Origin of the sequence: Acinetobacter bouvetii, assembly GCF_902753875.1 — a bacterium.
Classification (GTDB): Bacteria; Pseudomonadota; Gammaproteobacteria; order Pseudomonadales; family Moraxellaceae; genus Acinetobacter; species Acinetobacter bouvetii_A.
Map to the genome: position 1 here is coordinate 1 of NZ_CADDTS010000014.1, position 57,671 is coordinate 57,671.

Genomic DNA, 57,671 nt, shown 5'->3' on the forward strand with positions numbered 1-57,671 from the left:
GAAGAATTGGAATTGAGCATGTATTTGGCAGTTTGAAAACCTTCAAAATTCTTGCTGAGCGATATCGCAATCGAGGCAAAAGACTAGCATTAAGATTCAATCTAATTGCTGGAATTTATAACTTGGAACTGAGTGAAAAATGACTTATGAAAGAAATCTAATTTTTCAATGAATTAATTTGAATTATTCATATTATTTTATGCAAAAGAAAAGCCGGACAAACGCCGGCTCTTTATTTTAAAACAATAACTATTAGATGATTTGCACTACAACCTTACCTACATGTTCACCGGTATCCATCACTGCATGCGCATCTTGAATTTGATCAAACTTGAAGGTTTTATAGATCATTGGCAAACATTCGCCTTTTGCCCATAGCGGTGCAACGTGTTGCTGCAAGCCTTGTGCAATTTCGGCCTTTTCCGCTGTGTTACGTGCACGCATGGTGGAACCGGTAATGGTCAGACGCTTCATCATGATTTGACCGAGTTTGACCTCTTTGGCTTTAGCACCGCCTAAAAATGCGATATAGACTAGACGACCATCACGACGCAGCAGGTTTAAGTTCTTTTCCAGATAAGGAGCACCGACCATATCCAAAATCACATCGACACCACCATTGTCAGTTTGCTCATTAATCACTTGCTCGAAGTCTTGAGTCTTATAGTTGATTGCTGTGGTTAAATCAGCAATCGCTGCAACTTTTTCATCTGAACCTACGGTTGCAAAAGTTTTGATGCCAAGTGATTTACACAGCATCAAAGCAGTCGTACCAATCCCGCTCGTTCCACCATGTACCAGTACCGTTTCCCCTGCCTTGGCCTTACCCATCTGGAATACATTCGCCCATACAGTAAAGAAGGTTTCCGGAATAGCCGCTGCCTGTACAAAACTCACACCTTCTGGAATGCTCAAAGTCTGGCTTTCCGGCACCACACAATACTCAGCATAACCACCGCCATTAGTCAGCCCGCAGACTTTATCGCCGACTTTAAATAAAGTGACATCAGTACCGACTGCAACGACCTCACCTGCAACTTCTAGGCCCGGTACAGGTGTCACGCCTTTAGGCATTGGGTATAAGCCTTGACGCTGCAAGATATCTGGGCGGTTAATACCAAAGGCATGGACTTTAACCAGTACTTCATCTGCTTTTGCAGTAGGTACTGCAACAGTTTCATAAGCGAGTTTATCTACCCCGCCCGGTTCAGTAATAATCACTTGTTGCATGGTAGTAGCGTGTGACATAACGTCTTCCCTATCTTTCACTTTTCATCTTTCTTCGGCCTATTTGAACATATAAATGTGTCAGGCTGAACAACAATACACTTATGTATAAGTAAGGCACTATTTAGCAAATTGATAATAGGCTAGTGATGGTAGATCACATTGAATATAGAAAAAATGAGTACAATGCCTTAAGTAAGATAAATTCTTTTTGCGATTTTTTAAGATGGAAGATTAGCTGAGATAAATGCCAAATTTCTCCAACCACTCAAAATAACAATTGAATAGCAAAACTTTAGTCATATTCAATACTTATCATTTTTATCAGTTCAAAAACCCGGCATTGTCTTATTTAAAATAAAGACTAAAATAGCTCAAATTTTTTTAATGCACATTCATGAATCAATATCTTGATATACAGTATTTAATACTGCCCATTTTTATATGCTGCCTCATTCTGAGTTGCTTGATTATAAAAAAATTAATACCGACAAATGCAGCATTTGAATCACTCAGCAGAACATCACCGCTAGATGGATTAAGAGGAGTTTTAGCACTTAGCGTACTGGTACATCACTTTTATATTACATATATCTGGAAAACACAGGGCGAATGGGTGCGCCCAGAAAGTGATCTATTAAATAATATGGGAGCCATACCTGTTTCCCTGTTTTTCCTCATCACAGGTTATTTATTTCTTAATAAAATTCAAAAGAGTGAGATTAACTGGAAGCAGCTTTATATTCTGCGACTAAAACGCATAGTACCGCTCTATGCATTTGTCACTTTCATCGTTTTAGGCATTACCCTCATGTCTATTCACCTGAGTGAATATAGCCTTAGCCAATACATAAAGTGGATCTTGGGTTGGGTTCTATTTAAAGGCAGTTCCCTTGAAACTTTCCCATCACCCCAGATCATTGCCGGGGTCAACTGGACACTACTGTATGAATGGGGCTTTTATTTCTCACTGCCTCTTATTCATGCCTTAGTACATAAAAAAATCAGCAATAAGCATATTTTTGTGATTACTTTTATTCTTTTTCTTGTTGTTTTTTTAGAGACCAAGCGAAGCTTATATTTACTCTTTCTTCTGTCATTCATATCAATCTATTATAAAAATAAAATTGAGGGCTTAATTAAAGAAAAAACAAAACTATTAAATATTCTTTTACCTTCAATCCTGCTGATCAGTCTGATCTTTACCACAGCCTATTCAACGCCACAAAAAATACTTTTAAGTATCGTGTTTGCCTTTATATGCAATGGCTATAATTTCTTTGGCCTATTAAATCACGCAGGTATTCGAATTTTAGGAGATATTAGCTACAGTACTTATCTAATTCATGGCTTAATTTTATATTTATCTTTCTCCATTTTAAACGTCTATGACTTTAGCCAAGGCTTAATCCATTACTATCTGTTATTTCCTCTGGTTTTCTCTGTTGTCGTCATTACTTCATTTGCTACATACCACTTTATTGAAAGACCATTTTTAAAAAGAAAATGAGAAAAAACCCAGCTTATGCTGGGTTTTCTTTATACAAACTTTTTAAATCAGATGGATTTTACGGCGCTGGCGGCATCTGTACAAATTGCATCAGGAATTTACGTACCAGCGGTAACATAATTAATATCAGCGGGAAAGCCAACATCCACGACATGCCCCAAGCATGTAGCCAAATACCAATAAAGCCGTCAACCAAGCCTTTATTCATTAGCATATTAAAGCATGAGATTGATCCACTCATAATGCCTGATAAAAATAACGGCATCAGCCATGCCATGTGTTTGGGGTGAAATTTTGGGAGATTGTTTGACATATTTAACCTATTTAATGCGTTGTTTCAGCTGCTTTAATTGTTTGTTTCATGCTTTTCATAAATTCAGCAAACTGCGGTAAAAAGTCCTTAAATAAAGGATGATTCTTATTTTCTAGCAGTGTTTCACCAAACAGCTTTAAGCCAATGGCAAATGAAGTCACTTTATCACCCTCAAGCACATTCGCTTTTTGAATTAAGGCCAATACCTTAAATAGGTCATCATGGTTGTAAGCATTAAATTGCAATGCTTCTGTGTAATTTGATGGATTACCTTGTGCATCGGCAACGTGTTTTACCGTAATTTCATATTGATGCTGTTTCATGACTTCAACTCCATACGGCTAATTTCAACTGCTGCTTGATCGATTTTTTCTGCAATCTCAAAAACCTGTTCAGGTGTCAGTTCACAGTGCTGAATCTTGATGCGCAATGAGGTCTTGAGGTTTTCCATCGCACGCTTAATGTCTACATAGACTTCGTTGTTATGGATTTGCTTACGGGTATCAAAACGACAGAGGATTTTTTCAATGGTGGTCTGTTGTGCCGCTAAGTGTTGCGTACCTAGAGCAGTAATACTGTACTGCTTGCGCTCGTCTGCATTAAGTTCAGCGTGAATGTACTGTTGTTCTTCTAGGTAATTCAGCGTTGGGTAAATCGTACCTGTACTTGGGCTGTAACCACCACCGACCACTGTGCCGACATCTTTAATGATGTCGTAGCTAAACTTGGGCGCTTGGGAGATGATGTGCAGCACTAATAGCTTCATGTGCCCTGCTTCAAATAGACGCTTACGTGTTTTGACAGGACTTTCGATGTCTGCAATGAGATCTGAATTTGGCATAGCAAAGATACACCTTAAGATTAGTTAAGATATATCTTAATTACTTTATTTAAAATTTCAACTTTTTTATTAATCTTCTAATTTTATTCTATATAATTAAATATAGATTATTGATTAAAATAGATTTATGGAAAATTTCATATTGGGCAGAAACTTTACTCTTGTACCAGAACATTTGGATGTAAATCATATGGTACAAGAAATAATGAATTATCAAGGGAAGTTTTTACGTTTAAAAAATGCCTTTTCACATTGTAAAAACGAAGAAAAATTTATTTCTGAACTAGAAATTTCATATCCTGAACATAAGTATAAATTAGATCGTACATATTGTTACGGTAGAGGATTATCAGAAGAATTAGCTTTCGAAATCGGCAACATAAACAACAAAGAATTACATCCAACTTTAAAAGCCATGATTGAAAATATATCTAGAGAATTAATAAGTAGAGAAAAATGGAAAACTATTGCTGATGAAGTCAGACAGTATTACGAATTACATAATATTAATATCTGGTCGCTAGATTATATGGATTCAAGGTATCGAGAAATTTTCTAATACACAAATGAAATTCTTGAACAATTTAGCATTCTAAAACAATCATTTACTTATAAAATACAAAACAATCAAATGACTGTTGACGAGGCAATTAAATCCATGACCACTCCTAACATTTCTATCCAAGGTAATCAAAATCAAATTCAGACAGGTTCAAATAATCAACAAATAGTAAATCAAAATACTCAAACACCTGAAATATTCGACAATCTCAAAGCTTTTATTGAAAAAATTGAGAATGTATCAGATGATGAGAAGAAACTATTTCAAACACAGATTGATGATCTAAAATCAGACTATTCTCAACCTAATTTTGCTAGAAAATATAGTACTTTTATGTCGAATGCCTCTACACATGTAACAATTGGTACTGCACTATGGCAAAGTGGATTACTGCCATTACTCACTGCTTGCTTACCTACGTAACGAATAAAAAACCCGCCATCAGGCGGGTTTTTTATTTGAAGTGGATCAATCTATTACAGACGAACCAACTCAACAATCTTCTCAGCAACTTCTTCAGCAGTCTCAACTGTATAAGTTACATCTGTGCCTTCAGCAGCATCAGTAATCACAACTACACCAGTTTCACGTACAAGTGCAACTTGTTCCGCAGTTAGACCTGCTTTCGCAATGGCAACCACACCTTGTTGAATCAACAAGCTTTCAATTGCTTGTGCATTTTCAAGGGCTTTTGCAGTAACAGTTACAGCAGCAGGTTTTTGACCTAAACGTGCAGCACGCGCTTCAGCTGTAACAGGTTCGTTGTGTGCAGTCCATTCAACCGCAGCTTCAACCATACCCGCACCAACAGTCACGTTGCTTAAACGGTCAATGAAGATAAATGAACCTGTGTAACGACTGTCATGATAACGGTCGAATACGACTGGCGCATCAAACTCGATAGTAACGTCTGCAATCGCGTTCAAATCAAGCTGTTCAACTTGCATGTGTTCCAATGTGTTCACATTGGTACGGAAGTTAATTTTAGCCACTTTAGCCGGAATGGTTTGAGTACCAAACTTCACGTTATAAAGTTTACCAGGAACCAGCGGCTGATCATTCATCCAAACTACAGATGCACGTGCAGAACGTGAAATTAAAGGCTGTTCGCCAGCTTTGACCAACACGTTACCACGTGAAATATCAATTTCATCGTTCAGTGTTAAAGTCACCGCTTGACCTGCAATGGCATGATCCAGGTTGCCATCATAAGTCACGATTTCTTTTACAGTTGATGACTTACCAGATGGTAATGCAGTAATCGTATCGCCAACTTTTACTTCACCTAAAGCAATCGTACCGCAGAAGCCACGGAAGTCTAAGTTTGGACGGTTTACATACTGAACAGGGAAACGGAATTCGTGTTTGCTGGTATCACGTGTAATTTCCACAGTTTCCAAAGTCGCCATCAAAGTTTGACCTTTGTACCATGGCGTATTTGGAGATGGATTTACCACGTTATCACCATTCAACGCAGAAATTGGCGTGAAGATGATGTTAGCAGGCTTACGGTCACCCAACTGGTTCACGAAGTCGTTGTATTCAGCTTGAATTTCATTGAAGCGCGCTTCAGAAAATTCCACCAAGTCCATTTTGTTAATCGCAACCACAATGTTACGAATACCCAAAAGGCTGGCAATAAATGAGTGACGGCGAGTTTGCGTTTGCACGCCATAACGCGCATCAATCAAGATAATTGCAAGATCCGCAGTAGATGCACCAGTGGCCATGTTACGGGTGTACTGTTCGTGCCCCGGGGTGTCGGCAATGATGAACTTACGTTTTTCAGTAGAGAAATAACGGTAAGCCACGTCAATGGTAATCCCCTGCTCACGTTCCGCTTGCAGACCATCCACAAGTAAAGCTAAGTCAGGTGCATCACCAGTTGTACCCACTTTTTTAGAGTCACGGGTTACGGCTTGTAATTGATCTTCATAAATCAATTTTGAATCGTAAAGCAAACGACCGATTAAAGTCGATTTACCATCATCCACGTTACCGCAAGTTAAAAAGCGCAAAAGGTCTTTATTTTCGTGCTGTTTTAAATATGCCAAGATGTCTTGGCTAATCAATTCTGATTGATGAGACATTGCTCAAAGCTCCACAAATTCTTTAGAAACCGGTTTCTTTTAATCTTTAAATCCACCTAAATCCTCCTTTAATAAAGGAGGACTTACCTCCGTTCATTTTTGGGAGTTCCCCCTCTTTTCAAAGAGGTGAGCAGCACTGCTGCGCAAGGGGAGATTTCAAGATTAATTTAGAAATAACCTTCCTGCTTTTTCTTTTCCATCGAGCCAGCTTCATCATGGTCAATCATACGACCTTGACGCTCTGAGCTTGTGGCTAAAAGCATTTCTTGGATAATTTCCGGTAAGGTATTGGCAGTTGATTCCACTGCACCTGTTAATGGATAACAACCTAAAGTACGGAAACGTACCGATTTCATTTGCGGAACTTCGCCTTCGTTCAAACGCATACGTTCATCATCAACCATGATGAGTGTACCGCTACGTTCTACGACTGGACGTTCAGCAGCAAAATACAATGGAACAATTGGAATTTGCTCCAAGAAGATATATTGCCAGATATCTAACTCAGTCCAGTTAGACAATGGGAATACACGAATACTTTCGCCTTTGTTCACTTTACCGTTGTAAAGGTTCCAAAGTTCAGGACGCTGGTTTTTAGGGTCCCAACGGTGTTTAGAATCACGGAATGAATATACGCGTTCTTTTGCACGTGACTTTTCTTCATCACGGCGCGCACCACCGAAAGCAGCATCAAACTGGTATTTATCAAGCGCTTGTTTTAAGCCTTGAGTTTTCATGATGTCGGTATATTTCGAGCTACCATAATCGAATGGATTAACGCCTGCGTCTTTCCCTTCTTTATTTTGATGCACGATTAAGTCAAAGCCATGCTCTTTCGCCATGTTGTCACGGAATTTGATCATGTCTTTAAACTTCCAGCCCGTGTCTACATGCAGCAACGGGAATGGTAGTTTGGCAGGATAGAATGCCTTAAGGGCAAGATGCAGCATCACTGCAGAATCTTTACCAATGGAATACAACATGACCGGATTTTCAAATTCGGCAGCCACTTCACGGATAATGTGAATACTCTCAGCTTCTAGCTGTTTAAGATGAGTAAGTCTTTCCTCAGTTATGGACATTGACAACACCAGCTCAGATCAACGTGTACTTTAATTACACTTTTAAAAATATATATATTCATTATAGAGATTTAGTTATCACATCTATTGCTTGTTTTATTATATTGATATGCAAATTTATCATATAAAGCTTAACTAATAATGAGTATAAGTTTTTATTAATGATTCACTTAAATTCCGTGGCCTCACTTTAATCCCTTCTCACCGTTACCACAACCCAACATTAAAATGTACAAAATATCACCTGATTGTTAATTCCTCTAAAACATCAGTGTTATTGCTGCTGAAAATTGCATACAGTACGACCTTTCTCTCCCATCCCCCATATTATTTAAATTATGCTTACGCTAGACCGTACTCTTGAATCCGTTAAAACTAGGCTAGAACACGCACAGCTTGCCGGTCATTTCTATCAACATAATGAACAGTTGCTGATCTTGCAGGAAGCGTTGAATGATGATGGTTCAATCCTGAATAATTTTGTGCAACATGAACTCAGCGCTGACCAGATTGGGATGCAATTTGGGCTAAGACTTTCGGATAACCATTTCGACTTTTTGATCGGTGTCACCCATAGCAATCAGGATCGAAGTTATGAAATTGGTGCTGGAAACCTTAAGGCCGATCAAAAAGCCTTTAACTTGCTCTACGCCTTTTATAATTATCCTAAAGCCTTTTATCTGGTCAGCCTTCCACTGACGGCGAATAGTGCACAACTGGAAGATGCCATTGAAACGCAGCTGTTTAGTCAAGCCAAGCTAGACTTTTTAAATACAGCACTCAAGATCAATCCCATGGGACACCAAGTAAACTGGATGAAAGCCTTTATTTTGCAACAAGCGCTGGACATGAAAGTCCGGATCCAAACCTGCTTGCTTTAACATTTGCTTGTATAAAAGTGATTTGAAAGCCCATTCAAGCATCATGGTTTTGGGTCTGTTGAGATTTTATCAATAGATCATCAACAGACTCCAAAATGAGAAATCAAGGATTGATTTCCTGCATCGAAAAGCTGATTCAGCTTAAAACTATAAGTAACTGAATATAAATATTTTTTACAGATCAAAGATGTAGTCTGACAAGCTGCATTTCTCATTCAAAATTGAATATTTTTTATACAATTCGCCTGCATAAACTTACTTGTGTAACACCTGTAGAACGCTACATTATCTGCTGATACGACCCATATAGAGCATAATAATGACTCACTCTATCTACCCTTGCCTGTGGTTTGGAGAAAATGCCCAAGCAGCTTTTGAATGGTATTGCTCTATTTTCCCACAGAGTCACATGATTGAAGTTAACCAGTATGCAGCCAAAGCTAATTTTGCAGGCGTGCCATTTCTAGGAATTAATGGTGGCCCTACTTTCCACCCGAATCCATCCATTTCATTTATGGTCATTTGTGAAACTCAAAGCGAGATTGACCATTTATGGAGTCGGCTGATTGAGGGCGGCTCTACTTTCATGCCATTAGGTCAATATGCCTGGAGTGATTATTACGGCTGGTTGCAAGATCAGTATGGTTTTAGCTGGCAACTGTATTTAGGCAAATTGTCCGATGTGAATCAGCAAAAGATTGTTCCGACGCTGATGTATTGCGGTCAATATCAGGGCCAATGTCAAGCTGCCTTAAATTTTTACCAAAGTCTATTTCACAATTTTCGTACCCAAGGCATTTTAAAATATACCGAAGGTGAATACACCGGACAGGTACAGCATGCTCAGGTCGTGGCCAATAACTTTACCCTGATGGCTATGGACAGCGGAATTCCACAAAGCTTTGAATTTAATGGTGCGGTTTCTCTAATTATTGAATGTGAAGATCAGGCTGAGATTGATTATTACTGGAATGGTATCACGCTCAAAGGTACAGAGAGCCAATGCGGCTGGTGTATCGATCAATTTGGTGTCAGCTGGCAAATTCACCCTGATAATTTAACTGAAATTCTTAAGCAAAATCCACGTGCCCAGCAAGCCGTTTTCAATATGAAAAAGCTGTTGATTCATGATTTGATTCACGCTTGATTCTATCAGGCATGATCACTTCATTATAAAACCATAAGCCATGAACTTGGATTTAATCCATTATTCAGGCAATAAAAAGAGAATAAAAATGAATAATTTAAAAAAAATATACCTGAACAGATTAAGCCACTGTCTTTATTTAAGCCTGAGCTGCTTCCCTTTATCGGCAAAATCAGCAGATTTAGTCCACATTAAGCAGCACCCTATCGACCAGATCGTGCAGCAGAATATGACGCAACAACCAGTGGCGCCACAATTAAAGAAAACAACAAAGATCAATCAGATGCGGATTATGCATATTGATATTGATTATGTGTATGATCGCGATAAAAAACAGCAGCAGCAGAATATTCAGACTTTAATACAGCGCATTAAACAGGTTCAACCCAATACTATTTTCCTGCAAGCTTTTGCCGATCCCGATGCCAATGGTTCGGCAGATCAGGTCTATTTTAAAAACCGCCATATTCCTTTAAGGGAAAATCTTTTTCCATTACTGGTCAGTGAAATTCGTAGCAAGACCCAGGTCAAGCATATTTATGCATGGCTGCCCCTCATGGCATGGGAATTTCCCAAAAGTTATCAATTGACCTATGTTGCGCATAATAATGGTGGAAAACAGGGTTATATTCGGGTGTCTCCATTTGATCCTAAAAATCTGAAATATGTTTCTGAAATTTTTTTAGATTTTATCAAATCAAATGCCGTCGATGGTGTGCTCTATCATGATGATGTCACCCTCAATGACCATGAAGATATTTCTGCTCCAGCAAAGAGCATGTACCAATCCTGGGGATTTAATTCAGAACATTTATCAAAATTACCAAAATCCCCCAGACAGGCTCAATTGGCCAAATTTAAAACTGCTTATTTAGACCAATTTGCAGAAGGTATTACCAAAATCCTGAAACAGCAACACCCTCATCTGCTCACAGCCCGTAATATGTATGCACCTGTAGCCTTAGACCCCATTAGTGAAAACTGGTTTAGCCAATCAATGCCCAGCACCTACCAACATTATGATTACAATGCCATTATGGCGATGCCTTATATGGAAGAAGCTGATGATCATCAGCAATTCTATTTAGACTTAATTGAGCAGTCGAAAAAATACGACCCTAAACTGGATCGTACGATTTTCGAACTTCAAGCGGTTAACTGGATAAATAACCAGAAACTTTTTACCGAAGAAATTATTGAAACGATTAAATTCTTAGAAAAACACGGGGTAAAACATATTGGTTATTACCCCGATGATTTTGTCGATGAACACCCTCAACCATCTAAGCTGAAATCCGCTTTTTTAACTGATGATTAGCCTCAAAAAACTCTAGTGCCCCTTTATGATCATAATAAAGGGTCAAATTCCTCGCCTGCTGCATATTCACAATATCTGTAGTACTGACCTTAAAGCTTGACGCTAACTGCTGCTCATTAATAGCTGAAGGGGCTTTTCTGCGATCTTTACCATGAAACCGGATCCAGTTATAAGTTGCCCAAAGAAACAGTATGCCCGTGAAGACCAAGATCATCGTCATAATATTGATTAAACTTAAAGGACTATCTGGCCGTGCCTGAATCACCAATTGCTGATAAATAGTTTTCCCTTCAAACCACCAAAACAGTATTGTCAGAATTGGCATAAACAACCACATAAATACAAACCAGCCGACTATTTGTAAACTGTATCCAACACTTTTATTTCGCACATATTCAGGTCGATCAATATATTCTGGAAGTTCTAACTTTGACTCGTCTTCAATAAGATAGTATTTATATACTTTAGTCATTTTCTGGCTCTCCTCTAAATCCACGGTCTGGGCTAACCCAGCGTGCACGTTTTTGAGTTTTGAAAATTGTTTTAGGTAATGCGACGACCGTAGTCATCATTGTGAGAATCCAGAAGAACAAAGGATACCAGATGACCCAAAAATAGTTCCTGAAGATTCGGTCCTTATCATAGGGTTTATCAATACATAAACTGACAAAGAATTGAATAAGGCAGGTTAAACCAAGAATAATTCCATACCATTGCGGAAAGAGAGATTGAATTGCCCACTCTCCGGGTAACGAGAAAAACAGACCGTATAAATATAAAAGTATAATACCGAACATCACATAAGCCCAAACTACACTCACAATTGACTCTATTGCGATAGGCCACATACGACGTCGGTTCCATTTAAACAAACTCGGCAAATATGCAAACAGGACTTCCACTCCGCCTTGAGCCCAACGTAACCGTTGTTTCCACAAGCCTTTAAAAGTTTCAGGCATATAGATATAACATAATGCTCTCGGTACATATTGCAGATCCCAGTGATCAAACTGCAAACGCCAAGATACATCAATGTCTTCAGTGATCATGTCATCACGCCAATAACCAATACGATCTAATGCCGTTTTACGGAAACCTGCTATTGCACCAGAAATGGTAAAAATACGGCCATAGGTACGTTGAGCACGTTTGATCAGACCGATAATGGATGAAAATTCACCCACCTGAATTTTACCGAGAATACTGGATCGGTTCACAATACGAGGATTTCCTGTTACTGCACCAACTCGAGGATAACTGGTTAAATGATGCATCATCCATAACACGGCATGAGGGTGTAATAATGCATCGCCATCAATACAAACCAAGTATTCATTTTGACTGACCATTGCCCCTGCACGCAGCGCATAGGCCTTACCTTGATTTTCAGCCAGATGAACTACTCTAAGATTCGGATAGTGCTGTACAAGTTCATCCAGAATTTCACCTGTTTTATCCCGGCTACCATCATTTATTGCAATGACCTCAAAATCGGGATACTGAGTTTGCATTGCAAATTTAATTGTATCCCGAACCTGAGCTTCCTCATTAAAGCATGGAATAAGTATGCTACAGCCGTGCTCGCTCGGATGTGGCAAACCTTGTTTCTTGCGTTCATGCTTTAAATAAAACCAGATTCCACCTGCAATCCAAATCCAGGCCATAAACAATGGGTAAAAAAAAGCAAATCCAAAATAAATATCACTTATTCGAAGCAAATTTGACTCTTCCATTATTTCACCCCCTTCGCCGTATTATTTTCATAGGGATTGCGATAAGTTAATGGACTGCTATTTGTACTTAATTCTTTGTACAAATGTTCTTGAATCTTTTGCCCGGTATTTAACTGATAGTTATTAATCCCAATTTTTTGTATGGCTAAATTTTTTAAGAATTGAAAATTATATTGGTATTGTTTCCAGTCGCGATTTTTTGCATCTGGGCTGACATTAAAACTAAAAATTAAATATTGTCTTTCTAGATTATTTAATTTTTCTAATTGTTTTTGTAGAGCCTTGAATATTTCAGGATGATCAACTGGATCAAAATCGATATACAGGAAATCACCGTTAAGAAGACAATGTTTAACTAATGCCTTTAAGCCATCTACATGTTTGTCTTTTAAACTGAATTTCAAAGCAGTTTGATAATTATTACTAATATTTGCGTAATACTTTGCCTGAGCTTTACTACGTTCCTGAATTTTAAAAATTTGGTTCATTTTCTGGGTGCATGATGCATCCCAGTTGTTACTTTGCATACCACATAATGCCTCATCTCCAACATCTAACATTAAACCTTCAATTCCAGTATTATTTTTTACCAAATCGGCTGTTAGATTTTCTAGACTCAAACCTTGTTTGGTTTCCAACGTCATAGGAAGTTCAGCATAGACACGATTATTAACACGCGTCCGAACTTGCCAAACGGTACGATTTAACAGATCTTGACGCACGCCTAACTGACGATTTGGGAAATAAGCAACATCTATTTTTCCATCTCCATTCTCATCTGCTACGGCTTTCAATAAAATATTATTTGTTTGTAGCGAATTAATTTGGTCAAGAAATTGGCCTAGTTTGTCATCGAAAGCTTTATTGGTTGGGCTTACCATTTCAGCCAAGTCAAAACGAAGAAAACTTTTACGTTGCTTATATGCTGCCCGTGCAAAAGTTAAAAAATCCAGCATTTCTTCATGAATCATTTCAGGCGTCGGGTTATTCATAATCAAGCCGCGCTGATATGTTTTTCCGGAATCTACCAGTGTTGACATACTGCCCAAACTGAATGACAAAGGTAATCCCGCTTTTGCAGCCAATAATTCGCTTTCTTTAGTTACCGCACCATAAGGCCAAAAAACTGCCATTGTATTAATACCCAATTCAAAATCTAAAATTTCCTTAGACTTTTTCAGGTCAGCAATGACTCGTTCTTGATAGGCTTTATCTGTTTCATAACGCCCTAATTTGGGTAAATATGCACGTGTAATTGCAGCGGGTTGCATACTTTGTTGAGGGTTAGCAAGAATCCCTTTATGCATGTTGTCTGAATGTGAAACAAACTCAGCCAAACCTGATTGTTGCATTTCACGCATTTGATCCCAATTCATCAAATTATTCTGGCCATAAGCCTCATAAGCATCTTTGGTATTCCCATTGATCCAACTGGTGGGTATAGCAAATACAGCAGGGAAGTTATATTGTTTTAACAGTGGAAATACGCGGGTATAGCTGCTTAATGCACCATCATCAAAGGTCAAGAGCACAGATTTTGCAGGTAAACTCTTTTTTTGTTGCCGAGCCAGCCATACATCTTGCAATCGAATTGGATGCCAACCTTCCTGTTGAAGCCAGGCAAAATAGCGTGCTAAATTTTTGGTGCTAATGGCATAAATATCGTGGTCGCCAGATTGAGCGACATCATCTCTTACATCGTGAAAAGTTAAGGTAACAAATAAATTATCAGGTACTTCTGCTGCAATTTTTGTGGCACTTTGAGCCACACTTATCGTTGGAATCGATAAAACAGTAATCAATATCGCAGCAAGTAATTTTTTTCCAATTTGCTTCATTAAAAATTCCCCTTAAAACCCACAGTTCCGTACGTTCTGTCTTCATCGTCTCCGTCATAAGGATGTCTTCCCCATCCTATGCCATAGTTCAAGCTCCACGTCCGTGACAATTGCCAATTATGTTGATAAAGCACGTTATAAATCGGTTCAGTGGAAAATCCTTTTTGTCCAAAAGCTCCGACTGTTGCTTCAAAATGCTGCGTGAAATTTTTATTGTATTTTCGCCAGGTAATCCAATCGTGCTGTAAAGTGAGCTCACCGCTATAGCTTTCCTCAGGATTGAAATAATCCACAACAACATCGTGATTTTGACTATAAAAACCACCTAAAATGAGACTGGTAAGATGATGAGGACCCTGAAGAATTTGCTGTTTGACATAGACTGAAGCTTCGTGACGAGCATTACCATCATCAATATCTGTGAATTGATAAGCCAAGCCGGCTTCGCGTGATTCATTCTGTTGCCAATTCAAGCCAAAGGTATAAGCTTTTCCCTCATTCCCCTTTTTAAGGGCTTGTAAGGGAATATCCGCCTGACTATTGAACCCTAAAGCATATTGCCAATGATCATTTAGCCATTGCGACCAATTAACCAAAACACCAAAGCGATCTTGATTGCGTTCATTGTCTATACTTTGTGAAAGCATGATATTTGCAGTTTTACGACGCGATGCCCATTCCAGTCCAAGGCCTACACGCTGATCATCAATTTTACCTTGATCATATTTTGCCGAGCGGATACTGTGATCCACATAGGTACGATAATTGTCGAAAAACCAAGGACTATTCAGACGGGTTAAATGATCTTGCTCACGACTCCCTTTTAGGCGATTTAGCAAGGCTGAATTATTAGAATCACTTTCCGAGAGTGTACTTAGATGCTGAATACTTGCGTGATTACGGTCTTCGAGTTCTTTTTTACTTTTTATAACTGCCGTATCATCAGGCATGGTTTGCATCAAATATGCAAGCTGACTACGCCATAGCTGAATATCGCCTAATGCTTGTATATTCTGTAGATGTTCAATTTGAACCCCTTGATCTACAGGCTCAATACCATCCCATTGAGATAAAATCCATTCCGAACGCTGTGGATTTTCACGCCAGCGCTGAACCAGAGCACGATTACTTTGATAAACCACATTATTTGGCGCCTTGGCAACCAGATCTTCAAAATATTGCTCAGCTTTCGCATACTCCTGTCGATAAACATAATTAAGTCCGACCAGTGTTAAGTACTCAATACGATCATCATGGGTAACTTTATCGACACCTTTTGCATTACTGTACTGGAAAGTAGGTAAGGCCTTATCCATCTCCTGAAGTAATTGATTGGCTGATTGAAATTTTTCTTGTTCAATGAATGCGTAATATAGCCCTTCATAAAGTTTAAAATTTGCATAATTCGGTATTTTTAATAAATCTTTATAAATCTTCTCAGCCACTTTAGGTTGTTGAGCTTTTAAATAAGCATCTGCTATAGCTTGACGCACATAAGGCGGCATTTGCTCAATTGACAACCCCGTTTTAGGTATTTGATCTAATACTTTCTTCGATAGATTTCGCTCATTGAGGACATATATATATTCATAATAGAATTGCTGTTTCAGTTTGGGATCATTTGGCAACTGTGCTTCATAACGATCCATATCTGCAATGACCTGATCGAGTTGCTGATAGGGCTGAGTTCCACCACGATAAACAGTAAGTTTATAATATTGAACAGCATTTTGAATACGCTGTGTAAATTCACTAATTTTTACAGTCGTACTCAGTTGAGGCTGTTTGGCAAATGAATTATTTTTTTTCAGATATTGCTCAGCTTTGGCATAATCAGCATTGACCATCAACGCCAATACATATTGTTCTTCTGTACTTAAATTCTTATTTTTTTCAATCGCCAGATTTGCAGCATTCATGGCTTCAATCGGCATGTTTAACAATCGATAGGTATAAGCCAGTTGTGCCAAATAATCTGCATCTACATAGTTGATGTCTATCGGTGCCAGAGTTTTTCTTGCTTGATCTGCTTTTCCTCCTTCAGCTTGCAAGACACCTATCCATACAGTCCACATCTGATTTTGGTCAGTTTCAGCAAATTTTTTAGCCCAATATTCTGCTAAATCAAATTTCTTCAAATCTCGTAATGCTTTAAGAACATTTACCTTTCCATAATCTGGAAATTCTGTAGGCTTGATACCCTTAAGATACTTAACATCAGACTCGACAAATTTATTGTTTTCATAAGCCATGACCACATAATCGGCAATCAATTTCTGATTATTCGGTTGAAGTATCAGAAATTGCCTGAGTTTTTTTAATCCTGCATCGACTTGGCCCTGTTTAATTAAAGGCACAACCTCTTCACGTTGCCGATCTACTGTATTGTTATATATTAGTTCAGCATAGGACAGTGACGAAAATAGAATGGTTCCACAAGATATCGAGAGTACATTAAGTTTTATATTCATAATTTGTATTCTTAATTCATTGTTATTAATTGGCATTGTAATCCACAATATGTGTCATTAATCCCAATTTAATTATTTATTGTGTTTAAATTTGTGTTTTTATTATTTTATGTGATATAAATCACATTATATTAATTATGAAAAATATTAATTATTTTTTTATTTTTATGGTTTTAAATTTTACTTTATCTATGCAAAAAATATATTTCGTGTACAAAAAAATATACTTTATATATCCTTTTTAACATTTGATCCTTTCTGAATTTTTACATTCATTTTATGAGATGAAATCTTTTCCTATTCAACAAAAAAATAAAAAAGCCCTCAATGGAGGGCTTTTTTATTAATCATTGCTTATAAAATAAATTGCTTAAGCAACGCCTCTTTTCTTTAAAACATCTAACATCGTTGAACCTAGTTCTGCAGGACTCCGTGTATAGGCCATACCCGCTTTTTCAAAGGCTGCAAATTTTTCTTCTGCAGTACCTTTGCCACCTGAAATAATCGCGCCAGCATGTCCCATACGCTTACCTTTTGGTGCTGTCACACCTGCAATATAGCCAACTACAGGCTTAGTCACATGAGACTGAATATATTCAGCTGCCTCTTCTTCCGCTGTACCACCAATTTCACCAATCATGATAATAGCTTCGGTTTGTGGGTCTTCCTGAAATAGTTTTAAACAATCAATTTGGTTCATACCCGGAATCGGGTCACCACCAATGCCAATACACGTCGACTGGCCTAATCCCAGTTTTGTGGTTTGTGCCACAGCTTCATAGGTCAATGTTCCAGAACGCGAGATGATCCCGATTTTACCCGGCTGATGGATATGCCCAGGCATAATACCGATCTTGCATTCCCCTGGGGTAATAATCCCTGGACAGTTCGGACCAATCAGACGTGCATTATTGCCATAGGTTTCGAGGTAACGCTTGGCTTTTAGCATGTCTAAAGTTGGTACGCCTTCCGTAATGACCACAATCAGCTCAATACCCGAATCAATCGATTCAATAATCGAATCCAATACAAATGGCGCTGGCACATAAATAGACGTAGCTGTAGCGCCAGTTTCACGCACCGCCTCTTTCATAGTGTTAAATACAGGAAGGTTTAAATGTTGTGTGCCGCCCTTGCCCGGTGTTACCCCACCCACCACTTTAGTGCCATAGGCAATGGATTGTTCTGAATGGAAAGTTCCGTTTTTGCCAGTAAAGCCTTGTACCAATACGGTGGTGTTTTTATTAATTAATACGCTCATGTCTGATACTCCTTAAGCTTTTACAGCAGCAACAATTTTTTCTGCCGCATCGGCCAAGCCACTAGCAGAAATTAAAGTCAAACCCGATTCATCAAGTAACTTGGCACCCAGTTCAGCGTTATTGCCTTCCAAACGCACAACCACTGGTACTGTTACATGAACTTCTTGAACCGCCGCTATAATCGCTTCTGCAATCATGTCGCAACGTACAATTCCACCGAAGATATTAATCAATACGCCTTGTACAGACGTATCTGCAAGAATAATTTTAAAGGCTTCAATCACCCGTTCTTTGGTTGCACCACCACCGACATCTAAGAAGTTTGCTGGCTGACCACCATATAGTTTGATAATGTCCATGGTTGCCATGGCAAGACCAGCACCATTCACCATACAGCCAATGTTACCTTCTAGCGCAACATAGTTCAGATCAAACTCTGACGCTTTTAATTCACGTTCATTTTCTTGCGATTTATCGCGCAGGGCTGCAATCTCTGGCAGACGATACAGCGCATTTGAATCAATTCCCACTTTAGCATCGACACATAAAATGTCGCCATTTTCACGCACAGAGAGCGGGTTAATTTCAAATAGCGCAAAATCATTTTCAATAAATGCTTGATAAGCAGCGGACATAATTTTGACAAATTGATTGATCTGACCATCTTTTAGATTCAATGCAAATGCCACTTCACGTGCTTGGAATGGCATTAAGCCCACTAAAGGATCGACTTCAACTTTAATAATTTTTTCTGGGGTTTCTTCTGCGACTTTTTCAATTTCTACACCACCCTCAGTCGATGCCATAAAAGTCACACGACGGCTAGAACGGTCAACCACTGCCCCTAAATACAATTCACGCTCAACAGGATAAACATCTTCAGACACTAAAATACTGTTTACTGGCTGGCCGTTAGCATCTGTTTGATAAGTCACTAAACGTGAACCAATTATTTGATTGGCATAATCAGCAGCTTCAGCAGCAGACTTCACTACTTTTACACCACCGGCTTTACCACGACCACCCGCATGTACTTGGGCTTTGAGTACTGCAAATTTCCCACCGAGTTGTTCAAATGCAGCCACTGTTTCATCTGCATTCGTCGCAAGAATACCCTCTTGCACTGGCATACCATATTTTTTTAATAACGCTTTAGCTTGATATTCGTGTAGATTCATTGAACAACCTTTTACTCTTTTTTCGCTTTGTTATGACCCATTAAAGCCCAGACATCCGTCAAAGCAGCTTTAACCTTTTTTAAATCTTAAAATATTTCTTATCTTTATTTTTAGATGATTGTTCATACAAAAACAACCACCTGAAACAAAAAAGAGCGGCCTAAGCCGCTCTTTTTTTCATCTTATTTACGTTTACGCTGAATCGCGTGAATCGCTCGTCCATCGACTGCCAACGCAGCTTCATGAACCACTTCAGAGAATGTTGGGTGACCGAAAGTCATCAACTGCAGATCTTCTACAGAAGATACAAACTCAAGTGCAATCATACCTTGGTGTACGATATCAGACGCAGCAGGTCCAATCACATGCATACCTAATAAACGATCTGTTTTTGCATCAGCAACAAACTTAACAAAGCCTGCGTTTTCACCAGCAGCCATTGCACGGCCATTTGCAGCGAAACCAAATTGACCTGTTTTAACTTCGTGGCCTTTTTCTTTCGCTTGCTCTTCTGTTAAACCAACCCACGCCGCTTCTGGGTGTGTATAGATTACAGAGATGATTGTGTCGTAGTTCACTTGCGCAGCGTGACCGTGCATACGTTCAACAGCCATTACGCCTTCTTCCATTGCTTTATGTGCAAGCATTGGACCACGTACCAAGTCACCAATTGCGTATACGCCTTCAACAGAAGTTGCACACCAATCGTTTACTTCAACTAGACCGCGTTCAGTTAATTTAATGCCTGAATCTTCAGCCAACAAACCTTCTGCATATGCTTTACGGCCAACACAAACGATCAATTTATCGAAAGTTTGAGTTTTGTCTTCGCCACCTTGAGTGTACTTAACAGTCACTTCACGGCCATTCACTTCTGTACCAGCAACTTTAGCGCCAACACGAATATCAAGACCTTGTTTAGTCAATACTTTTTGGTAGTCTTTCGCCAAAGCTTTATCAGCCATTGGCAAGAATGCGTCCATTGCTTCAAATACAACAACTTCAGCACCTAGACGACGCCATACCGAACCTAGTTCAAGACCAATTACACCCGCGCCGATTACGCCAAGACGTTTAGGCACTTCTGGGAACTCAAGCGCGCCAGTAGAGTCAACAATAATGTCTTGATCTACAGGAGCAACAGGAATATTTACCGGCACAGAACCAGATGCAAGAATTACATACTTAGGTTCTAAAATTTGAGTTTCACCTTCGTGAGATACAAACTCAACTTTCTTACCTGCAAGTAATTTACCTGTACCTTTTAACCATTCGATACCGTTGCCTTTAAGCAGGCCATCAATACCCATTGTTAATTGGTTAACAATTTTGTCTTTACGGTCAAGCAATTTTGCAAGATCAAATTTCACTTCACCAGTCGTAATACCGTGGTCATCTAAATGATGAACGGTATCTTCATAACGGTGAGAAGAATCAAGCAATGCTTTAGACGGGATACAACCCACGTTTAAGCAAGTACCACCCAAAGATGGTTTACCTTTATGGATGCGTTTTTCGATGCAGGCTACTTTGAAGCCAAGCTGAGCGGCACGGATCGCAGCTTCATAACCACCAGGACCGCCGCCAATTACAACTAAATCAAATTGTTGAGACATGTGTATCTCCAAAAATGGGCTTAGAGGATCACCCTAAGCCCATGGATTTATTCTGAAGTATTAAAGATCAAGGATAAGTTTAGCTGGTTCTTCTAACAATTCTTTGATTGTTACAAGGAAACCTACTGCTTCTTTACCATCGATTAAACGGTGGTCATAAGAAAGCGCTAAATACATCATTGGCAAGATTTCTACTTGACCATTTACTGCCATAGGACGTTCTTGGATTTTGTGCATACCCAAGATTGCAGTTTGTGGTGTGTTCAAAATTGGAGTAGAAAGTAATGAACCGAAAGTACCACCATTAGTAATAGTGAATGTACCACCAGTCATATCTTCGATGCCTAATTTACCGTCACGTGCTTTACCAGCGTATGCACGGATTCCGTTTTCTACTTCAGCATAGTTCATACGATCTGTATCACGTAATACAGGAACCACTAGACCACGGTCGCTTGATACAGCTACACCGATGTCATAGAAACCGTGGTAAACGATATCATCACCATCAATAGAAGCGTTTACAGCTGGGTAGCGTTTAAGCGCTTCAGTTGCCGCTTTAACGAAGAATGACATGAAGCCTAAACGTGCACCATGACGTTTTTCAAATGCATCTTTATATTGAGCACGCATTTCCATGATTGGTTTCATGTTTACTTCATTGAACGTAGTCAACATTGCTGTTGATTGAGTTGCAGCAAGAAGACGTTCTGCAACACGTTTACGAAGACGAGTCATAGGAACACGTTTTTCGATACGTTCACCTACAGCAATGCTTAAAGGCGCAGCAGCAGGAGCAGCTGGTTTAGCTTGATGAGCAGCAACATCTTCTTTAGTGATGCGACCGCCACGACCTGTACCTGCAACATCAGCTGCTGCAATACCAGATTCAGTTAATGCTTTACGCACTGCAGGAGCTTGGTCAGCAACAGGTTGAGCACGTTCAACAACAGGTGCAGCACCTGCTTCAGTTTGAGCAGCAGCTTGTTCAACTTTTGCTTCAGATTGAACGGCTTGAGTTTGCGCAGCGCCAGAAACTGCACCTTCTTCAAATTGTGCAATCACTTCAGCAGAAAGCACTGTCTCGCCTTCATTTTTAATAATTGATGCAATTGTACCATCAGCAGGAGCAACAACTTCTAAAACAACTTTATCAGTTTCGATATCGCAGATCACTTCGTCGCGTGATACAGCTTCACCTGGTTGTTTATGCCAAGTTGCGATCGTACCGTCTGCAACTGACTCTGGGAATACCGGTGCTTTAATTTCGGTTGCCATTATTTAGAATCTCCTGATTGTTCAGCTGCAATCGCGAGTGCGTCATTTACCAGCTGAGCTTGTTGTTTTGCATGCAAATATGGTGAACCACAAGCCGGTGCAGCAGAAGCTTCACGACCTGCATAACTAATACGAACTTGTTTGCCCGCTTTCATCACGTCGTCATATAGACGCGGAGCGATGAATAACCATGCACCTTGGTTCTTCGGTTCTTCTTGAGCCCATACCAATTCAGTAACGTTTGGATATTGTGCAAGAACTTCAGCAAGACGTGCTTCTGGGTACGGATACAATTGTTCAATACGAACGATTGCAGTGTTGTTCAATTCTTTTTCACGACGTTTTTCAAGTAAGTCGTAGTAAACCTTACCACCACAAAGTACCAGACGTGTTACATCTGACTTGTTGATGTTGTCGATTTCATCAATCACAGTTTGGAATGAACCATTTGCAAGTTCATCTAAAGTAGATGTTGCAAGTTTGTGACGAAGCAATGACTTCGGTGAAGTCACGATCATTGGTTTACGGATCGGACGAAGTGCTTGACGACGCATCGCATGGAAAATCTGCGCTGGGGTAGTCGGTGTCATCACCTGCATGTTGTCTTCAGCACAAAGCTGCAAGAAACGTTCTAAACGTGCAGATGAGTGTTCTGGACCCTGACCTTCAAAACCGTGTGGAAGAAGCATGGTTAAACCACACACGCGTTCCCATTTGGTTTCGCCAGATGCGATGAACTGGTCAATCACGACTTGCGCACAGTTTGCGAAGTCACCGAACTGCGCTTCCCAGATAATTAAGCTCTTTGGAAGCGTCGTTGCATAACCGTATTCAAATGCGAGTACCGCCATTTCTGACAATAATGAGTCATAAATTGCAGTACGTGGTTGGTTTTCTTTCAAGTTACATAATGGAATGTAAGTTGAACCGTCCACTTGGTTATGAAGTTTCGCATGACGGTGTGAGAATGTACCACGACCTACGTCTTCACCAGTTAAACGAACCAGGAAGCCTTCGTCCAGAATAGTTGCATACGCTAAAGTTTCTGCAGCACCCCAGTTGAGTGGCATTTCACCAGTTTGCATTTTCAAGCGATCATCAATCACTTTCGCCACTTGACGCTGCATCACGAAGCCTTCAGGAAGCTCGCGCATTTTGGTGCCAAGTTCTTTTAAACGTTCGATTGGGAAAGATGTATCCCAAACATCTGTGTACTCGTGACCTAAGTAAGGTGTCCAGTCCACAAACATTTTAGTATTTGGTTCAAGTACAAGCGCATTGGCAACGTGTTTGCCCGCTTCAAGGTCTGAACGATATTGTTCAACCATGGCATCAGCAGAAGCACGATCCAACACATTTTGTTGTACCAACTGATCAGCATAAAGCGTACGTGTAGTCGCTTTTTTATTGATAATTTGATACATCATTGGCTGAGTTGCAGCTGGTTCATCTGCTTCGTTATGACCACGACGACGGTAGCAGAACATGTCGATGACAACGTCTTTACGGAATGTATGACGGAAATCATGTACCAATTGAGAAACAAACAACACAGCTTCAGGATCATCACCATTTACATGGAAGATTGGTGCCTGAATCATTTTCGCAATGTCAGTACAGTATTCTGTAGAACGTGCATCACGTGGATCAGAAGTCGTGAAGCCCACCTGGTTATTTACCACGATGTGAACTGTACCACCTACGGTATAACCACGAGTTTGTGACATTTGGAAGGTTTCTTGGTTTACACCTTGACCCGCAAATGCTGCATCACCATGCACAATGATTGGTAAAACGTCATCACCACCAATATCTTTACGACGTACTTGACGTGCGCGTACAGAACCTTCAACTACAGGTCCAACGATTTCTAAGTGAGATGGGTTAAATGCCAATGCCAAGTGAACTTCGCCACCTGGAGTCATCACGTTTGATGAGAAACCTTGGTGGTATTTAACGTCACCAGAACCTTTTTTATGTAACGATTTACCTTCAAACTCACCAAACAGGTCAGCCGGGTTTTTACCCATGATGTTGACAAGAAGGTTTAAACGGCCACGGTGAGGCATACCGATAACCACTTCTTTACAACCTACAGAACCTGCGCGTTGAATAAGTTCATTCACCATAGGAATGAAAGATTCACCACCTTCCACACCAAAGCGTTTAGCACCAACGTATTTATTACCCAGGAATTTTTCCAGACCTTCAGCTGCAGTTAAACGCTCTAATACGTGTTTCTTTTGATCAGCAGTAAAACCGAATTGGCCTTTAGCACCTTCTAGGCGTTGTTGAATCCAGCGTTTTTCTTTGGTATCAACAATGTGCATGTATTCAGCACCAATAGAAGCACAGTAAGTTGCTTCCATGGCATTCACCATTTCACCAAGGGTTGCTTCAGTTTTACCAATCGCAAGGTTACCAGTATTAAATACTGTATCTAGGTCTGACTGAGTTAAACCATGAGCAGCAAGATCAAGATCAGGTACCATTTCACGCTTAGCCAAACCTAGTGGATCTAATTTTGCTTTTTGATGACCACGGTTACGATAAGCAGCAATAAGTTGCAAAACGCCAATTTGACGACGCTCATGCTCAGAACTTACTGCACTTTGAATTACAGGTTGAACGCGACTTGAATTACGACCTAATAAAAGGAATTGCTCACGTACATTGCTGTGTGGTTGATCACCTTTAGGGAATTTACCGAAGTATTCTTGCCAGTCAGCACCAACTGAGTCTGGAGCCGTTAAATACTGCTCATAAAGTTCTTCAATATACGCTGCACTGTCAGCGCTTAGTTCAGTGTCAAGACGCAGTGCGTCAGCAACTTCTTGCATTTGTGGACCCATTTCCTATTGCAAAAACATTTTCAGGATGCTTTTTAAGCGAACCCATGATTAATAATGTCAAATTGGTAACATGACATTAATCCCCATAAGGCATAAGCCATGAGGCGTTATCACTACATTAGGAATAACCCAATGTGAATAATGAATCATAACGCCCTCACTGGCATCATCACTCATTTATATACTCGACCGAAACCGAGCAATTTTTTGCAAATCGACTTAGAAAAAATAACTACGCGACTTAATTTTTCTAAAGCGATTTATATCTATTTATAAACCTTATACATAATTTCAAATGTTGAAAAAATGTACGCAAATACAGGGCTTTTTTTAAATATAGCTTTGTGTGAAATCGTAACATGTTCTCCAGTTACAATTGATTTTTTTGACATATACCTCCCATAACTCAGCGAAATACAGTTCTATTATTTTCATCTAACATATGGTGCTTTATTCAAAAATTAGATTCAATGTAGACTATAGTCATAAGCCCAAAAAACACATATAACAAAAAGAGAGCACAATACTTAGACTGGCCCTCTTTATTTAAGTTACATGATAACATTTTAATCTCAACTTTGCAGACACAAACCCACAAATCACGTCTTATTCATTAAAACAAACAATCTCACAACATTCAGATCATTTGCAGATCGTATTTAGCTGTTATTTGCATCGCATTGAATTGCCGTACAGCAGAATTTATTGCTTAAAAACCCTGTATTGCTTTTTTGCATCATTAACATACAAACCAGCTATTAACAAACATAAAAAAAGCACACCCCAAGGTGTGCTTTTTTTAATATTACAGATTAACCTGCATTATCCAAAAGCATGTTACGGATATGACCGATTGCCTTAGTCGGGTTCAAACCCTTAGGACAAACTGATACGCAGTTCATAATACCTTTACAACGGAACAAGCTGAATGGGTCGTCAAGACGAGCCAAACGATCTTGAGTTGCTGTATCACGTGAGTCAATGATAAAGCGGTATGCATTCAACAATGCTGAAGGACCCAAGAATTTGTCCGGGTTCCACCAGAATGATGGGCATGAAGTTGAACAGCATGCACAAAGAATACATTCATACAGACCATCCAAGTGTTCACGCTCTTCAGGAGACTGTAAACGCTCTTTTGGCGGTGCAGGCTGATTATTGATTAGGAATGGCTGAATTTTGTCATACTGATCGTAGAACTGATTCATATCTACAACCAAGTCTTTAATAACAGGAAGACCTGGAAGCGGACGAATAGTAATCGTTTCTGGTAAGTCGTTTAGATTCCAAAGACATGCCAAACCATTTTTACCATTGATGTTTACACCATCCGAACCACAAATACCTTCACGGCATGAACGACGGAAAGTCAAAGATTCATCTTGTACTTTCAATGCAAGAAGCGCATCAAGCAACATACGGTGCTTGTCAGTCAATTCAAGTTTGAAAGTCTGCATGTACGGTGCTTTATCCTTATCAGGATCGTAGCGGTAGATATTAAATGTACGAGTACCTCTACTCATCTTACTTCTCCAGATTAGAATGTACGTGGTTTAGGTGGAATTGCGTCAACCGATAAAGGTTTGTAACGCACTGGCTTGTACTCAAGATGGTTATCGTTTGAGAACCATAATGTGTGCTTCATCCACTCATCATCACGACGACCATAAGGGTAAGCAGGATGATCTGGAGACTCTTCAAAATCAACCACTGTATGCGCACCACGGCACTCTTTACGAGCAGCAGCTGAGATTAGCGTAGCTTTAGCAACTTCATACAAGTTTTCAACTTCTAGAGCTTCAATACGTGCAGTGTTGAATACTTTAGATTTGTCTTTCAAATGAATGTTGCGTACACGCGGTTCAATTGCAAGAATCTGTTTCACACCTTCTTCAAGAAGTGCAGATGTACGGAATACACCAGCGTGGTCTTGAACGATGTCACGGATTGCATCAGCAACTTCTTGAGCATTTTCACCTGAAGTAGATTCATCAAGGTGTTTAATACGTTTGAACGTATTCTCAAGAACAGTTGTAGGAAGCGGAGCATATTCATCACCGTGATGTTTAGTCACGTAATCGATGATGTGTTCACCAGCTGCTTTACCAAACACAACCAAGTCAAGAAGTGAGTTCGTACCAAGACGGTTAGCACCGTGTACAGATACACATGAACATTCACCAATTGCATAGAAACCTTTTACTGGCTTAGTGAAGTTACGTTCACCACCATTGTGTGAATACACATCAGTTTCTTTGTTGTAGTTCGCAACAAGTGCTTCAGTTTCACGGCTTTCAGGTACAACAACTTGACCATGAATGTTGGTAGGGATACCACCCATTTGATAATGGATTGTAGGTACTACTGGAATTGGCTCTTTAGTGATGTCAACGTTCGCGAATTTCTTACCAATCTCAAATACAGATGGCAGACGTTTCATGATTGTGTCAGCACCCAAGTGCGTCATATCAAGCAAGATGTAGTCTTTCTTAGGACCACAACCACGACCTTCTTTAATTTCTTGGTCCATAGAACGTGATACGAAGTCACGTGGTGCCAAATCTTTTAAAGTTGGTGCATAGCGTTCCATGAACGGCTCACCAGCATCGTTACGAAGGATTGCTCCTTCACCACGACAACCTTCAGTCAACAATACGCCTGCGCCCGCAACACCCGTTGGGTGGAATTGCCAGAATTCCATATCTTGTAATGGAATACCTGCACGAGCAGCCATACCAAGACCGTCACCAGTGTTGATATAAGCGTTTGTAGATGCACGGTACACACGACCTGCACCACCTGTAGCAAATAAAGTCGCTTTCGCTTGGAATACTGCAATTTTACCTGTTTCTTGGTCAATTGCTGTAACACCAAGTACATCACCTGCTTCGTTACGGATTAAATCAAGTGCGATCCATTCAACGAAGAATTGAGTACCCATTTTCACGTTGCTTTGATAAAGCGTATGAAGAAGTGCGTGACCTGTACGGTCGGCAGCAGCACATGCACGTGGAACTGGTTTTTCACCGTAGTTCGCTGCGTGGCCGCCGAATGGACGCTGGTAAATCGTACCATCTGCGTTACGGTCGAATGGCATACCTAGGTGTTCAAGCTCATATACAACTTGTGGCGCTTCGCGAGTCATATACTCGATTGCGTCTTGGTCACCTAACCAGTCAGAACCTTTAACTGTGTCGTAGAAGTGGTAGTGCCAGTTATCTTCTTGCATGTTACCAAGAGATGCACCAATACCACCCTGCGCTGCTACAGTATGTGAACGTGTTGGGAATACTTTAGTCAGTACAGCAACTTTCAAACCAGCTTGAGCAAGTTGGTAAGAAGCGCGCATACCAGAACCACCACCACCGACGATAACTGCATCGAAAGTTTGGTGGGGAATATTTGTGTAATCTTCTTTAGGGGTTATAGCGCCCATGATATCTTCCTATCAATTTGCCCAAAAAATCTGGATCGCCCAGATTGCGTATGCAAATACAGCAATAATAACTGCTGAAGTCAGCACCAAACGCAAGCCTGAAGCTGAAGGACCCATTTGACGAGTAGTCACATAGTCAGTGAATACCTGCCACATGCCGATCCAAGCGTGTGCGACAAGAGATAAGACTGCCAATAAAGACAAAATCTTCATTGGTAATGTCATCATAAAGCCAAACCATTGCTCATAGTTGAATCCGCCATTACAAAGGATCCAACCAAATACCACAACAGTATAAACAGCTAATACAACAGCACTTACACGTTGAATAAACCAATCGCGAGAACCTGAACCCGTTAAACCTGTAGCACTTTTCATTAGAGAACAATCCATACAAATGCTGCGATAATACCAATCGCAGACAAGATCAATGAAATAGTAGCTGCAATACGACCGCTTTGCAGTTCTTCTGCAATACCAAGGTCAGCAAGTAAATGCTTAACGCCTGCAATGAAGTGGAATATTAAACCGGCTACAAATACCCATACGATGAAACGCACAATGAAGCTACCAAGGATTGCTTGAACTTGAGCAAAACCCTCAACAGAAGACAATGATTTGTCTAAAAGCCACAAAAGTACCGGTACAAGTAAAAATACGATGACACCTGAAAGACGGTGTAGAATTGATGCAATAGCCACAGGGGATTTTAAGTTTACTTCTAAAACTTGACCCATGGACAAATTGACAGGTCTGTTGCTTTTCACAGCGGGCATCCTGTAAGTAAAAACTCCATCCGGAGTTTGTTGGAATTAATTCGAAGGAAAGCTAGCATTGTTAGGCTATTACTATTCAGCAACACCTAAACTTAAAACGACACTGAATTATAAAACGTGAACTATCAAAATACAAACAATGTGTCCCACTGAATAACCAAAAAAACCTTTAAATAAGAATCATTAACAATAAACTTTACAAACCCAGCCCCATTAAAAAAACACAATAAACTACTATGTCATTGGTTTTAAAAAAGTAAATTTAGAAGAATGTAAATATTTCACTCGAATGATTTTTTTTGAAAAATTTAGACTAAAGACGAACAAAGTAAAAATAATTTTCCCTCTTTGATTTTACCCCTAAACACCAGAACCACCAATAGATCATTTATTTAATCAATAATTATTATTTATTAAAATAATAATAGATAGATATCATGTGGTGAAATAAATACTTAGTATGTGTATAAGTCATTGTGATTTGATTTTTTTGTGTATTAAAACACCATTTCCAAGTCATTTTTCACAAATTTAGCATAAAAAATAGACAAAATTCTTATCTCAACTAGCCATTTTTTAACCAAACAAACATTTTTATGCTCTTCAATTATCGCTTTTAAATATGAATAAGAAAGCATCATATTCAAAATAAAAATTACTGTAAGTTACGAGAATTATAATAATTTAGATTCAAGAACCACTTGTCTATTATTATATAGTGAGAGTTTTTAAGAATTAAAATTTGCTGATAATTACAGCATCAATCGCATTTTTCTCTGCACCTAACCCTCAAATTGACTTATTATACTGATCCGGTACTGCGATTTTCTTCTTTTTACCGGTATAAGTTTTGACTTATCATTCCGCATGAATGTCACTTTTATCCATAAGTATAATTGACAAAATTTCAGTTCTCTCTAATCTTAGAGCAATTTTTTGATCCGTCTGATTCGTGCATTAAAAGATTAGCACTGCGAGTCAGATTAATACTCACCAGGACAGGAGATCTATTGAATGTCTGAAGCAACTGGCAAGAAAGCCGTTTTACAGCTTGATGGCAAAGAAATTGAATTACCAATTTACAGCGGCACATTGGGCCCAGATGTAATCGACGTTAAAGATGTATTGGCCGCAGGCCACTTTACTTTTGATCCTGGTTTTATGGCGACAGCTGCATGCGAGTCTAAAATCACTTTCATTGATGGTGGCAAAGGTGTGCTTTTACACCGTGGCTACCCAATCGATCAATTAGCGACTCAAGCTTCTTACCTCGAAACTTGCTATTTATTGTTAAGCGGCGAACTTCCAACTGCTGAACAAAAAGCTGAATTTGAAGCTAAAGTTCGTAACCACACTATGGTTCACGACCAAGTTAGCCGCTTCTTCAATGGTTTCCGTCGTGATGCTCACCCTATGGCGATCATGGTTGGTGTTGTTGGTGCGCTTTCTGCGTTCTATCACAACGGTTTTGACGTTGAAAATGTTGATCACCGTGAAATTACAGCAATCCGCTTAATTGCTAAAGTTCCTACGCTTGCGGCTTGGAGCTACAAATATACAGTAGGCCAACCATTCGTTTACCCACGTAACGACTTGAGCTACGCTGAAAACTTCTTGTACATGATGTTTGCTACTCCTGCAGACCGTGATTATAAAGTTGACCCAATTCTTGCTAAAGCAATGGACCGTATCTTCACGCTTCATGCTGACCACGAACAAAACGCGTCTACTTCTACAGTACGTTTAGCGGGTTCTACTGGCGCTAACCCTTATGCATGTATCGCTGCTGGTATCTCTGCACTTTGGGGTCCTGCTCACGGTGGTGCGAACGAAGCTGTTCTTAAGATGCTTGATGAAATCGGCTCTGTAGAAAACGTTGCTGGCTTCATGGAAAAAGTGAAAACTAAAGAAGTTAAACTTATGGGCTTCGGTCACCGAGTTTACAAAAACTTCGATCCACGTGCGAAAGTAATGAAAGAAACTTGTGATGAAGTTCTTGGTGCGCTTGGCATCAACGATCCACAACTTGCGCTTGCTATGGAACTTGAACGTATTGCATTGTCTGACGAATACTTCATCAAACGTAACTTATACCCTAACGTAGACTTCTACTCAGGTATCATCCTTAAAGCGATTGGTATCCCGACTGAAATGTTTACTGTAATCTTCGCTCTTGCACGTACAGTTGGCTGGATCAGCCACTGGTTAGAAATGCACAGCGGTCCTTACAAAATCGGTCGTCCTCGTCAGCTTTATACTGGCGAAACTCAACGCGATATCAAACGTTAATTCCCTAGAATTAACCAATGATAAAAAAACCGTCCTTTGTGGCGGTTTTTTTATGTCTCTAAATCAAGTGATATGAATATACTAAATACAAGATTAAATTCATATTTTTGGTTTTAAAAATGGAATACAGGATTCATAAACTGCACAATCCTGTCCCTGTGCTTTTTTAATAAAATAATCCTGCACCATTTGCGCCTGCTGCTCAATCCCATACTGCAAAAACTGCTTACCCTGCTGCAAGACATAATGATATTTACGGTCAAAAATAGCTTTACGCACCACTGCCAGACCTTGCTGGATTTGCCATACATGGGTTAATTCATGGATGAGCCAGGACTGCTTCCCCAAAGGCATTTTGGAAAAATCTTCACACCAGTTTTGTGGATGAAAGTAAATATTGCCATTTGGGCTGATTGCATAGTTTTTAATGATGCCGCGATAAGCCACAATATGGATCGAATCCAACTGCAAATGCACACCAAACACTGACTTGGCAAGCTGCTTTTCCCCCAGTGTTAACGGCCGACGCTTAATTTCAAACATTTGATTTAAAACATTTAATAATGATTTCATCATTCAGGTCATCTCACCCAATAACAACAATGTATACGTCACATGTTCATTTTCGCATTGCTGCTGTATTTTTTTGTCTAAATTCAGATTTTTTTTTGTTTTTCTCTCTCTAAACGATGCAATTCGTATATAGTATCCAATTGCTAATTATTGATTAATACGTCTATTTTATTTTTTTGTTTTTGTCGTCACGTACACAGCATTGAACTCATAACACACATAAATCTAAGTCTGTGTATACATCCCTATAGGTAATAGGATTAAGTTGGAATGAAAAGTTTTAAAATTGCCCTTGCACAATTCTCTCCGCATATTGGCAATATCGAAGCAAACACGCAAAAGATGCTTGAACAGATAAATGAAGCCAAAAAACAAAAAGCTGATTTAATTCTCTTCCCTGAGCTTTCTACTTTAGGCTACCCAGCCGAAGATCTATTATTGCGCCCTAGCTTAACAAAGCGCACACAGCAAGCATTTGAACAGCTCAGCCAAGTTAAAGATATCGTTTTGGTCTTTGGTTTTGTCAATCAGACTGAAGATGGTCAGCGTTACAATGCTGCCGCAGTCATGAAAGATGGTCAGGTTCTGGGCATCTACAACAAGCAAAACCTGCCAAACTATAGCGTATTTGATGAAAAACGTTATTTCAACGAAGGTCATCAACACCTGGTATTTGAATATCTGGGCCATAAGTTTGGCGTGCTGATTTGTGAAGATATCTGGTCACTCAATACCGTACAGCAACTTTCTCAGCTCAATGTAGAAACTGCTTTGGTATTGAACGCTTCGCCTTATGAAGTCGGTAAACCGCAGCACCGCATAGCCACCATGGGCGAGCTGGCAAAACAATTGAACATTAACCTGGTTTATACCAACCAGATTGGTGGTCAAGATGACCTGATCTTTGATGGCACCAGTTTTGTGCTTAATAAAGATGGTGGCGTTGCATTGCAAGCACCCAGCTTTAAAGAAGACCTTTATTACGCTGAATATGATGCTGAACAAAAAACCTATAAAGTCGGCACAATCACACCTGTTTTAGAAACCATGGCCGAAATCTATCAAGGTCTGGTTTTAGCAACACGTGATTATGTACAACGCTCTGGTTTCCCGGGCGTGATATTAGGTTTATCCGGTGGTATCGACTCTGCTTTAACCCTAGCAATCGCTGCTGATGCCATTGGTGCCAATAAAGTTCAGGCAGTGATGATGCCATACACCTACACAGCACAAATCAGTGTAGAAGATGCAGCTGAACAAGCCAAAAACATGGGTGTGACTTTTGGAATTGCCGAAATCAATCCAATCGTGAACAGTTTCATGCAAACCCTATACCCGTTCTTTGGCAACAGCCCTGCTGATGCCACTGAAGAAAACCTGCAAGCCCGTGCTCGCGGTACTTTACTGATGGGTTTATCGAATAAATTCGGTAATCTGGTGCTTTCTACCGGCAACAAATCCGAGCTTTCAGTCGGTTACTGCACCCTGTATGGCGATATGGTCGGCGGTTATGCCGTTCTGAAAGACGTGTATAAAACCATTGTGTTTGAACTGGCGAAGTACCGTAACAGCATTTCAGAAACACCTGTGATTCCGGAACGTGTGATTACTCGTCCACCTTCAGCAGAACTTCGTCCAGATCAAAAAGACCAAGACTCTTTACCAGCCTATGAAGTACTTGATGCCATTCTGTATGCTTATATTGAAGAAGATATGAGCCAAGATGACATTATCGCCAAAGGCTTTGAAAAAACAGTGGTAGAAAAAGTGATTCGACTGGTTGATCGTAACGAATACAAACGTCGCCAAGGTGCAATTGGCCCGCGTATTAGCTCACGTGCCTTTAGCCGTGAACGTCGTTACCCAATCATAAATGGATGGGCACCAGGTGTCTAAGCCGGACTTTGCCCAACAGTTTGCTCAAGCGCTTATGCTTGAGCAAACCCGCTTTATTAAAAAACAATTATTAGCTGAACAAAATAATCCTTATATTGAAAAATTTGTTCATCATATTTATCAGCACGCTGATCAAATTTTATTAAAACAGTTTATTCAACTTGAATCCCTTCAAGAAGTGGTTCAAAAATACGCCTTTGAATTAAATCTGGGCGCTGAAATTTTAGAATTTATCGGGGTTGTTGCGCAGCGCATTCATCAACTCGCCATAAACAGCCAGACGCAAATCGACGCGCTGCTTTCAGATGAAACTTTTGAACTCTGGATGTACAAGATCCTGGAACTGGATCAGTTACGACATTACATCCATGACAACTTGCAACACAATCCTCAGGTCAAACATGTCAGCCTACAGCTGGCCAATCAGATTCTTGAAAGCAATACGCCCTGGCTGGATCACCTACGCAAGCTAAACACCCATCAGCATGGTCTAGGTTCTAAAATCCTGAGCTTTATTCAAGACCAGCAGCAACATATTGAACTCAAACTTGAGCAGCAACTCGCTCAGGCACTGGTTAAACAGCTCGGACATATCATTCTGCTCCCCAATGAAGAACTGGCCGATATTGGTCTGCATTTGTGGGAAGATATGAAGCAGAGAAGTCTCAAAGAAACCTTCTCGCAATTTAAAGCCATCGACTTTGAAGAATTCTTTATTCTAGTGTATGAAAGCTGGCGTCAGTTAAGACAAGCAGAATACCTGCAACAGGTGGTTTTGGATGTGGTAGCTGGTTTTTATGATTATTTTGCCGACTACAACTTACAGGAACTATTGCAGTCCGTAGGACTAAATGAAGACGATTTGCATCAAGAGGCACATCGCTTCCTGCCTTATACCCTGCAAGCTCTAGAACAACAAGGCTTGCTGGACGGCATTATACAGACCTTGATTTCACCTTTTTATGACAGTGAAAGCACTCATCAATTTATTGAACACTATCTTCAAGAGAATTTGTAATTATTAAAGTGAGTCTTTGGATTTTCATTCATAGAGGATCAACAGACTTTTTTCTTCTGAGTATAACCCTAACTTTTTTGACCCACAAAAAAAGAGACCATGCTGAGAGCATGGTCTATAAAAATGGTGGCTATGACGAGACTTGAACTTGTGACCCCCGCATTATGAGTGCGGTGCTCTAACCAACTGAGCTACATAGCCGTAAACTGTGTGCGCATTATCTAAATTTCGACGAGTAGCGTCAAGCCCTTTATTTCACAAGTGTTCAGAGTTTGAACGTTTAATTTTATTTCAGTTAATTTTTAAACAAAACAACTATTTATTCATACATGGGTTGCATTTAATTATACAATTAAAGCCCTGAAAAGATTGAGATAAAAATGAATCAATTCAAGTTGATCACAATTGCTTTAATAGCCCTGATCTGTAGTGCCTGCCAAGTGATTTCCCCACTCTTCGTCAACTACAATGGCGTACGCAGGGATGTGGCGCGCTGGATCAACAATCAGCAACTTTTAAGCATGCAGCAAAAACGCAGTCTGGCTCAACTCAGTAAGGCACAGCAAAAGCTCTATCGCATTGAGCAGATTCCTGAAGATCAGAAATTAGCGATTGCCACCCAAAACCAGATTGCGCTGCATTGCGCACGATTACACCTAACTGAGAATAAAATCAGCCAGTTGCAAAGTCATATTTTTGGAAAAGAGAAAAAAGACGCGATTTTGCAGCAATACGCGCAAGAATTTCCGCAGCTAAAATTGGCAGCTACTACCGTTCAATGTGAATGACTTATATTAAACGCTAAATTTTAAGCATAAAAAAAGACCACGCTTTTAGAAGCATGGTCTATGAAAATGGTGGCTATGACGAGACTTGAACTTGTGACCCCCGCATTATGAGTGCGGTGCTCTAACCAACTGAGCTACATAGCCAAAAACTGTGCGCGTATTATCTATTTCGAACAACCTGCTGTCAAGAAATATCACACAATAATTGTAAAAAATTTAGTGAAGTGAGCCGATAAGCCGGGTTCTGTCGTGAACGATCATTCCTCTAGGCGTACAATCACTCGTACGCTCAAGCGACCTACCCGAATCCAGCACGGGCCGTGCCTGTAGGATTCCTATTTGGTCTTGCTTCTGGTGGGGTTTACCTTGCCGTGAACTGTTACCAGACACGCGGTGCGCTCTTACCGCACCCTTTCACCCTTACCTCACGAATGAGGCGGTCTACTCTCTGCTGCACTTGCCGTCGGCTTACACCGCCCAGGCGTTACCTGGCACCCTGCCCTAAGAAGCCCGGACTTTCCTCCCCTGCTTCAATCACGAAGATCTCCACAGCAGCGATCGTCTGGCTCACTCCGGGGCGCATCTTACCAAATTTCAGCACTAATTACTGGTGCTTTTTTGTGCAATCAGCTTTTTATATTTTTCCATCAGTTCATCTGATGATTCCACATGCTGGGGATCATGCGGAATACAGTCAACTGGACAGAACAACTGACACTGCGGTTCATCAAAATGCCCAACGCATTCGGTACATAAATCCGGGTGAATTTCATAAATGACTTCACCCATGAATATCGCTTCATTCGGGCACACCGGCTCACAGACATCACAATTGATGCATTCATCGGTAATATATAAAGACACGCTACCAACCTTGCTGTTGTTTCCGTTTAAAGGCTTCTACCACAGCTTGCGGCACAAACTGCGCGACATCACCATTCAAACGAGCAATTTCACGTACTAAAGTAGATGAAATAAAAGAATATTGTTCTGAAGGTGTCAAAAACACGGCTTCAAAACTTGAATCCAGGCGACGATTCATATTGGCCAATTGAAATTCGTACTCAAAATCCGATACAGCGCGTAATCCACGCAGTACCGCTGTTGCTTTTTGTTCACGGAAAAAATTAACCAACAAACCATCAAATCCGACAAATTCTACATTGGGCAAGTGACTAAGCGACTTTTTTGCTAGATCCACTCGCTCTTCCAAACTAAAGACTGGATTTTTATGATGACCAATGGCAATAGCAACCACTACTTCATCAAACATTTTCGCTGCACGCGACACCAAATCGATATGTCCATTGGTAATTGGATCGAAAGTGCCTGGATAAATGACGCGAGATTTAGTCATCCATTTTTACTCTAGTTTTTAGTAGAACCCTATTTTAGCAAAAACTTCTTTTTTTAGTGAACAATCTCCTTAATTTTGAAAAAACTTCACCTTGGCGCGAGTTTGAGGCAAAATAGAGTCAATCTTGGAACATTCGTATTATGTCGAAATCAATCGTAGTTAAAAAAAATACTGGTGGCACTATTGCGCAGAACAAGCGTGCTCGCCATGATTATTTTATTGAAGAGAAATTCGAAGCTGGGCTGTCATTACAAGGCTGGGAAGTCAAGTCCTTACGTGCTGGGCGGATGACCATTACCGAAAGCTATATTCTTTTTAAAAACAATGAAGCATTCTTGTTTGGTGCACAAATCCAACCCTTGTTATCTGCTTCGACGCATGTGGTGCCCGAAGCAACCCGCACACGTAAGTTGCTGCTCTCCCGTCGTGAAATTGAAAAACTTTTAGGTGCAGTGAATCAGAAAGGTTATGCCTGCGTACCTTTGGCATGCTACTGGAAAGGTCCTTTGGCTAAACTGGAAATTGCCTTGGTAAAAGGTAAACAGTTACATGATAAGCGCGCGACTGAAAAAGATCGGGACTGGCAGCGTGATAAAGCCCGAATTTTTCATAAATAAAAAAAACCTCCAGCTGGAGGTTTTTTATTTCAAGAACCTTATTTGAACTTGTTTAATAACAAGCCAATATATTCACCGAACCAAAGAGCGGTATCCAGATCCCCTTGCGGTGGCGTCACATCTACCGGTGCATTATCTGACTGGGTCATCAGACCTAAAAAGCCCGACATCCGGTTCAGATCCTGACCACTCCGCCCTGTGGGCATCAACGGCAAACCTGCCCATAACATGCCATGCTGCATGGCAAATAAATTGATTTGTTGCAATACCGCCAACTTGTCACCACTGAGTCCACCACCATTGGTAAAGCCCGCTGCAATTTTGCCTTGCCAGCTACGTGCCAACCAACGTTTAGACGACTGCTCCATAAACAGTTTCAGAGCTGAAGTAAGACTGCCCATATAAGTTGGGCAGCCCAACACAATCGCATCTGCCTGATCCAGAATATCCCAATCAACTTGCTCGATGTTCATGCAATGCACCTGTACACCTGTTTGCTGAGCACCTTGGGCAATAAAGGAAGCGACCTTTGCAGTATGTCCATAGGGGCTGTGATAAACAATAGCAAGAGATTTCGTGGATAAAGACATATCAATAAAAACAATAAATTTTAATCAAGTTTAACAGTTTCATGCCATAAACACGAATGTCGCCATGCGTCCGGTTTTGGCTTCACGGCGATAGGAAAAATATTCTTCCGTTTGCTGATAGCTACACTGATCGCCACCCAAGACGGTTGTCACACCGTGTTGCTGCAAAATAAATCGCGCAATGGCATATAAGTCAGCATAAAACTTGGTGGCTTTTTCACCTGCCTGAAAAGCACTTTCCAGTTCTGGATATTTGGAGCAGAAAACCAGTTTGACTTCTTCACCGATCTCAAAACAGGGCTGACTGATCGCAGCACCCAACCAGGCCCAGGTGGGCGGAGTTTGCATGGCAGCAATGGTGTTTTCAATAATCCCACCCGCCAGACCACGCCAGCCGGCATGCAAATTCGCCACTTCTGTGCCCTCGACATTGCCCAGTACCACCGGCAAACAGTCTGCGGTCATCATCATTAAAGCATGCGCTTTACGCTGAGTGACCAGACCATCCCCTTCCAAGGCTTCAAAAGGAATCTCTTCATTGATGCTATGACAGATGGTGCTATGGGTTTGCGTCATCCAGGTGACTTTATCCACACCAAATTCAGCAAACTCTGCCAGCAAAGCCATACGATGCTGCTGTACACGTTTAGCATCATCACCCACATGCAAGGCCAGATTAAATCCCGCAAGTTTCGGCTTTGCTGAAGCTTGCGTTTTTTCATGATGCACCCGGGTCTGTCCAACATATACCCCGGATGGAAGCCCTTGAACAAATTGCATGTCGATTTCCTTGTGCTTTTACTTATGATTCATAACCAGCAAGCAAACTGCTTAGTAGGCTTTATTTTCACTACGCAATACATCAACCAGTTGCGTAAAATCTTCCGGCCAAGGTGCATCAAACATCATTTCTTCACCACTACGTGGGTGAACCAATCCCAGTTTTGCTGCATGCAAGGCCTGGCGTTTGAATTGACGCAGCGTATCGCCGAGCAGTTCCGAAGCCCCTGCCGGTACACGCACCCTGTTCATATACACTTGATCACCGACCAGACCATAGCCCAGATAACTAAAATGCACACGAATCTGATGGGTACGTCCGGTTTCTAAACGGGCTTGCACGCGAGTAAAATGCTGGAAGCGTTCTTTGACGTTGTAATGGGTCACCGCATCTCGACCACCCGGCAATACTGCCATTTTCACGCGATCCACCGGATGGCGCTTAATTGGTTCATCAATGGTGCCGCCGGCAATGATATTGCCGTACACAATCAGATCATAAACACGATAGACTGATTTTTTGGCCAACTGCTTACTTAAAGAAAATTGCGCTTCCAGATTTTTGGCCACCACCAGCAAACCACTGGTGTCTTTATCAATGCGGTGTACCAGACCGGCACGGGACAGTTCCGCAGATTTTGGATAATGATACAGCAAGGCATTAACTAACGTACCCGAGCTATTCCCTGCACCCGGATGAACCACCATCCCGACCGGTTTGTTGATCACAATAATATCGTCATCTTCATACACCACATTTAAGGGAATATTTTCCGGCAGGCTTTTGGTTTGAACTTCCAGCTCAACATCCAGTGTTAACAGCTCATTGCCTTCACACTTGTACTTGGGTTTGACACTGTTACCATTTACCAACAAATGGCCGTCTTTCAGCCACTGTTTCAATTTTTCACGGGAAAATTCATTCCAGATGAGTGCCGCCACCTGATCGATACGCTGCCCCAAATAGCTTTCATCCAATTGAAATTGCAACGATAAACGTGTTGCAGTTGAGTCTGAAGTATGGTTATCTGCATCCTCAGAATCTTCAAGTAAATTGAAATCAGTTTCAGGGACATTAGAATTAGAAGATTGTGCTTGACTCATTTGCTCATTCAGACAAAAGTGGTTTAATAGCGCAATTGTAGCTCATTGCCAGTATTAACAGAGGAATTTTTATGTCGTTACCACGTTATAAAATGACAATGCTTGCTTTATCTTTAGGCGTTGCGTCGGCAATAGTGGGCTGTAGCAGTAATCCAAAGAAAGAAGTGGTGGATACAGGACCACAGTCTAGCGAGCAGGTGTATATTCAAAAAGCAGAAAAAGCACTTGAACGTGGACAATATACCGATGCGGCCAAGCATCTTGAAGCCATAGACACCTATTATCCAACAGGTGAATATGCGCAGCAGGCACAACTCGAATTGCTGTATGTCAAATTTCAGCAAAAAGATTATGAAGGTGCGATTGCACTGGCTGAACGTTTTATCCGTTTAAATCCGCAACATCCAAACGTTGACTATGCTTACTATGTTCGTGGTGTGGCGAACATGGAACAAAACTACGATAGCTTGTTACGTTATACCTCACTAAAACAGGCGCACCGTGATGTCAGCTACTTAAAAGTGGCTTATCAGAACTTTGTCGATTTCATTCGTCGCTTCCCTTCAAGCACTTATGCAGTCGATGCCGCACAGCGCATGAAGTTTATTAGCACTGAACTGGCTGAATCTGAGATGAATGCAGCGCGATTCAATATCAAGCGTAAAGCGTGGTTAGCAGCAGTTGAACGCTCTCAATGGGTGGTTGAACACTATCCACAAACCCCTCAAGTTCCTGAAGCCTTGGCAACCATGGCTTATGGTTATGACAAATTAGGCGACACTCAAACTTCCAAGCAATATATTGAATTGCTTAAACTGAATTATCCACATTTGGTTAAATCAGATGGTAGCGTAAATATACGTGCTGCACATGGTGAAGGTAGCTGGGTTAACCGTGCCACTTTGGGGATTTTGGGCCGTGAAGCGCAAAGCTCAACTGAAGCAGAACAACAGAAAAATACCGATCAATCAGAAAAACGTAGTTTCACTAACCGCATCAGTTTTGGTTTGCTAGATCGTCCTAAAACAGAAACTAGCATTCCTCCTGCACCAACAGAACAACCGCAAACTGAGACGCCTACAGAAGCACCAGCAACCGAATAAGCTTGGCTTATTGTTCGCATTTTCATGAAGGGCAAGTTATCATACTTGCCCTTTTGCTATTTTAATGCCTCATATTGATCATTTTGGGCAAAAGGTATACAAATTAACTTTTAAGTGATACCGCAATTTAAGCTTGCGGAAATTCTGACTGCGTATTTGGTCAGTTATTTTATAGATAGATACCAAACCCGATTGCAGACCTATGGCTATTCCTCAACACACGATTGATCAAATTCTAGATCGGACCGATATTGTCGATCTGATTGGTCAGCGCGTGAAACTTAAGAAAACTGGCCGTACCTATTCAGGCTGCTGCCCGTTTCATCAGGAAAAATCGCCTTCATTCCATGTCTATCGGGACAAACAGTATTTCCATTGCTTTGGTTGCCAAGCCAACGGCAATGCCATCCGCTTTTTAATGGATATCGACGGTCGTAATTTTGTCGATGTCATGAAAGATTTGTCCAGCCGTACCGGCATTGAACTTCCAAAAGATAATCACGATTCCAATAAACTCAAATATAAACGTGAGGCAGCCAAACCCAAAGCGGCTGTTCCAGCATCGCAAAATCAGCCACAAAATCCACTTCAAGCTCAGTCCAATCCTGCTGAAGCACCCGCATCTGCAGCGCATTTTGATCCCTTTGCAGAATTTCAGGCGACCCAGCAAGAAGATTATGGCGATCCTTTTGCAGCATTTGATCAAGTTCCTTTTGAAGAAGTCACTCAAGATGGCAACCTGTTCGACCTGCTGGAGAATATTGCCCAGTTTTATGAGCGTCAGTTACCGCAAAGTCAAACTGCACAGCAATACTTCAAGCAACGCGGTTTAAGTGCAGAGACTCTTGCTTACTGGCGCTTAGGCTATGCACCGGAAGATTGGCAGCATCTGGAAAAAGCTTTTCCGCAAGATATTGAAGGTTTAAAACTGCTGGGGCTGATCCGAACCAGTGACAGTGGTCGCGATTTTGACCTGCTGCGTGACCGGGTGATTTTCCCGATCCGTGATCCTAAAGGTCGAGTGGTCGGTTTTGGTGGTCGTGCACTAAATGACGAGATCAAACCCAAATATATCAACTCGCCAGATTCGGAAGTGTTCCATAAAAACCAGCTACTTTATGGCTTATATGAAGGGCGAAAACAGAAGGCTCAAGACTGGCTGATGGTTGAAGGCTATATGGATGTCATTGCCTTGCAGCAATATGGCATCGCAGGCGCAGTAGCCACACTAGGAACCGCGAGTAATACCGAACACTTAAATATTCTGTTCAAGCAGAATAATCGCATTACCATTGCCTTCGATGGGGATGCTGCCGGACAGAAAGCCGCCAGACGTACGCTGGAAATTGCCCTCCCCTTACTGAATGATGGACGTGAACTGAAGTTTTTTGTCTTGCCCAATGACCATGATCCGGACTCGCTGATCCGTCGTGAAGGCATTGAAAACTTCCATCGCTTATTACAGCAAGCGCCCTTATTGTCCGATTTTGTATTTGCCCATTTAACCCAGAATCATGATGTGACCAAGCCTGAAGGTAAAAGTCAGGTCATGGGTGAATTGCGCCAACTGACCGAGTTATTGCCCAAACAGGGCTCCTATCGTTACCTGTTACAGCAATTTTTCCGGGAAAAACTGGGTTTTAGCCGCAAATGGCAACCTCAGGTCAACAATGATGCTTCTTTAAGCTTTAGCACCAAGATTGATGCAGAAGAATATGTGATTGCGATTCTGATCAAGCATCCCTATTTATATATTCATTTTGAACCGTTGCGTGCCTTAATTCCACAGGATCAATTGCTGTTTAAAATTTTGAATATTTTTAATACAATTTTTGATGATTTACCGGATGATACCGAGTTATCGCAATATTATGTCTTAGGTGCCTGTGCGCCGTATCACCATGACTTGCAACATATTTTACTGCAAGCCAATGTCAGCGATTACACCTCATCCCCCGAGCAGGCAGATAAATTGGCGGAAGATTTTTCCATTAAATTACAATACCAGTGTCTGCAACAGAAAATAAAATCCAAGAAATTTAGTAACATCGCTGAAATGCGCAATCTAAAACAGCGCATTTATGAAATTGACCGTAAGCGCACCATGACCTTGTTAGAAGATTAAGTTTTAATTTTTAAAATAGAGACATCACATCACCTTAAGCTGAATGCTTAAGATCATCAGGTGATTGAATGGATATGAGATTTTTCACGTTATTACGCTTTCAGCCGTACTTAGCACGACAAAGTTAAATACAAAAAAACAAGCTTTAGAAAGATATACTGTACGCTAACGATGAGTCCAAAGAATGTTAGCGTTTCGACTTACGGCGCTTGGCAAATACTTCATCCAGACCATCACGCAACGATTCAAAATAACCCGGATCTTCATCCTTGGCTGCCTGACGCAATAAAATCGAAGTGGGATGCAGCAGTTTTTGCGTCAACCGATGTGAGAATGCCTGCAACACCTGCTCTGGATTTTCGCCCCCGGCAATTTGTGCCAAGGCCAGACTCAATTCTTCTTGTCTTAATGTCTCACCCTGTTCACGGTAAGCATGAATAGTGCTGCCGGCACTTTTGATTTTTTGCTGAGTGAGCAACTCTGTAGCTAACTGGTTGACCATGACTTCGGCTTCAACCGCTGCCTGACGACGTTGTGCCAGATTGTCATCAATTACACTTTGTAAATCATCCACGCCATATAAATAGACGCCATCCAACGATTCAACTTTCGGATCGATATCACGTGGTACTGCCAGATCTACCAGCAGCATCTGTTGATAGCGGCGTTTTTTCAGTGCTGTTTTGATATCGGCATAGGAAATGACCTGATGCAGACTGCCGGTACAGCTGGAAATTACATCTGCACGATGTAAATTCGCAGCTAAATCTGCAAATTCAATAATTTCCACTTCCACCCGATGCGCAATTTCTTGTGCCAGCGTTTCTGCACGGGTACGCGTCCGGTTACAGATCAGTACCTTGCCCACACCCATTTCTGCCAAGTGCTTGGCAACCAGGCTATTCATTTCACCCGCCGCCACCACCATCACGGTCAGTTTTTCAGGCTTGCTAAACACTTGCAATGCCAACTGGGCAACGGCATAACCCATGGAAACAGCATGACTACCTACTGCTGTTTCCGAGCGAACCCGTTTCGCAGCATAAAAGGCATATTCAAAAATTCGGTTTAAATTGGAAGAAACAGTATGGGCGTCTTTAGCCAGAGAGAGTGCTGATTTCACCTGACCCAAAATTTGCGGCTCACCCAGCATCAAGGAGTCAAGCCCACTTGCTACCCGCATTAAATGGGTCACGGCCTGCGCATTTTCATAGCGATATACATGATTAAACAATTGTTTAGCATCTATGCCATTTGCCTGAGCGAGCCAATTCATTACCATATCTGCATTTTCAGACATGGCATAAACTTCAGTACGGTTACATGTAGACACCACGACCATATCATTCAGGTCAGGGTTCTGGCTTTGTTCTGCCAGCAATTGCGTTAACTTTTCAGGGTTAAAGGCAATCTGCTCACGCAGTTCTACAGAGGCGGTTTGATGGTTGACACCCAATGCAAAGAAAGACATATCAGATCATCATTTCGCTAAATTTATGCTATTGTGCAGTATTGGTGTCATAAAAAGCATTACTTGGATCAAGAAAAATTGCGTCAAACAAATAGCCGGATAAGCGGCGCGACAATTAAGCAATATTCTACCACATTCTTACTTGTGGGTAGCATGGCTTCTAGCGCTCATATTAGAGCATCTGGAGAAATTTATCATGCATATTCAAACTATAATGCCATAAAACAGAGCATGATTGCTGAATTTGCATTGACCTATCATGACATTCCTACTGCTTTACACAATTACACAGTACTTGCAATTAAAAGCAATTCCACTACGGTGAAACAGCGTGCATTAAATGTCGCACTGGAACAAAACGACTTAACTGCAGCACTGGATATTGCTACACATTGGGTGGTTCAAGAACCAACCGATGTCCCAGCTTTATTTTATCTTTCACATATAGCCTTAAAAGCGCATGAATATGAACTAGCCGCAGAAACGCTGAATAAAATTTTAAAGATTGATCCCGATGCAGATCTGGAAAAAATTCTGGTCGGGATTGCACCTGAAGAACCCGAAGATCGTGAAGTTTTAATTGAAGCCTTACGCAAAAGCAAAGAACGCGACAATCCTTCAATCCTTGTACTGATTGCCGGACTGGAAGCTCAAAATGGTCAGTTTGAACAGGCCCTGAACACTATTAACCGTGCTTTGAAAAAGCGTGCCAAAGTCACTGGTTTCATTTTAATGAAAGCTAATTTACTTAGTGCCTTAGGAAATGATGAAGAAACATTAAAGTGGTATAGCCAATCTAGCCGCAAGCATAAAAATAATCTCGAAGTGCGCTTAGCTGAAATTAAATATCTGATCAAAATAAACCAATCTGAATTAGCTTTGAACAAACTTGAAAGCCTACTAAAAAAATGGCCACATGAAGAAGAAGCCCTTTTTATTGCCGGCCTCACCAGTATTGACTTGGAACAATACGAAAAAGCTGAAAGATATCTAGTCGGACTGCGTTATTCCAATCAATATCAAAATGAAGCCTATTATTACTTGGCCGTGAATGCCGAACGCAAGCAGCATTTTGAAACAGCAAAAGCCTATTACCGTTTGGTGGATGGCAGCCTTTATACGGTTTCACGCCGCAATATGATTAACATTTTCTCAGAACAAAATCAGCTGACCGATGCCCTGCGCTTTTTGACTCAGGAACGCGTGAACTATCCGCAATATGCCAGTTTTTTATATCAGGCTCAGGCAGATATTTTAAAACGTATGGACAATAAAAAAGCCGCCATGCGCCTGCTGGATGAAGCTATTAAAAACATTCCCGATGATCCGGAACTGATCTATTCGGAAGTCTTGTTGCTCGATCCTTATCAGGATCAAGACAAGCTGGATAAACTATTGAAAAAGTTACTGGAAATTGAACCCAATAGCCCTACTTATCTGAATGCCTATGCCTACACCCTGGCGCTGCAAAACCGGCGTTTGGATGAGGCACGTAAATATGTGGAACATGCCCTGGAGTTTGCGCCGGAACAAGCCTCCATTTTGGATACACTAGGCTATATCACCTTTTTACAGAATGACTTTAAGACCTCGGCGCAAGTGCTGGAAAAGGCTTATCAACTTAGTCAAAGTGTGAAAATTGGCGTGCGCTATGCAAAAGCACTGTACATGCAAGGTAATCTGACAAAATTTAATCATGTGTTACAACAATTACAAAAAAAACACCCCAATGATCCTCAATTGGAACAATTGAAATCGTTACTGTTACCGCAACCCATGAAAAAGAGTTAATCCACTGTATGCGTATTTTTTCCAAAGTCAGCCTAACCCTGCTTGCAACCAGCACCCTGATCTTGTCGGGCTGTCAACAATTTACCCAGCCTCAAGCACCGAATGTCGCGCAAATTCCTGAAGCCGTTAACAATTTCAATCTTCAAGGTAAAATTGGGGTCAGAACGCCAGGACAGTCTGGCAGCGCATTTTTTACCTGGGTACAAGAACAGGATGAATTTGACATCGAACTCAGTGGCATTTTAGGGGTAGGTAAAACCCAGATTTCAGGCCAACCGGGGAATGTCACCCTCAACAGTGCCAAAACTGGACTGATTCAAGCCGCGACTCCGGAAGAATTATTGCAACGTGCCACTGGCTGGCAAGCACCGATTACCCATCTCGTAGATTGGGTTCAGGCCAAACCTGCAACCATACAAGCCAAAATCAGTAAAGATGAGCAAAATCGCCCAATTCAATTTCTGGAAGATGGCTGGACCGTTGACCTGAGTTATAATGATCAGGCCCAATTACCTAATAAACTGATTTTGAAGCAGGCACTTGAGTCAGGTCAGGAAAACCGTATTACAATGCTCATTCAAAATCGTTAAGTTCTTAAAAGTTCAAAATTCTATGATTCGCGCACCCTCTCCTGCCAAGCTCAATCTTTTTTTGCACATCACAGGTCGTCGTGACAACGGTTATCATGAATTGCAAAGCATTTTTCAACTGATTGATTTAAGCGACTGGCTAGAATTCACCCCAACAGATGATTTAACAATCTCTATTGAGGGTTTGAGCAATGTCAATTTAGAGCAGAACCTGATCTACAAAGCGACGCAAATCTTAAAACCTTATGCGCAAAAGCTGACCGGTCTTGCCATTTCAATTGAAAAGCACATTCCCATGGGGGCAGGTCTAGGCGGCGGATCTTCCAATGCAGCCACCACCCTGATTGTGGTCAACCAGTTGTGGCAATGTGGCTTAAGCATTGAGCAATTGGCGGAATTGGGGCTGAAACTGGGGGCCGATGTTCCGGTTTTTGTACACGGTCTTAATGCCTGGGCAGAAGGGATTGGTGAACACTTAACATTCATAGACTTAGATCAAAAACAATACATCGTGCTCAAACCTGATTGTTTTATCAGCACTCAACTGCTTTTTTCACAAAAAACGTTGACAAGAGACACGAAGCCTACTAAATTTTGCGCCTATCAGTTAAAGCCATTTAACTTTGGAAATAACTTTGAGCCTCTAGCAAGAAGTCTATATCCTGAAGTTGATGAAGCGATGCAGTATTTAGACCAGTTCGGTATTGCAAAACTTACAGGTACAGGTGCTTGTGTTTTTACTGAAGTAACCGCAGATATGAATATTGATGAGATTTTGGCGCATTCACCTTGTAAAGCTTACTTGGTTAATAGTTTAAATGAATCACCATTACGTCATTTCAAGGTTATATGATAGGGGCGTCGCCAAGTGGTAAGGCACCGGGTTTTGATCTCGGCATCCGTTGGTTCGAATCCAGCCGCCCCTGCCATCATTTTCATCTGTAGATCGTTGTATTTTAGGGGCGTCGCCAAGTGGTAAGGCACCGGGTTTTGATCTCGGCATCCGTTGGTTCGAATCCAGCCGCCCCTGCCATTAAATACAACATCGAATTAGGGGCGTCGCCAAGTGGTAAGGCACCGGGTTTTGATCTCGGCATCCGTTGGTTCGAATCCAGCCGCCCCTGCCATTTTCTCAAAAAAGACAGAGCAATCTTTGCTTGTTGATTTGTTAATTCACCTTGACAGAGAACAGCAAAAATATTAAAGTTCTGCCGCATTAGGGGCGTCGCCAAGTGGTAAGGCACCGGGTTTTGATCTCGGCATCCGTTGGTTCGAATCCAGCCGCCCCTGCCATCTATTTTCAAACATTCCAACCGCCAAGGGTGCTTCATGCCCAATCTTGTCGTTTTTAGTGGAACTGCACATCCACAATTCGCCCAAAAAGTCGTAAGCCACCTGCACATCCCTTTAGGTGCAGCATCTGTAGGTCAATTTTCTGACGGTGAAATCGCTGTCGAAATTACCGAAAATGTTCGTGGTAAAGACGTATTCCTGGTACAACCTACTTGCGCCCCAACGAATGACAACCTGATGGAAGTCCTTGTTATGGCTGATGCTTTGCGTCGTGCAAGTGCAGGTCGTATCACTGCTGTCATTCCTTACTTCGGATATGCTCGTCAAGACCGTCGTCCTCGTTCTAGCCGTGTGCCAATTACTGCCAAAGTTGTCGCAGACATGCTGACTACTGTGGGTATTGACCGCGTGGTAATGATCGACCTTCATGCTGACCAGATCCAAGGTTTCTTCGATATCCCTGTAGACAACATCTACGGTACTCCTGCATTACTTGCTGACCTTCGTCAACAGCAACACCATAACTTAATGGTTGTTTCTCCAGACGTTGGTGGTGTAGTTCGCGCACGTGCTGTAGCCAAGCAAATGGGTGATATCGATCTAGCAATCATCGATAAACGTCGTCAAAAAGCAAATGAATCACAAGTGATGCATTTGATTGGTGATGTGAAAGATCGTGACTGCGTCATCGTGGATGACATGGTGGATACAGCAGGCACCTTGTGTAAAGCTGCTGATGCACTGAAACAGTTTGGTGCTCGCCGTGTCGTTGCCTATGCAACTCACCCGGTACTTTCTGGTAAAGCCCTTGAGAACTTGAAGAATTCTGTACTCGACGAACTTGTAGTAACAGATACTATCCCGCTTTCTCAAGAAGCATTAGAACTTGGTAAGATTCGCCAAGTTTCAGTAGCCAGCATGGTTGCTGAAACAATTCGTCGTATTAACAACGAAGAATCTATTAGCGCAATGTTTGATTCTTATCTATAATATAGCGCTAAATTTTCAAAACCCTGCTTTTGGCAGGGTTTTCTATCGCTGAGCTGGTCGAAAACTCAGCTTAATTAAACTTAAATTAGGAATGTCTATCATGGCAAACTTCGTATTAAACGCAGCAGCACGTGAAGAAGCAGTACAAGGGAAAGGTTCGAGCCGCCGCCTTCGTCTTCAAAACAAAGTACCAGCAATCATCTACGGTTCAGGCGAACCTGTTGCAGTAACTTTAGAACTTCGTGAACTTGTTAAAGCACTTGAAAACAACGCTTTCTTTGAAGAAGTTGTTGAAATCAAAGTTGGCGATAAAGTTGAAAGCGTTAAAATCCAAGCTTTACAACGTCACCCAGCTAAAAACACTCCTATGCACGCTGACTTCAAACGCGCATAAGTGTTAACGGTGTAAATTAGTGTCAAAACTTTCGCTAATTGTTGGTTTGGGCAATCCTGGTAAGGAATACGCCCAAACCCGCCATAATGCAGGCTTCTGGTTCGTTGAACGCCTTGCAGAACAATATGGCATCTCTCTCAAAGCCGATCCTAAATTCCACGGAATCAGTGGTCGCGGTAATATTGAAGGTCAAGACGTCCGTCTGCTTTTACCGACTACATTTATGAATGCCTCGGGTAAAAGTGTAGTTCCCTTCGCCAAATTCTATCAAGTTGCACCTGAAGCCATGCTGATTGCTCATGATGAACTGGATATGAACCCCGGTGTAATTCGCCTGAAAACGGGCGGCGGTCACGGTGGTCATAACGGTTTACGTGACATCGTTCCACATACGGGTCCAAATTTCCATCGTCTGCGCATTGGAATTGGTCATCCAGGTTCTAAAGAACGCGTATCTGGACATGTACTCAGCAAAGCCCCAAGCAGTGAACAGGCTTTAATGGACGATGCTCTTGCACACGCTTTATCCCGCATTAAACTGCTGGTAAACGGTGACATACAGCAAGCCATGAACCAGATCAATGCTTACAAACCAAACTGATAAATCCATAAATTGTTGAACAATCCTTCTTGCCATCTTGCCTGTTTCAGAGCAAAATGCGCATTCTGCCGATTACTTATCCAGTAAGAAGTGATTGATTAACCATAAGATAAGATCTTAGGTCTACCAAGGAGACGCTAGCCATGCTATCTCGTTTATTAAAAGCTAAAATTCATCGTTGTGTGGTTACACAAGCAGAATTACATTATGAAGGTTCTTGTGCAATTGACGGCGTACTATTGGATTTAGCCGGTATCCGCGAATATGAAGAAATTCATATGTGGAACGTGACTAATGGTAAGCGTTTCACGACTTATGCAATTCGTGGTGAAGACAACTCGGGCATCATTTCTGTCAATGGTGGTGCAGCACTGCAAGCCGATGTCGGTGATTTGATGATCATTGCTACCTTTGGTGATTTCACCGAAGCTGAAGCCAATGCCCATAAACCACGTTTGGTCTATGCAAATCCAAATAACACAGTGAACCACACAGCTAACTGTATTCCTGTGCAAGTTGCTTAAAGATTTCAAGATTCCCAAAAAGCCCGCTAATGCGGGCTTTTTTATTGCTTGCTTATACCTGTTTTTTACATTATTCATCATGTGACTATTCATATGACTGATTCATCTATACAAATCTGTACCATTGCTACAAAACAGGTCTATACTAATTGCACATCGCTTCAGGGCGGGGTGTAATTCCCCACCGGTGGTAAGTTAAAGCTAGCATTTTCTAGGATTTAACCAGCCCACGAGCCTATCGTCAAAATACGATTCGCAGATCTGGTGAAATGCCAGAGCCGACGGTATAGTCCGGATGAAAGAAGACGACGTCACACATTGACATTTCCAGAGTGTAATCTTTGGGAGCTGTTTGGTAACGCCAGTATTTCACATGTCCTGAAATGTTCAACCGTATCCATAAATTACGAGAGCGTTTCAATGTCCAGTTTAATTCAACCCGAAATTTTCTTTTCTGCCCTCCCTCCTGCTGAGCAGCGCATTCAAAAAGCACTAGAAGACATCCGCCAAGGCAAACCTGTATTGGTGATGGATGACTTTGACCGTGAAAATGAAGCCGACCTGATTGTGGCTGCAGAAACCTTAACTGTAGAAACCATGGCTCGCATGATTCGTGATGGTTCAGGCATTGTTTGTCTTTGCCTGACTGATGAACTTGCCAATCATTTACAGCTTCCACCCATGGTGGCAGATAATTCCAGTCATTTTAAAACCGCATTTACTGTAACGATTGAAGCAGCGCAAGGTGTCACTACAGGCGTATCAGCTAAAGACCGCACCACTACCGTCAAAGCTGCAATTAAAGATGGTGCAGTTGCCAGCGACCTCAACCGCCCTGGTCATGTCTTCCCTTTACGTGCCCGTGAAGGTGGTGTACTCACCCGTCGTGGACACACCGAAGGTACGATTGATCTAGCACGTTTGGCCGGCTTAAAACCTGCAGGGGTTTTGTGTGAACTGACCAATCCCGATGGCACCATGGCATCAGGTATCCAAGTATTGTCCTATGGTCAAACACATGATTTAACAGTTATTACTATTGAAGAAATCATGCAGTATCGTATTCAGCACAATGTTTAAAATATTGCTTAAAAAATTTTAGAATGAGAACAGGCCTGCTATCTCAAGCCTGTTTTTTCAGCTTAAAATCTGCCATGATTCTTTCAAAAATCTCTCAAGCTCTAAGCAAAAACCGTTGCATAAATACCATACAGCGCAACCACGACCAAAATCATGCCGCAGGCTGCCAGTAATTTCGGATACAGTTGAGATTGGGATAAGCTATTAAATGAAAGATATACTAAAGAGAGCGTCGCAAAATCTAAAATAATCCAGCTGATAGTCAGTACCGAAAAACTTAGATTCATGTCTGAAGTAATACCCACAAACTTTGGAAAAAATGAAGCGAAGAAAATAATATCTTTAGGATTGGAAATTCCGACCAGCAAGCCCTGTTTGAATCCACCCTGTGCGGCTTTCAGTTGCATAGGCTGTTCAACATGCGTGGTGAAAACTTCTTTTAAAATATCCAAACCGATATAGGCAATATACAGACAGCCCAATATTTTGATGCCATTCAACCAGTATTCATTGATATTTAAAATGCCTTTCAAAATACAGACAGATAGAACAATTAAAATCAGTGAAGCAAAATTTGTCCCAAAAATAGTTTGCAGGGCTTTTCTATAACCGCCCTGTAAACCCGCGCTTGCAACCAGTAACATGACCGGACCGGGCGTCGCAATCATCACCACCACAGCCACACAATATAAAAAATACTCGGAAGAATTCAAAAACAATGTCTCTTATCTACTTAAAACCTGCAATTTTATGACGCAAAAAAAGAGGATCTAATCCTCTTCTTCCATACTTTGCAGTAAATGCATACTGATGCCATCCGCTCTTAAAAAAGCCAAATCATAACTCGCCGTTGCCAGAGCCAATACACGCCGCTCAAATTCATCCCATAAAGGACGAACGTCTTTATAGTGAATGCCTAAGCCACTATCAACAGTGAAATGACGGTTTTTCTCACACAACTTTAATGCATGGTAAAGCTTACGTCCTTTACTCGCATCAGGACGCAAGCGCACACGCTTGGATAAAACAAAACCTTCAACATGGGCTATATCAGCCATGGGCAACATCGGTATCAGAATCTGATCCAGTTGTGAATCTAATCGACGCCAAATGGCCGTATGCTGTTCTGGAGTATAGGTATTCCACTTAATCACTTCATGATTAAAACGGCGGCAACCACGACAGACCGAATCACCAAACACGGTAGAGCAACGCCCTGCACATGGAGTTAAAGAGGCAATTCGACGATCAGTATTCAAAATAAACTCCGAAATTCAACAACATAAAGGTCTTTCAGGTGCAGACCATTTTTAATGTAGTACATAAGAGACACAGGCATCATACATCTCATAAACACAAATTAAAAACCATATTTTGCGAAGGGTTTTCTCGCTAATTTGGACAATTCACGGTAGAATATGCGCCTTAAATTTTGTCCTGTCTTAAATATATTTGGAGTATTCCATGAACGCTACTGTAGAACAGCTTGCACCTGTAGAACAGCAAGCGACCACTGAATGGGTTGTTGCCGCACTTTATCAATTCAAAGAAGTTCAAGATCCAGCCGATCTTCAACAACGTCTTCTCGATTTGGTAAAAACCATCAATCTTTGTGGAACTCTAATTGTAGCGGGTGAAGGCATTAACGGGACGGTTGCCGGGGATCGTGTAGCGATTGACCGCATTCATCAATTCCTTCTGAACGAAGGTTTTAATGCCATGGAATATAAAGAGTCACAGAGCTCTGAAAAGCCATTCCGTAAAATGAAAATCAAACTGAAACAAGAAATTGTGACTTTAGGCGTGGAAGTCAAACCACGCGATTTAGTCGGTCACTATCTTGATCCTAAAGAATGGAATGAACTGATTGCACGTGACGACGTGATTTTGATCGATACGCGTAATGACTACGAATATAAAGCCGGTACATTTAAAGGTGCGCTTGATCCTCAAACTGAAACCTTCCGTGAATTCCCGGAATACGTAAAAAAAGAACTTGAACAGCACAAAGACAAGAAAATTGCCATGTTCTGTACTGGTGGGATTCGCTGTGAAAAATCCACTTCCCTGCTTCTTCAAGAAGGCTTTAATGAAGTCTACCACCTCAAAGGCGGTATCTTGAAATACCTTGAGGAAACTCCAGCTTCCGAGAGCATGTGGGAAGGTGAATGTTTCGTCTTTGATGGTCGTACTGCCGTGACACATGGTGTAGAAGAAGGGCAAAACATTAAATGTCATGCCTGTGGCTGGCCTTTGCTTCCTGAAGAAGTTGAGCTTCCAAGTTATGAACATGGCGTGTCTTGCAAATACTGCATCGATAAAACCAGCGAGAAACAAAAAGCCGGTTTCCGTATGCGTCAGTCGCAAATTGCAGCAGCTAAACGCAAACGTCTGTAATCCAGATTAAGAAACAAAAGCTCTCACTCGAGGGCTTTTTATTTACCTAAAACTAACAATAAATAAAAAAAGATCACTAAGTCTTACTATTAATGTGTGTCACTTCACAAATAATCTGATACTCTGAGATAAAAATTACAATAAATCTATAACCCATTCATTTTTAAAGTTAAAAATTAAATTTATAACGTGAAAAAGGAGTTAAATTATGTCAAGAACAATTAGTCGTTCAGCCAACTATACCCGTCGCTTCCACCTTGTACGCGAAAAAAATATTAAAAAAGTAGAACAAATTAAACAAACTTTAGAGCAGGAATCACATCTTTTTATTGTGATCATGGGAGCAGTAATCGGTAGCATTTTTTCCCTGTTCATTGCCTATCACCTAACACCTAATTTGCTTGAATATGCCCTGCTCGGTGTGATTCCATTTGCACTCGCTTACAGTTTAAGAAAAGTATATATCCACACCCTGATTCATAGCCAAGAAGAATTACGATGACTTCTGGACGACACTTTACCCTGCAACAAATAAAATTTAGGATGGTGTAAATATCACAATTATTTGTATCACTTTATGAATCTAACAGAGTGGATTATTTCTATTATGGAACAGTTGGGCTATCTCGGTATTGCCCTGCTGATGTTCCTTGACAATGTGTTTCCGCCCATCCCTTCCGAAATCATCATGCCATCCGCTGGTTACTCTGCCTCACAGGGTCAGCTGACTTTATTCGGCGTTATTATTGCCGGTTGTTTTGGCTCATTGCTCGCTGCCGCCTTACTCTACTGGGTTGGCTATAAATTTAATAATGACAGCATTTTTGGTTTCATTGACCGTTACGGTAAATATCTGTTTATTAAATCGGAAGATGTCAAAAAATCACTCGACTGGTTCGAACATTATGGACACCGTATTGTGTTTTTTGGCCGCATGATTCCAGCAGTACGTTCGCTGATTAGTATTCCCGCAGGCATGAGCCAAATGCCTTTTTGGAAATTTATGTTTTATAGTGGTTTGGGCACCATCATTTGGACGACTTTTCTGGCCTGTATCGGTTTTTATTTTGGTGAAAATCAGGCACTGATGCAGCAAATTTTTAGCCAAGTCAGCCATGTGATCCTTGTAATTGTAATTGCCATTGTCATCTGGATTCTTTATCGCAGGCATAAACGCAGCACTAAAATCTAGCCAACATCATAGAGCTGGACAGTATTTAAAATTTTGCAATTGAATTTATGGCGGGTGCACCCAGTTGACTACACAAGCTAATTTCTCATTTCTGCATTCAATAAAAAAGCACCTATCAAAGGTGCTTTTTCAACTAAGCCAATTCGTTTGATGTATGAGCCGTAATGATAACGGTGCAAGATCAACATCATGCTGGCTCAGGTATATGCGCTGCGATTGTAGCGGCGCAAGGTGTATCATCACGCTGGCGTGTGATACATGAGCTGCGATTATAGCAGCGCAAGGTGTGCCATCACGCTGGTGTGTGATACATGAGCTGCGATTATAGCAGCGCAAGGTGTGCCATCACGCTGGCGTGTGGTACATTAAATATAGCTCATTCAAGTTGTCTGGAATTTCTTCCGCAATTTCGTCCATGAGCTGACCGTTGCGGCGGAAAGATTCCATTTGTGGATCTTCTTCATCCACGCCACTGAACACCATCATTGGTAAAGTTAAGTCTACCAATTGCTCTTCATGTTCAGGCGTAAACCAGGCATCTTCGTTCAAGAACATCGCATCGACAAAGCCAACGCTCCAGTCACCTAAACTTGAATCCACTTCTGCTTCTTCAATTTCAAAAGGAAACTCGATTCCTTCTTCATTGGCCAAGCTTTGACGAATTGATTCTAACCATGCTTTTACTTGGGCAATAATTTCAGCAGGTACTTTCTTTTGATTGTTATCAAAAAGTTCGTCCAGCCATTTATCGAATTTCGGACCAACAGCAATTGCACATAAAAAGCCATGAGTAGCCGGGAAATCTAGACCATATTCATTTTGGTCGCCATCTAGATATTCGCTCAAAAGGTCTAAATCTAAAGCACTCATTTAAAATCCAGGTTTGTAAAATAACTACGGCATAGCATAGCATTTTAGCCCGCTATGCTGAATCCTATTTTAGTCTTCTTCGTCATCAAAATCGTCGTCATCATCCAGATCATAATCAAAATCTTTCAGTTCACGCTCTAAACGACGTTGTGCGAGAAGGTCATCAATGAGACGACGTTTTTCTAACGACTCTTTAGCACTAATTTTGCTTGATACTTCATCAAAACTAACATCATCATCACTGTAGCTATCATCTAGTTCAAAATCTGTAGAAGACACTAAAACTACCTCATGGTGAAAAAAGTGAATGGGTCTAGGCGCTATTTATCGTGCTTATGCATTCTTGTCAAGTATTTTTATTTTTTTCTCTCACAAAGCTGGTTTAATCTTGTTTTTCCCCCTAAAAATTGTGTATTTATTAGTACCTAGAATTTTCATCATGGCCTAATAAAAACTCAATATATTTTGAGTGATCCACCCGATGCACTTGAAAAAGAAATTTCCAGCCCAATATTGAAAATAGTTGTTAAAACAAATTCATATTTTTTTAATGAGACTTGAGCAATCAATATTCAAAACAATTTTAAACGAATTGTGCTATCATGCACGGTTTTTCACTGCCACAGATTCAACGAAGAGTAAGCAAAGATGAGCGATATGACTTCCCCTACTTCGCAAGTAGCGGCTCTGATTAGCCGAGGCAAAGAGCAAGGTTACTTAACTTACGCTGAGGTTAACGATCATCTCCCCGACTCGATCACGGAAAGCGAACAGATTGAAGACATTATTCAAATGCTTCAAGACGTCGGTATTCCAGTGCATGAACG

General features: G+C 41.0%; 55 protein-coding genes, 6 tRNA genes, 1 other RNA gene, 1 pseudogene and 1 riboswitch (1 of these 64 running past the window's edge). Of the genes and pseudogenes, 30 read left to right on the forward strand and 33 right to left on the reverse strand.

The genetic code is table 11. The features are described 5' to 3' along the window. Positions 1-143 (forward strand): annotated as a pseudogene (locus FB6_RS03730) (IS5/IS1182 family transposase); the annotation flags it as partial. A 109-nt stretch (positions 144-252) separates the two neighbouring features. Here the strand turns inward: FB6_RS03730 and FB6_RS03735 are convergent. Continuing rightward, complete coding sequence (locus FB6_RS03735) at positions 253-1,248, reverse strand: NAD(P)H-quinone oxidoreductase (protein ID WP_174558714.1); 996 nt, start codon at positions 1,246-1,248, stop codon at positions 253-255. Between the two features lie 376 nt (positions 1,249-1,624). Here FB6_RS03735 and FB6_RS03740 point away from each other — a divergent pair, with 376 nt between their 5' ends. Then, the gene (locus FB6_RS03740; RefSeq protein WP_174558715.1) at positions 1,625-2,737 is read left to right on the forward strand and encodes an acyltransferase family protein; all 1,113 of its coding nucleotides are present in this window, start codon (positions 1,625-1,627) and stop codon (positions 2,735-2,737) included. Between the two features lie 58 nt (positions 2,738-2,795). On the opposite strand, the gene FB6_RS03745 is transcribed toward FB6_RS03740, so the two are convergent. Genes FB6_RS03745 through FB6_RS03755 form a run of 3 tightly spaced genes read right to left on the reverse strand, consistent with a single transcriptional unit; the run spans position 2,796 to position 3,891 of the window. Beyond that, a complete protein-coding gene (locus FB6_RS03745) occupies positions 2,796-3,050 on the reverse strand; it encodes a DUF2798 domain-containing protein (RefSeq protein ID WP_174558716.1) in 255 nt (84 codons plus the stop codon). 11 nt (positions 3,051-3,061) lie between these two features. Then, entirely contained in the window at positions 3,062-3,373 is a 312-nt protein-coding gene (locus FB6_RS03750; protein WP_174558717.1) for a DUF3861 domain-containing protein, read from the reverse strand. Further along, complete coding sequence (locus FB6_RS03755) at positions 3,370-3,891, reverse strand: PadR family transcriptional regulator (protein ID WP_174558718.1); 522 nt, start codon at positions 3,889-3,891, stop codon at positions 3,370-3,372. The genes FB6_RS03750 and FB6_RS03755 overlap by 4 nt, the downstream gene beginning before the upstream one ends. Positions 3,892-4,018: 127 nt before the next feature. Between FB6_RS03755 and FB6_RS03760 the strand changes: the two genes are divergently transcribed. Next, positions 4,019-4,450, forward strand: a complete 432-nt coding sequence (locus FB6_RS03760) for a hypothetical protein (protein ID WP_174558719.1) — start codon at positions 4,019-4,021, stop codon at positions 4,448-4,450. Between the two features lie 99 nt (positions 4,451-4,549). Next, complete coding sequence (locus FB6_RS03765; protein WP_174558720.1) at positions 4,550-4,876, forward strand: hypothetical protein; 327 nt, start codon at positions 4,550-4,552, stop codon at positions 4,874-4,876. A 53-nt stretch (positions 4,877-4,929) separates the two neighbouring features. Here FB6_RS03765 and cysN read toward each other — a convergent pair whose 3' ends face one another. Both cysN and cysD read right to left on the reverse strand, forming a co-directional pair. Further along, positions 4,930-6,543 (reverse strand): sulfate adenylyltransferase subunit CysN, encoded by a 1,614-nt coding sequence (cysN, locus tag FB6_RS03770; RefSeq protein ID WP_174558721.1) that lies wholly within the window; start codon positions 6,541-6,543, stop codon positions 4,930-4,932. Positions 6,544-6,710: 167 nt separating this feature from the next. Continuing rightward, positions 6,711-7,619 (reverse strand): sulfate adenylyltransferase subunit CysD, encoded by a 909-nt coding sequence (gene cysD, locus FB6_RS03775; protein ID WP_174558786.1) that lies wholly within the window; start codon positions 7,617-7,619, stop codon positions 6,711-6,713. Between the two features lie 344 nt (positions 7,620-7,963). On the opposite strand from cysD, the gene FB6_RS03780 reads away from it, so the two are divergent. From FB6_RS03780 to pgaB (FB6_RS03790), 3 genes are all read left to right on the forward strand, one after another. Continuing rightward, on the forward strand, positions 7,964-8,506 hold the full coding sequence (locus FB6_RS03780; protein ID WP_174558722.1) for a hypothetical protein: 543 nt from the start codon (positions 7,964-7,966) through the stop codon (positions 8,504-8,506). A gap of 319 nt (positions 8,507-8,825) precedes the next feature. Continuing rightward, positions 8,826-9,653: a VOC family protein gene (locus tag FB6_RS03785; protein ID WP_174558723.1), complete on the forward strand. Its 828-nt coding sequence runs from the start codon at positions 8,826-8,828 to the stop codon at positions 9,651-9,653. A gap of 88 nt (positions 9,654-9,741) precedes the next feature. Further along, positions 9,742-10,971, forward strand: coding sequence for a poly-beta-1,6-N-acetyl-D-glucosamine N-deacetylase PgaB (gene pgaB, locus FB6_RS03790; RefSeq protein ID WP_174558724.1), 1,230 nt, complete (start codon positions 9,742-9,744; stop codon positions 10,969-10,971). On the opposite strand, the gene pgaD is transcribed toward pgaB (FB6_RS03790), so the two are convergent. From pgaD to sdhC, 13 genes are all read right to left on the reverse strand, one after another. Continuing rightward, the gene (gene pgaD / locus FB6_RS03795) at positions 10,937-11,443 is read right to left on the reverse strand and encodes a poly-beta-1,6-N-acetyl-D-glucosamine biosynthesis protein PgaD (protein WP_174558725.1); all 507 of its coding nucleotides are present in this window, start codon (positions 11,441-11,443) and stop codon (positions 10,937-10,939) included. The genes pgaB (FB6_RS03790) and pgaD overlap by 35 nt on opposite strands. Further along, positions 11,436-12,704 (reverse strand): poly-beta-1,6-N-acetyl-D-glucosamine synthase, encoded by a 1,269-nt coding sequence (gene pgaC / locus FB6_RS03800; RefSeq protein WP_174558726.1) that lies wholly within the window; start codon positions 12,702-12,704, stop codon positions 11,436-11,438. Before pgaC ends, pgaD begins: the two co-directional genes overlap by 8 nt. Then, positions 12,704-14,542 (reverse strand): poly-beta-1,6-N-acetyl-D-glucosamine N-deacetylase PgaB, encoded by a 1,839-nt coding sequence (gene pgaB / locus FB6_RS03805; protein ID WP_174558727.1) that lies wholly within the window; start codon positions 14,540-14,542, stop codon positions 12,704-12,706. Before pgaB (FB6_RS03805) ends, pgaC begins: the two co-directional genes overlap by 1 nt. Next, complete coding sequence (gene pgaA / locus FB6_RS03810; protein ID WP_254592190.1) at positions 14,542-17,013, reverse strand: poly-beta-1,6 N-acetyl-D-glucosamine export porin PgaA; 2,472 nt, start codon at positions 17,011-17,013, stop codon at positions 14,542-14,544. Before pgaA ends, pgaB (FB6_RS03805) begins: the two co-directional genes overlap by 1 nt. A 370-nt stretch (positions 17,014-17,383) precedes the next feature. Further along, positions 17,384-18,274 carry a succinate--CoA ligase subunit alpha gene (sucD, locus tag FB6_RS03815; RefSeq protein WP_174558728.1) on the reverse strand — a complete coding sequence of 297 codons (891 nt, stop codon included), beginning with the start codon at positions 18,272-18,274 and terminating at the stop codon, positions 17,384-17,386. 12 nt (positions 18,275-18,286) lie between these two features. Then, positions 18,287-19,453, reverse strand: a complete 1,167-nt coding sequence (gene sucC / locus FB6_RS03820; protein WP_174558729.1) for an ADP-forming succinate--CoA ligase subunit beta — start codon at positions 19,451-19,453, stop codon at positions 18,287-18,289. A 182-nt stretch (positions 19,454-19,635) separates the two neighbouring features. Beyond that, the gene (lpdA, locus tag FB6_RS03825; RefSeq protein ID WP_174558730.1) at positions 19,636-21,069 is read right to left on the reverse strand and encodes a dihydrolipoyl dehydrogenase; all 1,434 of its coding nucleotides are present in this window, start codon (positions 21,067-21,069) and stop codon (positions 19,636-19,638) included. A 60-nt stretch (positions 21,070-21,129) separates the two neighbouring features. Next, complete coding sequence (gene odhB, locus FB6_RS03830) at positions 21,130-22,347, reverse strand: 2-oxoglutarate dehydrogenase complex dihydrolipoyllysine-residue succinyltransferase (protein ID WP_174558731.1); 1,218 nt, start codon at positions 22,345-22,347, stop codon at positions 21,130-21,132. Further along, positions 22,347-25,187, reverse strand: coding sequence for a 2-oxoglutarate dehydrogenase E1 component (locus tag FB6_RS03835; protein WP_174558732.1), 2,841 nt, complete (start codon positions 25,185-25,187; stop codon positions 22,347-22,349). The genes odhB and FB6_RS03835 overlap by 1 nt, the downstream gene beginning before the upstream one ends. A gap of 824 nt (positions 25,188-26,011) precedes the next feature. Beyond that, complete coding sequence (locus FB6_RS03840; RefSeq protein WP_174558733.1) at positions 26,012-26,722, reverse strand: succinate dehydrogenase iron-sulfur subunit; 711 nt, start codon at positions 26,720-26,722, stop codon at positions 26,012-26,014. 14 nt (positions 26,723-26,736) lie between these two features. Next, entirely contained in the window at positions 26,737-28,635 is a 1,899-nt protein-coding gene (locus tag FB6_RS03845; protein ID WP_174558734.1) for an FAD-binding protein, read from the reverse strand. 12 nt (positions 28,636-28,647) lie between these two features. Further along, positions 28,648-29,013, reverse strand: coding sequence for a succinate dehydrogenase, hydrophobic membrane anchor protein (sdhD, locus tag FB6_RS03850; RefSeq protein WP_166011771.1), 366 nt, complete (start codon positions 29,011-29,013; stop codon positions 28,648-28,650). Then, complete coding sequence (gene sdhC / locus FB6_RS03855; protein ID WP_174558735.1) at positions 29,013-29,411, reverse strand: succinate dehydrogenase, cytochrome b556 subunit; 399 nt, start codon at positions 29,409-29,411, stop codon at positions 29,013-29,015. The genes sdhD and sdhC overlap by 1 nt, the downstream gene beginning before the upstream one ends. 1,014 nt (positions 29,412-30,425) lie before the next feature. Here sdhC and gltA point away from each other — a divergent pair. Further along, the gene (gene gltA, locus FB6_RS03860) at positions 30,426-31,700 is read left to right on the forward strand and encodes a citrate synthase (RefSeq protein WP_174558736.1); all 1,275 of its coding nucleotides are present in this window, start codon (positions 30,426-30,428) and stop codon (positions 31,698-31,700) included. 99 nt (positions 31,701-31,799) lie between these two features. Here gltA and FB6_RS03865 read toward each other — a convergent pair whose 3' ends face one another. Beyond that, positions 31,800-32,276: a type IV secretion protein Rhs gene (locus FB6_RS03865; RefSeq protein ID WP_174558737.1), complete on the reverse strand. Its 477-nt coding sequence runs from the start codon at positions 32,274-32,276 to the stop codon at positions 31,800-31,802. A gap of 267 nt (positions 32,277-32,543) precedes the next feature. Between FB6_RS03865 and FB6_RS03870 the strand changes: the two genes are divergently transcribed. Both FB6_RS03870 and FB6_RS03875 read left to right on the forward strand, forming a co-directional pair. Then, complete coding sequence (locus FB6_RS03870) at positions 32,544-34,169, forward strand: NAD+ synthase (protein ID WP_174558738.1); 1,626 nt, start codon at positions 32,544-32,546, stop codon at positions 34,167-34,169. Then, on the forward strand, positions 34,162-35,187 hold the full coding sequence (locus FB6_RS03875; RefSeq protein ID WP_254592191.1) for a hypothetical protein: 1,026 nt from the start codon (positions 34,162-34,164) through the stop codon (positions 35,185-35,187). The genes FB6_RS03870 and FB6_RS03875 overlap by 8 nt, the downstream gene beginning before the upstream one ends. 124 nt (positions 35,188-35,311) lie before the next feature. On the opposite strand, the gene FB6_RS03880 is transcribed toward FB6_RS03875, so the two are convergent. Beyond that, positions 35,312-35,388 (reverse strand) — tRNA-Met (locus FB6_RS03880). A 179-nt stretch (positions 35,389-35,567) separates the two neighbouring features. On the opposite strand from FB6_RS03880, the gene FB6_RS03885 reads away from it, so the two are divergent. Beyond that, positions 35,568-35,975: a hypothetical protein gene (locus tag FB6_RS03885; RefSeq protein ID WP_174558740.1), complete on the forward strand. Its 408-nt coding sequence runs from the start codon at positions 35,568-35,570 to the stop codon at positions 35,973-35,975. Between the two features lie 67 nt (positions 35,976-36,042). Here FB6_RS03885 and FB6_RS03890 read toward each other — a convergent pair. From FB6_RS03890 to coaD, 4 genes are all read right to left on the reverse strand, one after another. Further along, positions 36,043-36,119: transfer RNA gene (locus FB6_RS03890), tRNA-Met, on the reverse strand. A 73-nt stretch (positions 36,120-36,192) separates the two neighbouring features. After that, positions 36,193-36,549: RNase P RNA component class A (rnpB, locus tag FB6_RS03895), an RNA gene on the reverse strand. Between the two features lie 26 nt (positions 36,550-36,575). Then, on the reverse strand, positions 36,576-36,839 hold the full coding sequence (locus FB6_RS03900; RefSeq protein WP_174558741.1) for a YfhL family 4Fe-4S dicluster ferredoxin: 264 nt from the start codon (positions 36,837-36,839) through the stop codon (positions 36,576-36,578). Position 36,840: 1 nt separating this feature from the next. Next, complete coding sequence (gene coaD / locus FB6_RS03905; protein WP_174558742.1) at positions 36,841-37,332, reverse strand: pantetheine-phosphate adenylyltransferase; 492 nt, start codon at positions 37,330-37,332, stop codon at positions 36,841-36,843. A gap of 140 nt (positions 37,333-37,472) precedes the next feature. Between coaD and smpB the strand changes: the two genes are divergently transcribed. Then, positions 37,473-37,949: an SsrA-binding protein SmpB gene (gene smpB / locus FB6_RS03910; protein WP_092819720.1), complete on the forward strand. Its 477-nt coding sequence runs from the start codon at positions 37,473-37,475 to the stop codon at positions 37,947-37,949. Positions 37,950-37,987: 38 nt separating this feature from the next. Here smpB and FB6_RS03915 read toward each other — a convergent pair whose 3' ends face one another. The 3 genes from FB6_RS03915 to rluD are packed head-to-tail and all read right to left on the reverse strand — an operon-like array spanning position 37,988 to position 40,423. Next, on the reverse strand, positions 37,988-38,539 hold the full coding sequence (locus tag FB6_RS03915) for a flavodoxin family protein (RefSeq protein ID WP_174558743.1): 552 nt from the start codon (positions 38,537-38,539) through the stop codon (positions 37,988-37,990). Positions 38,540-38,578: 39 nt separating this feature from the next. Beyond that, positions 38,579-39,319, reverse strand: coding sequence for a peptidoglycan editing factor PgeF (gene pgeF, locus FB6_RS03920; protein WP_174558744.1), 741 nt, complete (start codon positions 39,317-39,319; stop codon positions 38,579-38,581). 51 nt (positions 39,320-39,370) lie between these two features. Next, on the reverse strand, positions 39,371-40,423 hold the full coding sequence (rluD, locus tag FB6_RS03925; RefSeq protein ID WP_174558745.1) for a 23S rRNA pseudouridine(1911/1915/1917) synthase RluD: 1,053 nt from the start codon (positions 40,421-40,423) through the stop codon (positions 39,371-39,373). A 71-nt stretch (positions 40,424-40,494) separates the two neighbouring features. Between rluD and FB6_RS03930 the strand changes: the two genes are divergently transcribed. Further along, the gene (locus tag FB6_RS03930) at positions 40,495-41,526 is read left to right on the forward strand and encodes an outer membrane protein assembly factor BamD (RefSeq protein WP_174558746.1); all 1,032 of its coding nucleotides are present in this window, start codon (positions 40,495-40,497) and stop codon (positions 41,524-41,526) included. 202 nt (positions 41,527-41,728) lie between these two features. After that, on the forward strand, positions 41,729-43,651 hold the full coding sequence (locus FB6_RS03935) for a DNA primase (RefSeq protein ID WP_174558747.1): 1,923 nt from the start codon (positions 41,729-41,731) through the stop codon (positions 43,649-43,651). A gap of 187 nt (positions 43,652-43,838) precedes the next feature. Here FB6_RS03935 and hemA read toward each other — a convergent pair whose 3' ends face one another. Next, complete coding sequence (gene hemA, locus FB6_RS03940; RefSeq protein ID WP_174558748.1) at positions 43,839-45,122, reverse strand: glutamyl-tRNA reductase; 1,284 nt, start codon at positions 45,120-45,122, stop codon at positions 43,839-43,841. 78 nt (positions 45,123-45,200) lie between these two features. Between hemA and FB6_RS03945 the strand changes: the two genes are divergently transcribed. The 12 genes from FB6_RS03945 (at position 45,201) to ribB (ending at position 52,385) form a co-directional block, all read left to right on the forward strand. Next, positions 45,201-46,913 carry a tetratricopeptide repeat protein gene (locus tag FB6_RS03945; RefSeq protein WP_174558749.1) on the forward strand — a complete coding sequence of 571 codons (1,713 nt, stop codon included), beginning with the start codon at positions 45,201-45,203 and terminating at the stop codon, positions 46,911-46,913. Between the two features lie 8 nt (positions 46,914-46,921). Next, entirely contained in the window at positions 46,922-47,503 is a 582-nt protein-coding gene (lolB, locus tag FB6_RS03950; protein WP_174558750.1) for a lipoprotein insertase outer membrane protein LolB, read from the forward strand. 22 nt (positions 47,504-47,525) lie between these two features. Then, positions 47,526-48,356, forward strand: coding sequence for a 4-(cytidine 5'-diphospho)-2-C-methyl-D-erythritol kinase (gene ispE, locus FB6_RS03955; RefSeq protein WP_174558751.1), 831 nt, complete (start codon positions 47,526-47,528; stop codon positions 48,354-48,356). Between the two features lies 1 nt (position 48,357). Beyond that, positions 48,358-48,432 (forward strand) — tRNA-Gln (locus tag FB6_RS03960). Between the two features lie 29 nt (positions 48,433-48,461). Further along, positions 48,462-48,536 (forward strand) — tRNA-Gln (locus tag FB6_RS03965). Positions 48,537-48,555: 19 nt separating this feature from the next. Next, positions 48,556-48,630: transfer RNA gene (locus tag FB6_RS03970), tRNA-Gln, on the forward strand. Positions 48,631-48,721: 91 nt separating this feature from the next. Beyond that, positions 48,722-48,796 (forward strand) — tRNA-Gln (locus tag FB6_RS03975). 36 nt (positions 48,797-48,832) lie between these two features. Then, the gene (locus FB6_RS03980; RefSeq protein WP_174558752.1) at positions 48,833-49,786 is read left to right on the forward strand and encodes a ribose-phosphate pyrophosphokinase; all 954 of its coding nucleotides are present in this window, start codon (positions 48,833-48,835) and stop codon (positions 49,784-49,786) included. A 100-nt stretch (positions 49,787-49,886) separates the two neighbouring features. Then, positions 49,887-50,180, forward strand: a complete 294-nt coding sequence (rplY, locus tag FB6_RS03985; RefSeq protein WP_174558753.1) for a 50S ribosomal protein L25 — start codon at positions 49,887-49,889, stop codon at positions 50,178-50,180. Positions 50,181-50,199: 19 nt separating this feature from the next. Next, a complete protein-coding gene (gene pth / locus FB6_RS03990) occupies positions 50,200-50,781 on the forward strand; it encodes an aminoacyl-tRNA hydrolase (RefSeq protein WP_174558754.1) in 582 nt (193 codons plus the stop codon). A gap of 143 nt (positions 50,782-50,924) precedes the next feature. Further along, the gene (gene panD / locus FB6_RS03995; protein ID WP_174558755.1) at positions 50,925-51,305 is read left to right on the forward strand and encodes an aspartate 1-decarboxylase; all 381 of its coding nucleotides are present in this window, start codon (positions 50,925-50,927) and stop codon (positions 51,303-51,305) included. Positions 51,306-51,459: 154 nt separating this feature from the next. Then, a riboswitch (FMN riboswitch) is annotated at positions 51,460-51,616 on the forward strand. Positions 51,617-51,725: 109 nt separating this feature from the next. Further along, on the forward strand, positions 51,726-52,385 hold the full coding sequence (gene ribB / locus FB6_RS04000; protein ID WP_174558756.1) for a 3,4-dihydroxy-2-butanone-4-phosphate synthase: 660 nt from the start codon (positions 51,726-51,728) through the stop codon (positions 52,383-52,385). A gap of 101 nt (positions 52,386-52,486) precedes the next feature. On the opposite strand, the gene FB6_RS04005 is transcribed toward ribB, so the two are convergent. Then, complete coding sequence (locus tag FB6_RS04005) at positions 52,487-53,098, reverse strand: LysE family translocator (RefSeq protein ID WP_174558757.1); 612 nt, start codon at positions 53,096-53,098, stop codon at positions 52,487-52,489. 57 nt (positions 53,099-53,155) lie between these two features. Continuing rightward, entirely contained in the window at positions 53,156-53,644 is a 489-nt protein-coding gene (locus FB6_RS04010) for a DUF1289 domain-containing protein (protein ID WP_174558758.1), read from the reverse strand. 205 nt (positions 53,645-53,849) lie between these two features. Here FB6_RS04010 and trhO point away from each other — a divergent pair, with 205 nt between their 5' ends. From trhO to FB6_RS04025, 3 genes are all read left to right on the forward strand, one after another. Beyond that, a complete protein-coding gene (trhO, locus tag FB6_RS04015) occupies positions 53,850-54,782 on the forward strand; it encodes an oxygen-dependent tRNA uridine(34) hydroxylase TrhO (RefSeq protein ID WP_174558759.1) in 933 nt (310 codons plus the stop codon). A 208-nt stretch (positions 54,783-54,990) separates the two neighbouring features. After that, positions 54,991-55,284, forward strand: coding sequence for an FUSC family protein (locus FB6_RS04020; protein ID WP_174558760.1), 294 nt, complete (start codon positions 54,991-54,993; stop codon positions 55,282-55,284). A 75-nt stretch (positions 55,285-55,359) separates the two neighbouring features. After that, positions 55,360-55,974, forward strand: coding sequence for a DedA family protein (locus FB6_RS04025; RefSeq protein WP_174558761.1), 615 nt, complete (start codon positions 55,360-55,362; stop codon positions 55,972-55,974). Positions 55,975-56,319: 345 nt separating this feature from the next. On the opposite strand, the gene FB6_RS04030 is transcribed toward FB6_RS04025, so the two are convergent. Together FB6_RS04030 and FB6_RS04035 are read right to left on the reverse strand one after the other, a co-directional pair. Next, positions 56,320-56,844, reverse strand: a complete 525-nt coding sequence (locus FB6_RS04030; protein ID WP_174558762.1) for a YecA family protein — start codon at positions 56,842-56,844, stop codon at positions 56,320-56,322. Positions 56,845-56,913: 69 nt separating this feature from the next. Next, the gene (locus FB6_RS04035; RefSeq protein ID WP_086176283.1) at positions 56,914-57,123 is read right to left on the reverse strand and encodes a PA3496 family putative envelope integrity protein; all 210 of its coding nucleotides are present in this window, start codon (positions 57,121-57,123) and stop codon (positions 56,914-56,916) included. A 369-nt stretch (positions 57,124-57,492) separates the two neighbouring features. Here FB6_RS04035 and rpoD point away from each other — a divergent pair, with 369 nt between their 5' ends. After that, a protein-coding gene (rpoD, locus tag FB6_RS04040) for an RNA polymerase sigma factor RpoD (RefSeq protein ID WP_174558763.1) crosses the window boundary here: on the forward strand, positions 57,493-57,671 show its 5' portion. It continues 1,708 nt past the right edge of the window; only the first 179 of its 1,887 coding nucleotides appear in the window; it begins with the start codon at positions 57,493-57,495; the stop codon falls past the right edge of the window.

Bases quoted from the DNA above. Each gene is read 5' to 3' on its own strand.
- FB6_RS03735 (WP_174558714.1), bottom strand. From the start codon at position 1,248: ATGTCACACGCTACTACCATGCAACAAGTGATTATTACTGAACCGGGC.
- FB6_RS03740 (WP_174558715.1), top strand. From the start codon at position 1,625: ATGAATCAATATCTTGATATACAGTATTTAATACTGCCCATTTTTATA.
- FB6_RS03745 (WP_174558716.1), bottom strand. From the start codon at position 3,050: ATGTCAAACAATCTCCCAAAATTTCACCCCAAACACATGGCATGGCTG.
- FB6_RS03750 (WP_174558717.1), bottom strand. From the start codon at position 3,373: ATGAAACAGCATCAATATGAAATTACGGTAAAACACGTTGCCGATGCA.
- FB6_RS03755 (WP_174558718.1), bottom strand. From the start codon at position 3,891: ATGCCAAATTCAGATCTCATTGCAGACATCGAAAGTCCTGTCAAAACA.
- FB6_RS03760 (WP_174558719.1), top strand. From the start codon at position 4,019: ATGGAAAATTTCATATTGGGCAGAAACTTTACTCTTGTACCAGAACAT.
- FB6_RS03765 (WP_174558720.1), top strand. From the start codon at position 4,550: ATGACCACTCCTAACATTTCTATCCAAGGTAATCAAAATCAAATTCAG.
- cysN (WP_174558721.1), bottom strand. From the start codon at position 6,543: ATGTCTCATCAATCAGAATTGATTAGCCAAGACATCTTGGCATATTTA.
- FB6_RS03780 (WP_174558722.1), top strand. From the start codon at position 7,964: ATGCTTACGCTAGACCGTACTCTTGAATCCGTTAAAACTAGGCTAGAA.
- FB6_RS03785 (WP_174558723.1), top strand. From the start codon at position 8,826: ATGACTCACTCTATCTACCCTTGCCTGTGGTTTGGAGAAAATGCCCAA.
- pgaB (WP_174558724.1), top strand. From the start codon at position 9,742: ATGAATAATTTAAAAAAAATATACCTGAACAGATTAAGCCACTGTCTT.
- pgaD (WP_174558725.1), bottom strand. From the start codon at position 11,443: ATGACTAAAGTATATAAATACTATCTTATTGAAGACGAGTCAAAGTTA.
- pgaC (WP_174558726.1), bottom strand. From the start codon at position 12,704: ATGGAAGAGTCAAATTTGCTTCGAATAAGTGATATTTATTTTGGATTT.
- pgaB (WP_174558727.1), bottom strand. From the start codon at position 14,542: ATGAAGCAAATTGGAAAAAAATTACTTGCTGCGATATTGATTACTGTT.
- pgaA (WP_254592190.1), bottom strand. From the start codon at position 17,013: ATGAATATAAAACTTAATGTACTCTCGATATCTTGTGGAACCATTCTA.
- sucD (WP_174558728.1), bottom strand. From the start codon at position 18,274: ATGAGCGTATTAATTAATAAAAACACCACCGTATTGGTACAAGGCTTT.
- sucC (WP_174558729.1), bottom strand. From the start codon at position 19,453: ATGAATCTACACGAATATCAAGCTAAAGCGTTATTAAAAAAATATGGT.
- lpdA (WP_174558730.1), bottom strand. From the start codon at position 21,069: ATGTCTCAACAATTTGATTTAGTTGTAATTGGCGGCGGTCCTGGTGGT.
- odhB (WP_174558731.1), bottom strand. From the start codon at position 22,347: ATGGCAACCGAAATTAAAGCACCGGTATTCCCAGAGTCAGTTGCAGAC.
- FB6_RS03835 (WP_174558732.1), bottom strand. From the start codon at position 25,187: ATGCAAGAAGTTGCTGACGCACTGCGTCTTGACACTGAACTAAGCGCT.
- FB6_RS03840 (WP_174558733.1), bottom strand. From the start codon at position 26,722: ATGAGTAGAGGTACTCGTACATTTAATATCTACCGCTACGATCCTGAT.
- FB6_RS03845 (WP_174558734.1), bottom strand. From the start codon at position 28,635: ATGGGCGCTATAACCCCTAAAGAAGATTACACAAATATTCCCCACCAA.
- sdhD (WP_166011771.1), bottom strand. From the start codon at position 29,013: ATGAAAAGTGCTACAGGTTTAACGGGTTCAGGTTCTCGCGATTGGTTT.
- sdhC (WP_174558735.1), bottom strand. From the start codon at position 29,411: ATGCCCGCTGTGAAAAGCAACAGACCTGTCAATTTGTCCATGGGTCAA.
- gltA (WP_174558736.1), top strand. From the start codon at position 30,426: ATGTCTGAAGCAACTGGCAAGAAAGCCGTTTTACAGCTTGATGGCAAA.
- FB6_RS03865 (WP_174558737.1), bottom strand. From the start codon at position 32,276: ATGATGAAATCATTATTAAATGTTTTAAATCAAATGTTTGAAATTAAG.
- FB6_RS03870 (WP_174558738.1), top strand. From the start codon at position 32,544: ATGAAAAGTTTTAAAATTGCCCTTGCACAATTCTCTCCGCATATTGGC.
- FB6_RS03885 (WP_174558740.1), top strand. From the start codon at position 35,568: ATGAATCAATTCAAGTTGATCACAATTGCTTTAATAGCCCTGATCTGT.
- coaD (WP_174558742.1), bottom strand. From the start codon at position 37,332: ATGACTAAATCTCGCGTCATTTATCCAGGCACTTTCGATCCAATTACC.
- smpB (WP_092819720.1), top strand. From the start codon at position 37,473: ATGTCGAAATCAATCGTAGTTAAAAAAAATACTGGTGGCACTATTGCG.
- FB6_RS03915 (WP_174558743.1), bottom strand. From the start codon at position 38,539: ATGTCTTTATCCACGAAATCTCTTGCTATTGTTTATCACAGCCCCTAT.
- pgeF (WP_174558744.1), bottom strand. From the start codon at position 39,319: ATGCAATTTGTTCAAGGGCTTCCATCCGGGGTATATGTTGGACAGACC.
- rluD (WP_174558745.1), bottom strand. From the start codon at position 40,423: ATGAGTCAAGCACAATCTTCTAATTCTAATGTCCCTGAAACTGATTTC.
- FB6_RS03930 (WP_174558746.1), top strand. From the start codon at position 40,495: ATGTCGTTACCACGTTATAAAATGACAATGCTTGCTTTATCTTTAGGC.
- FB6_RS03935 (WP_174558747.1), top strand. From the start codon at position 41,729: ATGGCTATTCCTCAACACACGATTGATCAAATTCTAGATCGGACCGAT.
- hemA (WP_174558748.1), bottom strand. From the start codon at position 45,122: ATGTCTTTCTTTGCATTGGGTGTCAACCATCAAACCGCCTCTGTAGAA.
- lolB (WP_174558750.1), top strand. From the start codon at position 46,922: ATGCGTATTTTTTCCAAAGTCAGCCTAACCCTGCTTGCAACCAGCACC.
- ispE (WP_174558751.1), top strand. From the start codon at position 47,526: ATGATTCGCGCACCCTCTCCTGCCAAGCTCAATCTTTTTTTGCACATC.
- FB6_RS03980 (WP_174558752.1), top strand. From the start codon at position 48,833: ATGCCCAATCTTGTCGTTTTTAGTGGAACTGCACATCCACAATTCGCC.
- rplY (WP_174558753.1), top strand. From the start codon at position 49,887: ATGGCAAACTTCGTATTAAACGCAGCAGCACGTGAAGAAGCAGTACAA.
- panD (WP_174558755.1), top strand. From the start codon at position 50,925: ATGCTATCTCGTTTATTAAAAGCTAAAATTCATCGTTGTGTGGTTACA.
- ribB (WP_174558756.1), top strand. From the start codon at position 51,726: ATGTCCAGTTTAATTCAACCCGAAATTTTCTTTTCTGCCCTCCCTCCT.
- trhO (WP_174558759.1), top strand. From the start codon at position 53,850: ATGAACGCTACTGTAGAACAGCTTGCACCTGTAGAACAGCAAGCGACC.
- FB6_RS04020 (WP_174558760.1), top strand. From the start codon at position 54,991: ATGTCAAGAACAATTAGTCGTTCAGCCAACTATACCCGTCGCTTCCAC.
- FB6_RS04025 (WP_174558761.1), top strand. From the start codon at position 55,360: ATGAATCTAACAGAGTGGATTATTTCTATTATGGAACAGTTGGGCTAT.
- FB6_RS04030 (WP_174558762.1), bottom strand. From the start codon at position 56,844: ATGAGTGCTTTAGATTTAGACCTTTTGAGCGAATATCTAGATGGCGAC.